Source organism: Thalassobellus sediminis, from assembly GCF_044386045.1.
Lineage (GTDB): Bacteria > Bacteroidota > Bacteroidia > Flavobacteriales > Flavobacteriaceae > Thalassobellus > Thalassobellus sediminis.
In genome coordinates this window covers 1614800-1672470 of the sequence record NZ_JBISCD010000040.1, presented here as the reverse complement: position 1 = coordinate 1672470, position 57671 = coordinate 1614800, and the positions used below count along the sequence as shown (strand labels likewise).

Below are 57671 nucleotides of genomic sequence, written 5' to 3'. Positions count from 1 at the left end.
GTTGCCAAAAACTCTAAAATAGCATCTAAGTTTTTTATGGTATCTTTTTCAATCTGTGCTTTTATAGGAAAATGTAATTCGTTATCGGTATCGCTCCCTCTAACTCTCCCTGTAGGCTCTGGAGTAATGTAACGTCCAAAATCATGATATTCTAAAACACCTGTTTCTTTATTAATTAACACCAAGGCCGCATGTCCTGCACGTAAATAATTCTTTTTACCAACACCTAGAAAGCGTAAAAATGGAGAAAACCATTCTTCAGAAACCATAACAACAGTATCAGGATATGCCAGTGTTAAAATAATACCTGTATTACTCATTTACTGTTTGATGTTTATTTAATGTTTTTGAAGTAACTAAATTATTATGAAAGCTTTCATAATGCATTTTTATAGCATCTCCTTGTTTTTCAACTTGAGTAATACTCGTTGTTTTTACAAATCCACGATTCATAACAACACCATAATCATCATTACCATTCCCTGCTGTTTTATGAAACGTTAATAGAGAACTTGCATTTAAAGCGTTTACAGTTTTAAAATCCTCAAACCATTGTAAACGCTCTTTTCTCATAGAAACGTTATACAAAGTAGAAGACGACCAAATTTTAGGTTCTAAAGGTAATTTTGTAAAATATTTTTTTTCACCATCCCAAACCAATTCATAAAATTTTAAGGTATCATTCCAATCGGCAATAACAATTGTAAATGGTTCAATATCATCAAAATCATAAACCTCAACCGTTTTTAAAATAGAATCAGCAATCATAAAATCTTTGGCAACTATACCTCTACTCATTCTATAGGCTGCTTTTCGTTCATGAATTCCAAATCCACCATTAAGCACACAAATCAACCTATTTTTTTCACCCACACCAATCCAAGTACCACCAGACAATTCATCTTTAGGAAATAATAAGGTAGTATCTTCAATGTCGTAAAAATTTGGAGGTAATGATATTCTATTTGGATCCTCATCTCTATTAGAAGTTAAAACAAAATCATTTTTCCCTTTAGGAATAACAGTAACTGTACACATAAAAAATGTAGTCTTAAAACCGTTTAGCAACTTACAAAAAATAAATAAAATTTAACGCGCATTTAATAAATGTTCGAGATATAAATCATTTGAAAATTCGTAAATTTACACCCTATTTACTGAATATTCAATAACGAAAAATCAAATATCATGGGAAAAGGCTTTTTTAACGTACCAATTGCCGTAAACGAACCTATTAAAAGTTATGCTCCGGGAACTCCAGAACGTGATGCTGTACTAAAAGCATATAAAGATATGTATAACAGCACAATTGATGTTCCTTTATATATAAATGGCAAAAATATAAAAACTGGAAACACTAGAACAATGTCGCCTCCACACGATCATCAACATGTGGTTGGAACCTATCATATTGCAGAACAAAAACATATAGACGACGCTATTTCTACTGCCTTAGAAGCAAGAAAATCGTGGAGTTTAATGCCTTGGGAACAACGTGCTGCTATATTTTTAAAAGCTGCAGAATTAATTGCAGGTCCTTACAGAGCAAAAATTAACGCTGCAACTATGATGGCGCAATCTAAAACTATTCATCAAGCAGAAATTGATGCAGCTTGTGAGTTTATAGATTTTTTACGTTTTAATGTACAGTTTATGACTGACATTTACATGGAACAACCAGAAAGCACAAATGATGCTTGGAACCGTATTGAATACCGCCCACTTGAAGGTTTTACATACGCTGTCTCTCCATTTAACTTTACAGCTATTGCTGGAAATTTACCTGCTTGTATGGCATTAATGGGCAATGTGGTTGTTTGGAAACCTAGCGATAGTCAGGTATATTCTGCTAAAGTTATTATGGATATTTTTGAAGAAGCTGGTGTACCTCCTGGTGTTATTAACGTTGTTTTTGGCGACCCAGTAATGATTACCAATACCGTTATGGCTAGTCCAGATTTTTCTGGATTACACTTTACTGGCTCTACATTCATTTTTAAAGAACTTTGGAAACAAATCGGAAACAATATTCATAACTATAAAACGTATCCTAGAATTGTTGGAGAAACTGGTGGTAAAGATTTTATTGTAGCTCACAAATCGGCTAACCCTAAACAAGTTGCAACAGCTATTATTCGTGGAGCTTTTGAGTTTCAAGGTCAGAAATGTAGTGCAGCTTCTAGAGCTTACATTCCTAAAAGTATTTGGAACGATGTAAAAAACTTTGTTATTGAAGATGTAAACTCATTTAAAATGGGTTCACCTGAAGACATGAGTAACTTTATTACAGCCGTAATTCATGAAGGTTCTTTTGATAAATTAGCTAAATATGTAGACCAAGCTAAAGCAGATAGTGATGCTGAAATCATTATTGGTGGTGGCTACGACAAAAGCAAAGGATATTTTATTGAACCTACAGTTATTCTTACTACAAATCCTAAATACACAACCATGTGTACTGAGTTATTTGGCCCTGTAATTACTATATACGTATATGAAGATGACGCTTACGCGAAAACACTAAAACTTGTTGATGAAACGAGCGAATATGCTTTAACAGGTGCTATTTTATCGAAAGATAGATATGCGATTAAACAAGCAACTGAAGCTTTACAAAACTGTGCTGGAAACTTCTATATAAACGATAAACCAACAGGAGCTGTTGTAGGACAACAACCTTTTGGTGGCGCAAGAGCTTCTGGAACAAACGATAAAGCTGGTAGCCCACAAAACTTATTACGTTGGGTATCGCCTAGAATGATTAAAGAAACATTTGTAACGCCAACAGATTATCGTTATCAGTTTTTAGGAGAATAGATTAATTCCTTTGAAAAAAGGAATCTCATTATACAATTAAAAACAGGTGCCAAATATTATTGACGCCTGTTTTTTTTGTGTAAAGTACAAGAATCCATCAATTTGACTTTGTAAAAACTTTCAGCTATCTTCGTTTAACACATGATATAAAACATTAAAACGAAACTATACACAAAACCGTTAAACGAGCCTTCAAAAAAATTCAACATCATAATGAAAAAAAGATTATTAATCTTATTTTGTTTATTACTTATTTTCTCATGTAAATCGACACAAATAACAAAAACAGAAGTTGCTAAACTAGCTGAATCTAGTAAAAGCTGGGACGGAAACAACCTGCCAAACTACCCAACAGATGCACCAAAAATCACTATCTTAAAATATACTATTCCTCCAAAAACGAAATTAAAAATTCATAAACATTTAATTATTAATGCTGGAGTATTAATAAAAGGAGAGCTTACCGTTGTAGATGAATTCAATAACACATTATTGCTAAAAGAAGGCGATGCTTTAATAGAACTAGTAAACACGTTTCATTACGGTGAAAACAAAAGTAATGAACCTGCAGAGATCATTGTTTTTTATGCTGGAGATGCTGAAACACCTTTAACGGTTATTAAAGCTGATTCTAACATAGAAAGTAATCATTAATTATTCAATAATTATTTTTTTACTTACTAGACCGTTTTCTGTTTCTAATTTCACAATATAAGCTCCTTTTTTAACTGATAAAGGTATTTCCATATCTTTTTTAGAATTGATATCGAACTCCATAATACTTTGTCCTAAAATATTGTACAATTTAGCAAGAGATGCATACACACTGTCTTTATTAAATATTTTTAACTTTGAAGCCTTAGAATCATAAAATACTAATAAATTATTACTATTTTCAAGGTCTTCAACTTGCAATGATTTGCTGTTTTTAGCATTGTAAAAAACAAGTTTAAACCTATTGTTATAAGTTCCTGTTTCTAAATAAATTTCAAAAGGTTTGCTATTAATCTGAAAAACTTCGCCTGTAACATTATCACTAATATATATAGCTTTATTAGGGTCAATGTTTTCCAGAACATCAATTTTTATAGAAGCTAATCCAGATTTTTTAACAATCAACCCTATAGCTAACTCTTGGGATGCTTCAAAATTATTAACACCTTGAATAACAAATTCATTATTATCAAAGACCCAATACATATCTTCAATATTTACATCGGCCATAAAAGCATCATATCCTAAATCGAATTTATTTGTAGCTTTCTCTTTAACCCCAACTACTATTTGCCTGTGATAGCCTAATGGAGAATCATACATTAATTTTATTGTAGGTGTTTTGCTATCATCTATTTTAGCAGTACTATTAGTCTTTTTAGTATTTAACGATTTTAAAAATAAAGATGACGATCCATCTTCTGTAACATATAGTCTTTGACTGTTTTTAAATACAACATCTCCACCATCAACAGTTAATATTGATGTTCCTTCATCATTATCAAAACCATCTAAAGCTGTAGACACAAAAAACCCTTGATTTACTGGTATATATTCACCAGGAACTTTTGTTCCTTCTGCTGCACTTCCTTCATCTGATGTATTATTAATACGGCTATCATTTGAAATTGCTATAGATCCTCCTGTTAAATTCCTAGTAGCATAACCTCCAACATAACCAGATAAGTAATGTGAATTTTCTTGTCCAAAATGATCCCAGAAATATAAAGCGCCGTTAAAAATATTACCATTAGGATTATTTCCTCCATCTGCAATACTAAGATTATCTAAAATAAATTGGGTTGCATCTATAGCAGATGGATATGGGTTTCCTATTAATCTATCAACATCATCGGTACCTGATATTTTATCTAAAGCTAAAGTAATATCGCCATTATTAGGCAAACCTTTAAAAACATAATTTTGCAACTCATCAATAGACACAGAGCCAGATGTTCCTTTCATTGTAAACCCTTCTCCTGCTTGAATAGAAGATGTCTCATTAAATCCGTTCCAGGAACCATAATCTCCACTTTCTCCATAAAAAGTATATAACCAATATGTACTAATAGTTCTTGAATCTCCAGAAGGTGTTGAATTACTTCCGTTAGGTGATGTAACAAAATTAAGATTTGTATAATCATTGGAATCTGTACCATTCTTTAAAACTTCTGATAGCGTATAATTATTATTAACAGAAGAAACTCCAGTACCTCGTGTTCCTGTATTACCACTAATAGGACCTACAGAAGACGACCAATAATTATAATTGAAGGCGTTTGCAGTACCCTGTTGATCCCTCTCAATATAACCACCACTATCGGCATCAACAATACTACCTTCAGTTTGTATTAATTGTGATTCGCCTACTAAATCTATAACACCATCTAATTCTAAATAATGAGAAATTGTTAATCCTTGACCGGAATTAGTTTCATCTTGTGGGTCCGTTGGGTCAGCAATAGTCAACGTGCCACTAGTCTGAATTAAGCCTAATAATGAAATATCTCTGTCTCCAGAAGTAATATCATTAGAAATCTCTACAATATTCCAATCAATTATTGTAGAACCATCTAAACTTAAAGAATTTGGTACAACTTGGTCTGCGTTATTACTCCAAGTAGTTGCTAAATCCCAAGCTCCATTAGCAGCAGACACGTAAGGTAAAGGCGCTGTTTGGTCGTCAACAAAATCTTTATCTTTATCTAAATATTTTAATCGTAAATAATTTTGATCATCTGTTAGCCCTTCTACTGTAGTGCCATAAAATGAATTAAAATCATAGTAAGCTTTTAGTTTACTCCAAGGTATAGAGGCAACCTCATTACTTGATGCTGCAGTTGGAATTATTTTTCCACTTACATAATCACCTGAAACTTTTTCTATTTCTTGATTCATCAAATAGTGTATTTGATCTTCAGTAAGTTCTTGGTCCCATACATAAACTTCATCTATTTCTCCCAAAAAAGGATTCGTAATAGTATTCTTGTCAACATATAAAGCCCCTAGTGCAAACCTATTAAAATTAGGTGTAGGAGGTTCAACATTTTGTTCAGATTTATCTAAAACACCATCTATATAAAAGAACACTGTACCACTAGAATACACAAAGGTAATTTGATGCCATTTACCATCATCTAATGCCATTGTTGATGTAAATCTGGGTGTAACAGTATCATCTACCATGACTTCAACTTGATCTGAACTATTCAATCTAATTTGTAACTTCTCTCCTTTCGCCATTACAGTTCTTGTACTGGCATTTGAAGCACTTTTTACCCAAGCTGATATTGTAAAAGCGTCGATATTTAAATTTAAAGCATATTCTCCAATCAAATAATCACCAGAAGCAATATTAACAGTCCTAGTACCGGATAATTTTGAAACTTTTCCAAACGTAAAATACTTAGTTCCATCAAAATCATACCAAGTACTCAAATTTCCATAGGCATCTGTTTTTAATGGTATAACATCAACAATATCTGTATCTGTAAAAGCAGCATTATCAGCAACTATTAAAGCATATTCTTCATCAGTTCCTAAAGCAAACCCGCTAAAAACTCCAGGTGGTATTGAAATAAATACATTTTCTACATCACCATCTACATCTTCAACTGATTCTACAATTTTCCATTGTCTTAATATCATTGTTACTGAAGTTGTTACTCCAGAAACAGAATTAACAGTAATATCTTCAGTTTGCCCACTAGTAGTAAAAGCAGCATTATTACAACCCCAAACTAAAAAATCACCATCTTTTTTAAATTCATTAGTATTTGTACTATTGGTTGTAAATATGCCATTTAAACCTATAGTGACTTCATTAGTTGTATTTAATGTTTTTGATTGTTTTTGATTTAAATCTGATATAGAATCCCTACCAATTCCAGCCACATGATAATTATACCCTGAATTGGCTGTGATGTCCCAAACTTTAGTTCCAAAAGAATTAATATAGTCTTTTTGAGCTTCAGTTGTAGCACCTAAAGTTATACCATACTTAATAGCTAAATACGATTCTATTTTTTGCCGATCATTATCAGCAACGCGTTCTGCAAAAGTAAAAATTTCTGCAACTCTTCCGTTTAAACTTCCTTGAACATCAAAGTTTTTTCCAATCCAAAATTCTGTTCCGTAAACAACATCGGGGTCTGGAGCTGTATCAATATATCCTACATTAGAAAAACCAATATCATCCTCAGTTGAAGTTGTTAAAGTTATTGAATTATACAAAATATCTTGACCTGTTGGAGAAGACACAGCATTGTTTCTTACATTAATGATACCTGCACCAGAATAAGTTGAACCAATTTCTCCCTCACCGTAAAAACTTCCTCCACCTGGTATATCTTGATTATAAGATAAAGTTTCATTAGTGAATTCGCTAGAATAATCACCAAATCCAATACCAGTCATATCTCCAGCACTTCCTGAATCTACACCTGCAAAAACAGTATTCCTTGTAGACGAACTATTCATATTAGCATCAGGTATCATAACAATAAAGATATCTTGACTGTAAAAACCATTATCAACGTTATACATATATTGTTCTACACTTGCTCCATCATTTTCAAATTTAACTACTGGGTTAAAATTAATATTATCAGATGCAGTGTCTAAATATGTTGGCTCTTTTCCAGAGTCAGCAGTAGCACTTTTGCCATTTGTACCTAAATCTAACCAATCGGTAACATCGCTTCCAGAAGTTACAACACCTCTAGTTGACTTTAACCATAATCTAAAATCGGCTGTAATGCCTCCAGGGCCTGGTATATCAAAATCGAATAGATCTGCTTCAACATTAAATGAATAGGTAGTATTATAATTATTTAAAATATTAATTGTAGCCTCTTGAATACCTGTACCAGCAGGCGCTGTAAATGTTACTAATACAACCACAAATGAACCTGGACTAACACTAACTGTTGGTGATTGAGCCGTTGCTAAATTATATGATGGTGGTACTAAAATTAAAGGGGTCACACTAAAACCACTACCTGTAACTACAGTAGTTGAAAGACCTGTAATATCTAAAGGGCAACTACCTGTATTAACTATAGTATAATTTCTAGTTACAGAAACTCCTTCATTAACAACTCCAAAATAAGTACCGTTGACTGCTGATGTTGTAGTAGAACCATTTAAGATATCTGCAGAAGGTGTTCCTCCTAAAACAGACATAATAGGTGAAGAATTAACCTCTAAAGTAAAAGTAAAATCTGCCTGATTACGCACCTCTATAGTTACCAAGGTACTTGTAGTTGCACAACTACCATTTGTATTTTCTATTTCAAAATCAAGATATTTGTTTTTAATACCTCCACAAGAAACTTGTTTTATATTTTTTTTAGGATTATTTGGTGTTATATCAAAATCTGACGTGTTTGAAATATCTACACCTCTTATTTTCAACCTCTTACTACCATTACAATTACTCGCATCAATATTTGTAATTCTAAAATCGAGACTAGAACCTGCATTTATTGTAACCGTAGACCCTTGTGTAACAATAGCACCACCCACTATTTCAACTTGAACAATTTGCGAATTTCCTAAATAACCAATTAATACAAAGAATACAATTACTAAAATTTGTGTAAGACTTGAGGGTATAGATCTTCTCATATAAAATTTGTTTTAATATTAATTTTAATGTGAGAGACTAAAATATATTCAGAATAGCATAGCAAACATAAATTTAAAATCGACTAAAAACAAATAAAAACGATTAAATGTATAAAATAATTTATTTTTGAAAGAAAAAATATACAAAAAGTATAACAATTATGTATTAACCAAATAAATCGTATTAAAAAGATTACAATAAAAAGAGAAGCTATCCTAAAGATGGAATAGTTAGGTTTAAATACATTCAAAAGCATTAAAAAAACTAAAGGAAATTCATTTTAAAAATTGCGCAAAACAATTCTCAAATAAAACAAGCTTTAATTATTCAACAACTATTTTTTTACTTATTATACCTAAATCTGTTTTTAATTTAACAATATAAGCACCTGTTTTAACTGATAAAGGTATTTCTACATCATTAGTAGAATTAATATCTAACTCCATAATACTTTGACCTAAAATATTGTATAATTTAGCACGAGATGTATAAACTCTGTCATTATTAAATATTTTTAACTTTGAAACCTTAGAATCATAAAACACTAATAAATTATTACTGTTTTCAAATTCATCAACTTGTAATGACTGGTCATTTTTTTGAAAAACAAGCTTAAATCTATCATTATAAGTTCCTTTTTCTAAATAGATTTCAAATGGCTTACTATTAATTTCTGAAACTTCGCCTGTAATAGCATCACTAATATATATTGCTTTATTAGGGTCAATGTTTTCCAGAACATCAATTTTTATAGAAGCTAATCCAGATTTTTTAACAATCAATCCTAAAGCTAATTCTTGGGGTGATTCAAAATTATTAACACCTTGAATAACAAACTTATTATTATCAAATAACCAATACATATCTTCAATATTTACATCGGCCATAAAAGCATCATATCCTAAATCAAATTTATTTGAAGCTTTCTCTTTTACTCCAACTACAATTTGTCTATGATATCCTAAAGGAGAATTATACATTAATTTTATAGTTGGTGTTTCATTAACATCTATTTTTGCGCTACTATTAGTTTTTTTAGTATTTGAAGATTTAAAAAACAAAGAGGTTGATGTATTTTCAATAGCAAACACACGTTGTCTATTTTTAAATACAATATCACCACCATCAACAGTTAAAATTGGCACTCCGTTATCATCATTAAAACCATCTAAAGCAGTAGATACAAAAAAGCCTTGATTTACAGCAATATATTGCCCTGGCACTTTTGTTCCTGAATTAAAGTTATCGTTAATTCTACTATCATTTGAAATAGCTATAGCGCCTCCAGTTAAATTTCTAGTAGCATAGCCTCCAACGTAACCAGATAAGTTATGTGAATTTTGTTGTCCAAAATGATCCCAAAAATACAATGCTCCGTTAAAAACAGTGCCATTCGTATTATTACCACCATGAGCAATACTCATATTATCTAAAATAAATTCAGTTGCATCTATAGCAGAAGGATATGGATTTCCTATTAACCTATCAACATTACCAGTTCCCGATATTTTATTCAACGGTAACTCTATATCACCATTATTAGGCAAACCTTCAAATACATAATTTTGCATATCTGAAACCGAAACACTTTCTAATGTACCTTTCATTGTAAAACCTTCTCCTGCAAGTATCGATGATGATTCATTTATACTTCCCCAAGCATTATAGCTATTTGCAGCACCATAAAATTTATACAACCAGTACGTACTTATTGTTCTAGCTAAACCTGGAGGAGGAATAGACCCTCCTATACTAGGAGCTGTACTAAACATCAAATTTTGATAAGCTGAAGCGTTAGTTCCATCATTTAGCACTCCAGAAATAGTATAATTTTGATTAATTGCGGATACTCCGTTACCTCTAGTTGAAATATCACCACCAATTGACCCAACGGAAGACGACCAATAATTATAATTAAAGGCATTTGCTGTTCCTTGTTGATCGCGCGTTAAATAGCCTCCACTATTGTCATCAACAATACTACCTTCCAATTGAATTAATTGAGATTCACCATTTAAATCAATAACACCATCTAATTCTAAATAATGACTAATAGTTAAACTTTGACCTGATCCTATACCTGTGGTCATATTGGTTGTTCCATCTATGGTTAATGTTCCTAATAGTGAAATCAATCCGTTTAAATAAATATCTCTACTTCCAGAGTTAATATTATTAGTTAATTCAACAATATTCCAATCTATTGGTGTTGTTCCATCAATTCCAATTGTATTAGGTATATATAAATCACTACTATTTAACCAAGTTGTACTTGTGTCCCAACTACTATCTGCGTCTGTTTCATAAGGAAGCGGTGCAGTAGTAATTTGAGAAGTATCAATATTATTTGGTATACCGTCAATATTATAACTAGAACTATCTAAGGCTGTATTAGAATTTAATGGATAATAACCTAGTAAATTAGCCCATAATACTCCACCAGAGATAGTTGTTTTAGTTATTGAACCTCTAACACTTGGTGAATTTTGCTCAATGTGTTGGTTCATCATTTCTCTAATTTGAGCTTCTGTTAAAGCAACATCCCAAATACGAACTTCTTGTATAGCTCCATCAAAATAATTCATTTCTAAAGGAGTCGTTGAGAAATTTTCTAAATCGGCTCCAATTTTAAAATTTTGAGAATTATCAATTAGACCCGATGGAGGAGATACTGATGCTACAACAATACCATCAATATACATAGTAACTAAAGCCCCATCATAAGTTACTGCAACATGATGCCATTCATTATTTGGAATATCATACGGAGATGTAACGTTTAAAACTTCATTATTTGAATTATCAAACCAAATTAAATTAGGGAAATTATTTTTTAAACTTAAATGGTATCCTGATTGTAAACTAGCATCTATATTTCCTTTAGACAATATAGTTCCTGTAGTTACTGTGTTTTCTTGATAGACCCATGATTCTATTGAAAATGCATTAGATAAATCATGATTATCGCTAAAATCAATATAATCATCAACACCATCAAAATCGATAAAGTAATCAATAATATTAACTGAATAATCTTCTACTTCACCATCATATCCAGATTCGCAGCTAGAAGGATGACTACTATATTTTGAAGCAACACGCATTCTTGAAGTACCAATACTAGCACCTATAGGAACTGTGATATCCATCATTAGTGAATTTGAAGTTAACCCATCAACAACATTTGTTGCAACCCCCATATCGTATTCCTCTCCAGGATCATCAAAATCGCCATCTCTATTCCAATCTATCCAAGCATTGGTATAAACCGTCCAATTACCATCTGTATTAACTCTTACAGATAAATTATGTGTTGATCCTTTATATAAATTAGTCTCTATATTAGTAAAATCTTCGTAATTATTGTCCTTAGGTATTTCGTTATCTGAATTATTTATAGTATTAAAAGTCACATTTGTAATGCTTGTATCCCAATTCAAATTACCTTCAGAATTACAATATTGACCTATTCCTTGAACCCTAAATGTATATAGGCTTTCATCAGAATCAGTACTTGCTATAGATATAGTTACTGAGTGCAACCCTGAAGTAGTTGGATCGTAAGTAATAGTAAACTCTTCATACGCTCCCCCTGCAATGGTTGCATTTGGATTAGCAGTTAATGTAAAATCAGACGTATCTCCAGTTAATGTAACATAAGGACTTGGATCACTCAATGTTAAATCAGAATCGCCTAGGTTTTGAATCCTAAACGTATGAGACAACGACAAAGCACCTGCAATTTCTACTGAGCCAAAATCAGTCCCATCAACTAAAGAAACAACGGTATTTCCGCTTGGTATATCAACCGTATTATATTGAACATTAATTTCAGGTTCTAACGTTTGCAAATCACTTAAATCTACTATCTGAATTTCATGAGCCATACCATTGCCACTTCGATGCGACCAATGAGCTGCTTCGGTTGTAGAATTTAAATAATAATTTCTCCAGCCTCTTCCATAAGCAGTACCATTTCCACTTGTTCTAGAAGCTCCAATAATAAACGCCTGATTAACATCTGTTAATCCTGCTGAGGTTATATTAATTGTACGCTCTCCAGAATTATTTGAAGTATTTTGAAAGCGTGTTACATTTAAATCAGAATTCACTAAAACATGCACAAAATGCCTGTTTGTACCTGCAGAATCATGATTACTATGAAAAGTCCAATCTACTCTTTGATTATTATTTCCAGGTTCGGTTACTGGCCATAAATCTGAAAGCGCATCATTAGTACCACTAGCATTAATATCGGCTCTAAATTGGCTAAAAATTATTGCTTCGTTCCATGAGGAGACATTAGTTGCTGCCCCTGTACCATCTGAACCATTTCTTAACCTAATTGTACCAGAATCTGAACTTACATTTCCTGAATCACCATGCAACACAGACCAATTAGTTCCAGTAAATTCTACTAGTGTAATATAAACTCTTACATTATTTGCATTAGATCCTTTTTGAACTCGTAAAGTTGTAGAATCTTCTAGATATGCAATGGCTGTAGCAGAATCTGCATCTTGTGCAGTTGCATTATTCATTATACCTGTTATAAAAGGTATACATTTATCTACATTAACTATTCCTGAAACAGCTTGTATTACACTATTATTTGTTCCATTTAAATTAACAGCATATCTCCCTCTTACAATAATCTCATTCCTTCCATTTGCTGGTCCAACATATTCCCAAATAGAAGTATTAAATCGCATATCTCTATTTACAGAATTAGCTTCTCTATAATATGTTAAAGTATTAGTATTTGTTAATTGTCTGCCACCCGCCATATCTTCTCCAGCATGATTATTTTCATTTCCTGAAGGACCCGCATGTGTTTTTCGGTTATTATTAGCTAATTCAATTGCATTATTTAAAGAGCTGACTGCACTAAAGCTTGAATTAATTCCTCCTGAACGAGCAACATCATCTTGAATATGCTGAACTCTAAAATCTGCCGCTTGAGAAAAGGCATTATTAGAGCTTAACATAAAAAGTAAAAGCATACTCTTATAAAAGAGTAAATTTAAGATTGAGAGTCTTTTCATTTATTATTTAATAGCAAAATACAGGACAAAAATAAAATAAAATTTTAATTTTATACGATAAAAAGCTAAAAACAATCGATAAAAAGCTTTTTTTGTCGATTGTTTGCAAAAAATACTACAATAAATAAGAGTTAATGCGATTATTTCTACAAAGTATATATAATTAAACTTAAATTTAACTAAAGAATTGCTTATAAAATATTAGTTTAATAGAGTCTTTTTTGTAAAAAACTCTTTTTTACATATAATAGATAAAAAATTTATTAAAAATATCATTAACTTTATTCTTAAAAAACGGCATATTATTTGTTGCTATTCCAACTATGAAAAAAAGTATTATCATAATCTTCATTGTATTTCCTATAATTATGTTTGGTCAAGCTAATAAAATTATAAGAAAAGGGCTTAAAACAATAGATTTAAAAGAAAAAATAGAATTATTTACAGATGCTATTGAGTTAGATCCAGAAAAACTAGATGCTTATTTTTATAGAGCTATTGCAAAAAATGATTTAGGGGATTATTATGGCGCTATTGCAGACTATTCTAAAATTATAGTTAAAGAGCCAGACGCAGACACTTATTATAATAGAGGGAATTCTAGATTTAGTTTACAAGATTTTGAAGGCGCAAAAAATGATTACGCAAAAGCCTATGAGCTTGACAAAAAATTTTTAGACGCTCTTTATAGTTTAGCTTGCGTAAAATTTGATTTAGAAGAATTTAATGATGCTATCAAAGATTTTTCAAGTTATATAAAAGAAGTTCCCTATAACTCCATGGCATATACATTACGAGCATATGCATACAAATCTTCAGGCAATCTCAAAAGTGCAGTACAAGATTTTAATACAGCTGTTTTGATTGAACCAAATGCTGATTCATATTATAATAGAGGCATATTTTTAATGGAATTAAATTATTACAAAGAAGCAAACTCTGATTTAAATAAATCGATAAGACTTAATAAAAATAATTCATTCGCTTATTTTTATCGTGGATCATCTAATCTGTTTCTTGGTAAATTCAACGAGGCTATTTCTGATTTTTCATCAGCTTTAAAATTTGACTCAGTAGATTTTGACTCGTATCTTGGTCTAGCAATATCCTACTATAAAACAAATGATTTAGTAAATGCTAAACTTAATTTTGATAAAGCAAATTCAATTATTTTATCTGGAGAACCTATTAAAAGTATAGAACAGTATAGTAATACATACTTATTTCAAAACCAATATTTCTATTTTAATGAAAACCTAAAACTATTGGTTGAGTTGAAATAATTACCCTTTAAATTTTAAAGGTAAGTGCACCACTTTTTTTGTTTCGTAAAAATCTTCTGAGAAATAATCGGGTAAATTATAAATTGTAGTTGTTCTGTAATCTTTCAGCTCTTCGGTTAAATCACCTCCTTTTAAATATAATATTCCATTTTTAAGCTCGTGCTTTTGCTCTTTAGCTATTTTTCCTTTTACCCAATGTACAAATGTTGGCATTGCAGCTACTGCGCGACTTACTATAAAATCGTATGTTTCATTAATATCTTCTACACGGCTATGTGTTGTTCTTACATTAGTTAACCCTAAGCCTTCAACAACCTCATCGACTACTTTTAGTTTTTTCCCTATACTATCAACTAAATGAAAGGAACATTCTGGAAATAAAATCGCCAGAGGAATTCCTGGAAAACCACCACCTGTACCAACATCCATAATACGGCTTCCATCTCTAAAGCTGATAACTTTTGCAATGCCTAAAGAATGCAAAACATGCCTTAAATAAAGCTCGTCTATATCTTTTCTAGACACAACATTTATTTTCAAATTCCAATCTTGATATAGCGATTCTAATTTCTTGAATTTATCAATTTGATCCTCTGTTAAATTCGCGAAATATTTTAAAACAAGTTCCATGCAATGTTAAATTTTCAACAAAAATATACTTTTTATATCCGTTTTTTTACAAAAAAACGTTATAACTTAAGTTGGTTTATACTTATCTTTGCGCCGCATATTGTTTATACACAATAATCTGTATGCCTATTTAAAATTAATAGCATGACAAAACAAGCTTTATCCTTTTCAAGAACGGACTCAGCAAAATTTTTTAAAACGCTGAACAAACGTGTTAATGATTATTTTAAAGACAATAACATTAAACGTACTGGAAATTGGAAACTATATACTAAAGCCATTGTTATGTTTTCTTTACTAATTGTTCCTGTTGTTTTAATTTTAACTATTACCTTACCTGTTTGGACTCAAATTTTATTCATGGTTATTGTTGGCATTGGAATGGCTGGTGTTGGTATGAATGTGATGCATGATGCTAACCACGGTTCTTTTTCAAGTAAAAAATGGGTTAATAAATTAATGGGAAGTAGTATTTACATTTTAGCTGGAAATGACTATAATTGGAAAGTACAACATAACGTATTGCATCATACTTACACAAATATACAAGGCCATGATGAAGATATTGATGCCGGTAGAATTATTCGTTTTTCTAAGCATACAAAGTGGTTAAAAATCCATCAGTATCAAAAATATTACGCCTTCTTTTTGTATGGTTTATTAACTGCAAATTGGGCCATTACTACCGATTTTGTACAAACATATAAATATCTTAAAAGAAAGTTAGCTTATGGCAAACTTCCGCATCCAGCGACACAATGGACTAAATTAATTATTGGGAAAATAATTTATTACTCTATTTGGGTCGTTTTACCATTATCACTAGGCTTTGCTTGGTGGGAGGTATTACTTGGCTTCTTAATTATGCACTACACAGCTGGCATTATTTTAAGTGTTATATTTCAATTAGCACATGTAATGCCTAATACAGAAATGCCTACTCCTGATGAAAACGGAAATATGAAAAATACGTGGGCTATTCATCAATTGTTTACTACATCTAATTTTTCACCAAAAAGTTGGATTGTAGAATTTTATACAGGTGGATTAAATCGACAAGTAGAACATCACTTGTTTGCAAATATTAGTCACGTACATTACAGCAACATTGCAAAAATAGTTAAACAAACTGCGCAAGAATTTAGCTTACCATATAATGAATACAATACATTTTGGAAAGCGGTTTCAGAGCATTATAACCAATTAAAGGTTCTAGGTAAAAAACCTAGCATAGCCTAAACTTTACAAATACCATCATAAACAAATAAAAAAATGAGTTTACTTTCTGAAAGAATTTTAAACATGGCTACGTCTGCAACTTTAGCAATGGCGGCAAAAGCAAGAGAACTTAGAGGAGAAGGAAAAGATATTATTGGGTTAAGCTTAGGCGAACCTGATTTTAATACACCTGACTTTATTAAAGACGAAGCTATAAAAGCAATCAATGAAGATTATAACTCGTACACACCAGTTGATGGTTATGTAGAGTTAAAAGAGGCTGTTATTACTAAATTTAAACGTGATAACAACTTAACATATACACTACCTCAAATTGTTGTATCTACTGGAGCAAAACAAGCTTTAGCAAATATTGCAGGTGTGATGCTTAACAAAGGGGACGAAGTTATTTTACCTTGTCCTTACTGGGTAAGTTATTCTGATATTGTTAAGTTAAACGACGGTGTTCCTGTAGAAGTTAAAACGTCTATTGATACCGATTTTAAAATGACACCAGAGCAACTTGAAGCAGCTATTACACCAAACACAAAAATGATGTGGTTTAGCTCGCCTTGTAACCCTAGTGGATCTGTTTACAGCAAATCAGAATTAAGAGGTTTAGCTGAAGTATTAGCAAAATACCCTAACATATATGTGGTTTCTGATGAAATTTACGAACACATAAACTATATAGGTGGTCATGCAAGTATTGCTGAGTTTGATGATATGTACGACAGAACGATTACAGTAAATGGTGTTTCTAAAGCATTTGCGATGACCGGATGGCGTATTGGATACATTGGTGCTCCAGAAAAAATAGCACGTGCTTGTAACAAAATGCAAGGTCAAATTACTAGTGGTGCAAACTGTATTGCGCAACGTGCTGTAATTACAGCTTTAAACGAATCGCCTTCTCGTGTTCAATACATGATTGACGAATTTAAAGTACGTCGCGATTTAATTTTAGGATTATTAAATGATGTTGAAGGATTTAAATCGAACACACCAGAAGGTGCATTTTATGTATTCCCTAATGTATCATATTATTTTGGAAAAACACTTCGTGGAAAAACAATAAACAATGCTACTGATTTCTCTTTATATTTATTAGAAGAAGCGCTTGTTGCAACTGTTACTGGTGAAGCGTTTGGAAATCCAGATTGTATTCGTATTTCATACGCCGCTTCTCAAGAGCAAATTATTGAAGCTATTAAAAGAATAAAAGATGCTGTGAGTTAATACACGAACAACAGATATAAATTTGAAAGGCCACTAATTAATTAGTGGCCTTTTTTTATTTTATTAAATACCAAATAGCTATAAATAAAGTAACAAAGAAAATAATACTTGTAATAGCTAATTTCAATCTATATTTTCTAGCATCCTTTTGTATTCTTTCTTTAATTTCATTTAATTCTTCAGGAGAAGCTTTAGGAAATTCTTTTATTTTCAAATGGGCATAACTACCAGACAAGGCTCCTTTCTCTCTTCTTTTAGATAAAAGACTTCTATTGTTTTTTAATGAATTATTGGCAGCCGCCATTGAACCTTCTCCTCCCATGATTTCTAAATTAAAAATGAAACATCTAATAATAACACCACACATGTAATAAGTAGTAATCTCTAATAAAATGTTACACCTAAAAGCTTTTTTAAGAAAAAATAGCGAAAATGATTGTTACAAAAGTTGAGACTTTCAAAACAGTCTCTGTACTTGAAGTAAAACGATATTGACTACTTTTTAATCGTTGTCTGATACCAAAAATTGATTGTGAAGTTGGGTTGTTTAAATTTTCTTTTACAATGCTTTTGTAATTTGAATTTAAAATACCTTCTGGTTTTGTGTGTTGAGAAAACCCAATGGGTTCTGGTAATGTTTCTAAATCTGTACTTGTTAATACTAATTCCATGATTAATAATTTAATTGGTTATATAATATCGACGAGAAACTTTCGAAAATGTAACATGACACCAATAAAAAAAAACGAAAAACCACAAATACACCCGCGTTAGCGATTGCAGTGAAAATCCCACAGCGTAGGAACGGAGCGAGGACTTGTAGCGTAAAGCGCGACCCTTTGGTAACGCCCAAAAGCTTAAATAACAAAATACGTTTTACCTATTTCGCCAAAAGAAAGGTGTAAACAATATAAGTACCGTAAAGAGTTCTAAACGCCCAATAAGCATTAAAAATGATGACCACCATTTTGCTAAAGGCGGTAATGCAGCATAATTATTTACGGGACCAAAATTACCAAATGCAGGTCCTACATTACCCAAACTAGAAGCCGATAAACCTATGGAAGAAATAAGATCTATTTCGAACATAGAAAAAACTAAAGCGCCTATAATAAACGATAGCATGTATAATATAAAAAAGGCTAAAACATTAAATACAATAAACCTATTGATGGCTTTTTTATTATAACGAACAGGCACAATAGCATTAGGATGAAGCGTACGCTTAAATTCTAAAAAACCGTTTTTAATAAGTATTAAATGGCGTACTACTTTTACACCTCCAGAGGTACTTCCTGCTGAACCACCTAGAAACATAAGTCCGAAAAAAAGCACACCTAAAAAAGGCGCCCACAGTGTATAATCGGCAGAGATAAAACCTGTTGTTGTAACAACTGTAAGTACTTGAAATAAGGCATGCCTAAAAGCACTTTCGCCTTCGCCCCAAACCATTGGGTGATCTATTGATGATATTGAAACATTGGCTTTAAAATAAATAATAAGTGCCGCTATTATAGTAAAAACAGAAACAAATTTAAAATATAGTTTAAACTCCTCGTCTTTAATAATTTTTTGAACCTTGCCTTTAAATGCAAAATAACTTAATACAAAATTTGTACCCGCTAAAAACATAAACAATATAATGATATACTGAATTATGGGTTGATTGTTCCAATAGGCTACACTAGCATTTTTTGTTGAAAAGCCACCTGTTGATAAGGTTGCCATAGAATGATTAATAGCATCGAAAAACGACATACCAGCTAATTTAAGAAACAATGTTTCGGCAGCTGTATACCCAAAATAAATAAGCCATAAACGCTTTGCTGTATCTGTAATTCTAGGATGTAATTTATCGGCACTTGGCCCTGGAGCTTCTGCTGCAAAGAGCTGCATACCTCCAATACCTAATAAAGGCAATATGGCTATAGCTAATACAATAATACCCATACCTCCTATCCAATGCGTGGTACTTCTCCAAAACAAGACACCTTTTGGCACCGCTTCAATATCATTTAAAATAGAGGCTCCTGTAGTGGTGTAACCAGACATGGTTTCGAAAAAAGCGTTTGTAAAACCAGGAATACTTTCTGTTAATACATAAGGCAAGGTGCCCGATAAAGACATAATTACCCAGCCAAAGGCTACTACAATATAACCTTCGCGCTTATTCATTTCCTTTTTATGCTTTCGGGTAAATAACATTCCAACAACACCTATAACAAGTGTTAATATACCTGCAAGAAATATTTGAAATGTAACGCCATCTTCATAAATTAAACTTACAAGGGCAGAAAGCAACATAAAACCACCATTAAATAATAATAGCAATCCTAAAAAATGAAAAATAATTTTATAATTGAGTCTCAATATGTATTACTTTTTAATTTGATTTTTAAAGAAATAATTTTTCAACGCGTTTTATTGATTGTAACAAACAACATACAACAACACGATCGCCTTCTTCAATCTTAAAATCACCTAGCGCTATCATGCCTTCTCCGTTTCTAACAACACCTCCTATAATTGCGGTTCTAGGAAAATTAGCATTTTTAATTGTTTTATTACAAATGGCCGATGTGCCTTTAACTTCAAATTCTAACAACTCTGCATTTAAGTTGTTGAGCTTTGTCATGGCTACAACTTCTCCTTTACGGATATACCTAAAAATATTATTTGCTGCTAGTAGTTTTTTATTGATTAGTGTATCAATACCTATGGAATGTGACAAATCAAAATAATCGATATTCTCAACTAAAGCTATGGTTTTTTTAACGCCTTTAGATTTAGCAACTAAACAAGACATAATATTTGTTTCAGAGTTTCCTCCTACTGCAATAAATGCATCCATTTCGTTTATATTTTCTTCGTCAAGCAAATCTACATTACGTCCATCACTATTAATTACCAAGACCTTTGTTAGTTCCTCTGCTAAATCGAAAGCTTTATCTCTATCGCCCTCTAATAACTTAACATTAAATCCTTTTTCACTTAAATCTCTAGCGGTTTTATAGCCTATTTTGCTTCCGCCTAGAATCATAACGTTTTTAATTTCTCTATTAACCTTACCTGTAAGTCTACAAAGTTCTTCATCGCCACCTTCAGAAGTTATAAACACCACATTGTCTCCGCGTTTAAACTTAGTATCACCTCTAGGAATAATAGTAAATTGCGTACCAAAACGTTGAATTGCAATAGGCACAAAATGTATTTCTGGAAAAATCTGAGCTGCTTCCTTAACTGTTTTTCCAATAAACGAAGCTGTTTTAGAAAGCGTTAAACCCGCCATAGTTAATGCGCCATCTTCAAACTCGTAATTTTCGTTAAAAGAAGATTGTTTTAAAGATAATTCAATTTCAGAAGCTGCTAAAGCCTCTGGAGAAATTAATTCATCAATACCAAACCTTGTAAACCCAACTTCATCTTTGTAGTGAATAAATTCGGTATTAGCTATACGAGCAATAGTTTTCTTAGCTCCTAATTGTTTTGCTAAAACACAAACAGTAATATTAGTTGTCTCACTTGATGTAACAGCAATAAATAATTCGCAACTTTCTACACGGGCATCTTTTAAAATACTTATGGAAGTAGCATCTCCTTTAACAACTCTAATATCTAAATGTGTATCGGCGTATGCTAAACTTTTTTTATTTGGATCTATTAAGGTAATCTCTTGAGATTCAAAAGACAGTAGTTTTGCTAAATGAAACCCTACTTCACCTGCACCAGCAATGATTATTTTCATTTTTTTAATATCATAAAAAGAAGTATCAAAGATACTATAATTTATAATTGGCAAGCAATATGAATTTATTAATATAAAAATTAATTATAATTTAAACGCCAACTAAGCTATACAAAGTAGTTTTAAGCTTCAATGATATTTTAAAGTCAAAAATAAATTATGTAGGTTTGCGAAAAAAATATAGCATTGTCGAAAATTAAGCCCTACAAAAACAGCGATTTAGGTAAAAAAGAACAAGTTACTCAAATGTTTGATACTATTTCTGGTGATTACGATGGATTAAATCGTGTTATCTCATTTGGAATAGATATCAAATGGCGAAAAAAAGTGGTAAAACTTGTTAAAGAAAACAATCCTGATACTATTTTAGATATTGCTACAGGAACTGGTGATTTAGCTATTAATCTTGCAGAAACTAATGCCTCCAAAATTGTTGGTTTTGATATTAGCAGTGGCATGCTTGAAATTGGCAAACAAAAAATTAAAAAGAAAGGTTTAGAATCTAAAATAGACATGGTTTTAGGTGATAGTGAAAATATGCCTTTTGAAGATAATAGCTTTGATGCTATTACTGTTGCTTTTGGAGTTAGAAATTTTGAAACTTTAGAAAACGGATTAAAGGAAATTTTTAGAGTACTAAAACCTAACGGCACCTTTGTAATTTTAGAAACTTCAATCCCAACAAAATCGCCTTACAAACAAGGCTATATGTTTTACACAAAAAACATTTTACCACTAATAGGAAAACTCTTTTCTAAAGACAGAAGTGCCTATAAATATTTATGCGAATCTGCATCTGTTTTTCCTTATGGTGAAGATTTAAACAATATTTTGCGTAAAATTGGGTTTATTAATGTTGAAGATTTTCCACAAACATTTGGTGTGGCAACAATTTATAAATCATCTAAGTAGTTACATGAAGCACGTTTTTATATTTCTAGCCTTTTTATTTATCATTCAAACATCGAATGCACAGTTTTTTAAAAAAGAAAAAGTAACTTATGACGCCAATCAAGGTAAAGGTGGTACAGATAATAATTTACTACGTTGGGGTTATTTTTTAGGTATTAATAACTATGATTTTAACTTTGACTATAATGAAAATTTAAGAGATATTTATGTAAAAAGAAGTCCTGGTTTTAGTGTAGGTTTAATTGGTAATCTAAGGGTAAACAGCTTTATAGACTTACGCTTAGAACCCGGTTTACTTATTACAACCAGAGAGCTTTATTATAGTCAAAATTATTTTCAAGGCATTGATTTTAAAACATCTGATTTAACAAGAGAAGTTAAGTCTACATACATTCACGTACCATTATTAGTCAAAATTTCTACAAAACGTGTTAATAATTTTAAACCATTTATTGTGGGTGGTTTTTCTACAGCTTTAAACTTATCTAGCAACGAAACAAACCCAAACGACAATAGTAACGGGCAATTTAGAACTAAAAAGAACATGCTTTTTTATGAGTTAGGTTTCGGGATAGACTTCTACTTATATAATTTTAAATTCACGCCTTCAATAAGGGGTTTATTTGCAATTAACGATGAACTGGTTAGAGATGATGATCTCAATAGCCCTTGGACAAGTAACATTACTAGCATGAAAACACGTGGTGTTTTTATTAATTTTACGTTTCAATAGAGAATTGGTATAAAACGTAATCAACTGCTAACTGAGACCGAATACTGCCAACTAAATCACCTTCTAAATTCACTCAATAAAATAGCAGTTGCTGTAGCTACATTTAAACTTTCAGTAGCTTGAGTGTCTCCAAATCTTGGTATAGATATTTTTTCACTTATAATAGTTTCTACTGCTTTTGAAACTCCATTAGCTTCATTCCCCATAACCAAAATACCTTGTTCTGGCAATTCCTTTTTATAAACAGTTTCACCATCCATAAAAGCTCCAAAAACTGGAGATTTATTTTCTTTTAAAAACGCTACCAAATCTACATAACTTATATTCACTCTAGTAATTGACCCCATAGTAGCTTGTATTACTTTCGGATTAAAACAATCTACTGTTTCTTTACTACACACCAAATCTGTAACACCAAACCAATCGCAAAGTCTTATAATAGTTCCTAAATTTCCAGGATCTCGAACCGAATCAAGCGCTACAATAAGCTGATTATTATTTATGGCTTTAGACTGAGGTATTTTAAAAACAGCTAAAGCTTTATTAGGCGTTGTTAAAAAACTAATACGCTTTAAATCGGTTTCAGTAATTAAAATTTCATCTTTGGCATCAATGTTGAAGGTTTCTGTCGTATATAACACATGAAGCACTAACTGAGACTGCAAAAGCTCTTTTATTGTTTTTATACCTTCAACAACAAAAAAACCATGTTGTTGTCTATATTTTTTTTGCTTTAAACTCGTTATTAATTTTATTTGACTTTTTGAAAGCATATTATTTTTATAAAATTATTTAAACATTCTTTTTGTTTAAATAATGTATTTTTGAATTTATTAAAAACATTTTAATTACAAACTTACAAATACTGTACGCTTTTAAAGTTTAAAACCTGAAATAACTATCATTTTCATTTGAAACTAATACCTTTTAAAATATCAATACTCCTTTTAATCACTATATGTTTCACTTCATGTGATGCTGTTAAAAGAGTTGCTGAAGATGAGCAATTACTTACTAAAAACAGCGTCTCAATAAACGACAAAAAAGTAAATACCGAGGTAATTAACAATTTACTTTATCAAAAACCAAATAGAAAAATTCTAGGTATTCCGTTGCGTTTACATATATACAATATGGCACGACCTAATAAAGATTCTATTTTTGAGGCTTGGCTAGATAAAAACCCAAAACGAAGAGAGCGCTTAGTAAATAAATATTCAAAAAAACAAGTTAACAAACTTAAACTATCTTCATTAGGATTTAATGATTGGTTAAAAACCACAGGTGAAGCTCCAGTAATTATTGATGACATAAGAACTAAAAAATCTGTAAAACGCATACAAGATTATCATATAAATAATGGTTGGTTTGATGTTGAAACAACTTATAACATTAATGATAAAGAAAATAAACGAGCAGAAGTAGAATACCAAACTAAAACAGGTAAAGCATATATTTTAGATACTATTTCAAGTAAAGTTGTCTCGCCAATAATAGATTCGTTATACAAATCCATCAAAAAAAATTCTTTTATAAAACAAAAAGAGCAATACAAAACTGAGAATTTAGTAAATGAGCGTGATAGAATTTCAAATGCATTACGAAACTCTGGTATTTTTCATTTTAATCAAGACTACGTAACTTTTGAAATAGACACTATTGGCACCAACAAAAAAGTAAATATTGATGTTCAAATATTAAACAGAGCCATAAGAACACCAGATTCTATAAGAAGAGAGCCTTTTAAAGTTTATCATATTGATGATGTAAATATTATTACCGATTATAAATATGAAAACAGAGGTAAACCTTTTCAAGATTCTATAAGATACAATGGTTACAAACTTTATGCTTACGACAAAATTAAGTATCGTCCAAAAGCAATTACCGATGCTATGTTTATAAACCCTGGAACCATATTTAAAGATCTAGATAGAACAAGAACTTATAGACATTTAAACGGTTTACGAACTTTTAAATACCCAAGTATAGAATATGTTGAAAACCCAGACTACACACTTACAGACACCATACGCTTAACTCCTTTAAAGAAATTCAGTCTCGTTTTTAATGCAGATGTATCCAAAAACAACATTCAAACCATTGGGCTTTCATTAAATCCTAGTTTGTTAATTAGAAATATTTTTAGAGGTGCAGAAACATTAGAAGTTTCTGCGATAGGTTCTATTGGAGCGTCTGATGATCAAAATAGAAATAACCTGAACGATCCGTTTTTTGACATCAATGAAATTGGAGCCAATTTAAAGCTTACAATCCCTCGATTATTTTCACCTTTTTATACTGAAAATATTATCCCAAAATACATGCTACCTTCTACCAGAATAAGTTTAGCTACCACAAGCCAAACTAATATAGGATTAGACAAACAAACTTTAAGCGGCGCTTTTAATTACAATTGGCATCCAAATACAAAAAAAACAAATAAGTTAGATTTATTTAATGTACAATATGTTAGAAACTTAAATATTGAAAACTATTTTGGTGTTTATCAAAACTCATTTAATTCATTAAACCAAATAGCTCAAGATGTTAATTACATAGATCCTGGCAGTAGTCTAAATATTCCTAATGAAGATAACCCTGTAAATGAAGCTAATGCTTTCATAGATTATGTCTTGAATGATGTAACACCAACCGAAATATCGAGTACACAACTCAAAACAGTAAATAGTATTAACGAACGTAAAAACAGACTTACTGAAAACAACTTAATTCTATCTTCTAGTTTTAGTTTCACAAAAGATGAACGAACCAATATATTTGATCAAAACTTCTCAATCTTTCGTTTTAAAATAGAATCTGCAGGTAATTTATTAGCAAACGCATCTAAACTTTTAGGTGCAAAAAAGAATAATGATAATCGTTACGAACTTCTAAACGTTGCATTTTCACAATACATTAAAACAGAATTAGATTACATTAAACATTGGGATCTAGGCAACAAAAACATATTAGCAATACGAAGTTTTTTAGGCGTTGCTATTCCATATGGAAATTCATCAAGTATACCGTTTTCAAAAAGTTTCTTTGCAGGAGGACCAAATGACAACAGAGCTTGGTCTGCATACAACTTAGGTCCAGGAAGTTCTGAAACTACAAACGAATTTAATGAAGCTAATTTAAAGTTAGCATTTAGTATAGAAGAGCGTTTTAATTTATTTGGCAACTTAAACGGCGCCATTTTTATTGATGCAGGAAACATCTGGAATGTTTTAGATGATGTAGACGACGCCAACGCCACATTTTCAAATTTTAAATCTTTAAAAGACATTGCAATAGGTTCTGGATTGGGTTTACGTTATGATTTTAGCTTTTTTGTTTTCAGGTTTGATGTAGGTTTTAAAACTTACGACCCTTCTTATAGGGAACAAAACAGATGGTTTAATGATTACAATTTTAACAACGCTGTTTATAACATAGGTATTAATTATCCATTTTAACCTTCTTTTTTTATTAATTTACTAAAACGATTTCGTGTATTTTTAGGGTTTTCGCATTGCAAAACAGTAAATACTTATTTAAAAAAACATTACTTTTGATACCTACTAAATACTAATTAATTTTTTTTCAAATATGGGACACAATATAAAGCCAGGAGTTGCTACAGGTAAAGAAGTACAAGCAATTTTTAATCATGCTAAAGCAAATAACTATGCTTTACCTGCTGTTAATGTTATAGGATCTGACACTATTAACGGTGTTTTAGAAACAGCTAGAGACTTAAATGCTCCAGTAATTATTCAATTTTCTAACGGTGGAGCGCAATTTAATGCTGGAAAAGGATTAAGTAACGACGGGCAAAAAGCTGCTATTGCTGGTGCCATTGCAGGTGCAAAACATGTACATACATTATCTGAATCTTATGGTGTTCCTGTAATTTTACACACAGACCACTGTGCTAAAAAATTATTACCTTGGATAGATGGTTTATTAGATGCTAGTGAAAAACATTTTGCTGAAACAGGAAAATCACTTTTCAGTTCGCATATGATTGACCTATCGGAAGAGCCAATTGAAGAAAATATTGAAATTTGTAAAACCTATTTAGAGCGTATGTCTAAAATGGGTATGACTTTAGAAATTGAATTAGGCATTACAGGAGGCGAAGAAGATGGTGTAGATAATACAGATGTTGATGATTCTAAATTATACACACAACCAGAAGAAGTAGCTTATGCCTATGAAGAATTAAGCAAAGTAAGTGACCAGTTTACTATTGCAGCTGCTTTTGGAAACGTTCATGGTGTTTACAAACCAGGAAATGTAAAATTAACCCCGAAAATCTTAAAAAACTCTCAAGAATATATTACAAAAAAATATGGTGTTGAAGAAAACCACATTGATTTTGTATTCCACGGTGGATCTGGATCTACAGTAGAAGAAATTAGAGAAGGTATTAGCTATGGTGTTATTAAAATGAATATTGATACCGATTTACAATATGCTTTCATGAGTGGTATTCGTGATTATATGGGTGAAAAAGCTGAGTATTTAAAAGGACAAATTGGAAATCCTGATGGTGCCGATGTACCGAACAAAAAATACTACGACCCAAGAGTTTGGTTACGTGCTGGAGAAATTACGTTTGTAGAGCGTTTGAAAAAAGCGTTTGAAGATTTAAACAATGTAAATACTTTATAAAAAAAGGTTTACAATAATACACTAATTTAAAGGCTCTGTTTTATTTCAGAGCCTTTATTTTTTTAACAATAAAACACTAGAAACAAGATTATTACAACTAAAGAAGCAACTGTATTTAATAAAAACACAAGGGCATTACCTCCAAAATTAAAAAAAGACTTAATTTTGTAGTTAGGCTTTCTGTTATTTTTTTGACTATTAAAGTCAATAGAATAATAAAGCAACCCTTGTTATAAATAACATCGTAAACTATAAAACGTAAATTAATATGTCTTGGTTTAAAAGAAAAACAAAAGGAATTACAACTACTACTGAAGAAAAAAAAGACACTCCAAAAGGATTGTGGTATAAATCTCCAACTGGTAAAATTGTTGATGCCGAAGAATTAGCAAAAAACTTCTATGTAAGTCCAGAAGATGGTTACCATGTTAGAATAGGCAGTAAAGAATATTTCGAAATACTTTTTGACGATAATAAATTTAAAGAGTTAGACGCAAAATTAGAGTCTAAAGATCCTTTAAAATTTGAGGACACAAAAAAATATCCAGAGCGTTTAAAAGCGGCACAAGAAAAAACCAAATTAAAAGATGCGGTTAGATGTGCTGTTGGAAAATCTAAAGGAAAAGATTTAGTAATTGCCTGTATGGACTTTGCTTTTATTGGTGGTTCTATGGGAAGTGTTGTTGGAGAAAAAATAGCAAGAGCAGCCGATTATTCCTTAAAAAACAACATACCATTAATGGTTATCTCAAAATCTGGAGGTGCTCGCATGATGGAAGCCGCATTATCGTTAATGCAATTAGCTAAAACATCGGTTAAATTAGCGCAATTAGCAGATGCTGGCATACCTTATATTTCGTTATGCACAGACCCAACTACAGGAGGCACAACAGCATCATTTGCTATGTTAGGAGATATTAACATTAGCGAACCTGGAGCTTTAATTGGTTTTGCAGGCCCTAGAATTGTTAGAGATACAACCGGTAAAGAATTACCTGAAGGCTTTCAAACATCTGAGTTTTTATTAGAACATGGTTTCTTAGACTTTATTACCCTAAGAAGAAACTTAAAAGACAAAGTGAATCAATATCTTGATTTAATATTAAATCAGCCTTTGAGAGCTTAAAAAAATTATTTCATATTTACTAACCCCAAAACCAAATTTCATGAAACTAAAAATTAACTTAGTACTACTTTTAATTGCAACTGTTTTTAACTGTAGTGAACTTGACAAACTAACAGAATTTGATATTACTGAAGATTTTGATACAACCATTGAAATATCTATTCCAGATAATGATGGAGGTAAAGCTGTAGCTCTATCTGAATCTTCAAGTATAGACATTTCTTCGAATGAAGAAATTAATAAAAATTTAGATTTAATTCAGGATATAACTATCAATTCATTAACATACGAAGTATCTAATTTTACTGGTGCTGAAAATGCGACTATTACAAATGCAATTTTAAGTATTGGTGATATTTCTATTGAAGTTAGTGATATTAACTTAAAACAATCTGACGACAACAATACTGTTTACAATATTGAAAGTCCAAATGAATTAAAAAATATTGCTACTTATTTAAGAAATAACTCAGCTGCAACAATTACATTGTCTGGTGAACTAAGTGCAACACCAGTTACTTTTAAAATTAAAATTAATATAGATTCTACATTTACTATTGATGTAATCTAATTTTTTTTTATTAGAACAAAATATACACCTGTTAGGTTTTAAAAACTTGACAGGTGTTTTTTATTTTGTAACACTTGTAAATAATTAAAATTTACTATATTTGCCGCTCGAAAGAAGAGCTTTCGTGTACATAAAAATTATTTACAACAATATTAGCATGTATTTATCAAAAGAAGAGAAACAAGAAATGTTTGCAAAACACGGTAAAGGTAAAAACGATACTGGTTCTGCAGAAGGGCAAATTGCTCTATTTACACAAAGAATTAATCACTTAACTGAGCACTTAAAAAACAATCGTAAAGATTATAATACAGAGCGTTCGTTAGTAAAGTTAGTAGGTAAAAGAAGAAGCTTACTAGATTACTTAACTAAGAAAGATATTTTAAGATATCGTGCCATAGTAAAAGAATTAGGATTAAGAAAATAATTAAAAAAGAGGCTTCGCAGCCTCTTTTTTGTTTTTGCGTTAGGGATTGATGCGGCATCCTTTTTGTTTTTCACAAAAAGATATAGCGGAAAGCCCGACCTTTGGGTAACGCCCACATAGATATAATAACTCGCATCGAAAGAGTATAAAATTCGTAAATTATGAATAAGCAGATCCTGAAACGAGTTCAGGATAAATAGTTTTTCATTGGTCGCATACAACAACTACACACAACAACACAACGACCATTGTTTAATTAGAATTAAAAAAATTTATGATTCCAAAAGTTTTTAAAGAGGTCATAGACCTAGGTGACGGTAGAGAAATTTCTATTGAAACTGGAAAATTAGCAAAACAGGCACATGGTTCTGTTGTTGTACAATCTGGAAACTGTATGCTTTTGTGTACATTAGTTTCTAACTACAAACAAAGCGATGTAGACTTTTTACCTTTAACGGTAGACTACAGAGAAAAGTTTGCTGCTGCTGGACGTTATCCAGGAGGTTTCTTTAAAAGAGAAGCAAGACCAAGTGACGGTGAAGTTTTAACCATGCGTTTAGTAGACCGTGTTTTACGTCCGTTATTCCCAAAAGATTATCATGCAGAAACACAAGTTATGATTCAATTAATGTCTCATGATGAAAACGTTATGCCAGATGCTATGGCTGGATTAGCCGCTTCTGCAGCTATTCAATTATCTGATGTTCCTTTTGAAACTCCAATTTCTGAAGCTAGAGTTGGTCGTATAAATGGAGAATTTATTATTAACCCAACACGCGCTCAATTAGAAGAGTCTGATATAGACATGATGATTGGAGCTTCTGCCGATTCTGTAATGATGGTAGAGGGTGAAATGTTAGAGATTTCTGAAGAAGAAATGGCTGAAGCAATAAAATTTGCTCATGAAGCTATTAAAGTACAATGTGCTGCTCAAGTAAAATTAGCAGAAGCTTTTGGCAAAAAAGAAACACGTGAGTATGAAGCAGAAAGAGAAGACGAAGCTGTAGAGAAAAAAGTAAAAGAATTAGCTTACGATAAAGTATATGGCGTTGCTAAAAAAGCATCAGCAAAACACGAAAGAAGTGCCGCTTTTGAAGAGATTAAAGAAGAGGTAAAAGCTGCTTTTAGTGAAGAAGAATTAGAAGATTTTGGAGATTTAGTTTCTAAATATTTCTACAAAGCAGAAAAAGCTGCTGTTAGAGATTTAACCTTAAACGAAGGTTTACGTCTTGATGGTCGTAAAACTGATGAGATTAGACCTATTTGGTGTGAGGTAGATTATTTACCATCTACACATGGTTCGTCTATATTTACTCGTGGAGAAACACAAGCATTAGCTACGGTTACTTTAGGTACTTCTAGAGAAGCAAACCAAATAGATATGGCATCTTATGAAGGTGAAGAACGTTTCTATTTACATTACAACTTCCCTCCTTTCTCAACTGGAGAAGCTAGACCTTTAAGAGGAACTTCTAGACGTGAGGTAGGACACGGAAACTTAGCACAACGTGCATTAAAAAATATGGTACCTGCAGATTGTCCATACACTGTTCGTGTAGTATCTGAAGTATTAGAATCTAACGGTTCATCTTCTATGGCTACAGTTTGTGCAGGAACTATGGCACTTATGGATGCTGGTGTGCAATTAAATAAACCTGTTTCTGGTATTGCTATGGGATTAATTACAGATGTTGAATCTGGAAAATATGCTGTACTATCTGATATTTTAGGTGATGAAGATCATTTAGGAGATATGGACTTTAAAGTTACTGGTACCGCTGATGGTATTACTGCTTGCCAAATGGATATTAAAGTAAAAGGTTTAAGTTATGAGATTTTAGTGAATGCACTAAAACAAGCTCGTGATGGACGTTTACACATATTAAGCAAATTAACCGATACGATTGCTGCTCCTAATGCTGATGTAAAAGCGCACTCTCCAAAAATGATTACTAGAAAAATTCCTAACGAATTTATTGGTGCATTAATTGGTCCTGGTGGAAAAGTAATTCAAGAATTACAAAAAGAAACTAATACAACAATTGTTATAAACGAAGACCCTGTTACCGAAGAAGGTATTGTTGAAATATTAGGTGTAGGTAATGAAGGTATTGATGCTGTACAAGCAAAAATAGATTCGTTATTATTTAAACCAACTGTTGGTAGTGTATACGAAGTAAAAGTTATTAAAATGTTAGATTTTGGTGCTGTTGTAGAATATACAGATGCTCCAGGAAACGAAGTTTTATTACACGTAAGCGAATTAGCTTGGGAACGTACTGAAAATGTAACAGACGTTGTTAATATGGGCGATGTTTTTGATGTGAAGTACTTTGGTGTAGACCCAAGAACTCGTAAAGAAAAAGTATCTCGTAAAGCTATTTTACCAAAACCAGAAGGTTATGTTGCAAGACCACCTAGAGACAACTCTAGAGATAATCGTGGTGGACGTGATAACAGAGGTAGAGATAATCGTGGACGCGATAACCGCAGAGACGATAGAAAACCTAGAGAAGATAAGAAAGAAGATTAATTTCTTTTAAATTATAATGTATTAAAGCCTGTTTCTAATTTTGAAACAGGCTTTTTTTGTGTATATTTATGTACAAATTGTAATTTTAAGAAACTAGACTATGACTTCAATTACATTAGAACCATTTAAACATCGGTCTAAAAGTTGTATTGCTATTAAATTTCAATATGACTTTGAAACTAAAGAATATATAAAAAAGTTTAATGGTGTGCGTTGGTCTAAAACGCACCGAACATTTTACATTTATTACAACGAAGTTCGGTTAGAAAACATTAAAAAATATATAAAAAAGGGGAACTTAATTCTTTTAGACAATACTAGTAATGATACAATTCCTCTTTATAAAAAAGGTGTTAACATTGAATTAGAACCACTAAACGAAGAAAAAACAATAATTTACCGTCATTTTTTAGAGTTTCTAAAAGGCAAAAGATTTAGTAAGAGCACTATTGCTAGTTATAGTGGTTTTATACTTGAGTTTTTACGTTTTACGGGCAAAAAACCTATAGACGACCTTAATGAAAATGATGTAAGGTATTATATAGAATGGGCAGTAGAAAAATTAAATTATGCGGTTAGTACTCACAGACAACTAGTTAGTGGCTTAAAGCATTTCGCCTATTTTTATCCTGCATGTTCTATTAACGTAGACAAAATCTATATGCCTAAAAAGGATAAAAAGTTACCTATTGTATTAAGTATTGAAGAAGTGTTGAGTATTTTACAATCTACTAAAAACCTTAAACACCGTACAGTAATAGCTATGCTTTATGGATCTGGGTTAAGAGTAGGAGAAATTATTGATTTAAAACTCAGTGATTTTGATTTTAAACGGAAACAACTTCATATTAAAAATGCAAAAGGAAGAAAAGATAGGTATACAACTATTGCCGAAAGTCTTTTTCCGTTATTAAAAAACTATCACAATACATATAAGCCTAAAGTATATTTTATTGAAAACCCTAAAGGCGGGAAATATAGTCCAGGGTCTATTCGTGCATTTTTAAGAAAAAGCACAGAAGCAGCAGGAATAACAAAAACAATCACTCCGCATACACTTAGGCACAGCTATGCTACACATATGTTAGAACAAGGTATAGATATACGATATATTCAGGAATTATTAGGCCATAGCAGACCTGAAACAACTATGATTTACACGCATGTAACAAGAAAAGATTTACAAGAAATAAAAAGCCCATTAGATAATGTTATAAAAAAATTATCTTTACCGGATAACAGCAACAAAACCCTTACCATATCCTGACATAATTACGGGATATGATCAATAAAAGTAATTATATAACAAGTTGCCAGTAATTTGAAAAAACATTGGAAGTCACAAAAAAAGACATAGAAAAATTAATTAGATTGAGAAAAAAGGACACTTTTCTAAATCACTTATGGAATGTTTTTTCTCGTGATTTACGTCAGAAAGGAGAAATAGGTCGGAATGAAATAAAAGTTTGGAGACAAAATATGTGGAATACGACTTTTTACCCAGTCTTTACCTTTGAATTAAATGCTAATAATCATTTAGTTAATATAACTAGTAAATTGAATCCAGTTGAAAAATCTTTAATCGGAATTTTCATAGTTGGTTTTCTATATGCTATATTCCCTAAAAACCCATTAGAATTTGACTTATTTGAAAGTTGGCCAATAATTGCTGTTATTTCTGTTTTTGCTATAATTTTTAGTTTATTCTGGAGAATGATTTATCGATTTGAAAGACAAAACCAACTTGATGAAATGTTTGAATTTTTAGATATAGAAATTGAGGAACAGAAACCAGAAAAAGAATGGTCGCTAAAAAGAATTTTAATTAGATTATTTACATATCCATTTTGCCTTTTTATAATTGGACTGACTTTATTCACAGTTATTCCTAATGGACAATATGGTTTAGCAATTGGTGCTTTAGGGTTTGTTGGTTTTTACCTCGTGACTGATTTAAAAATGATATTTAGAAAAAAAACTACTGGCAACAATGTATAAAAATAATTCGTAGTTTAGTGCTTAATCAAAGGTAAGTGCAATTTTGTTACGTCTGATTTTCCTTCGGAAAATCCTCGCACACAAAACCGCACTATTCTTATACGTAAACGTTGTGTTTAATTTCCCAACGAACCGAAAACCGAAAAATAAGAATTGAATTTAACCGAGAATTATATAAAAATAAAAGAATTCATTTTTGAATATTATTGGATTGCTGGAATTCCATTTCTAATTTGGGCATTTATTCTTGTAATGGAGGAAAAACAAGACATAAAACAGAACGGAATCGAAACCTTTGGAATGATTTATGGCTCAAAATCGGTTTATAAACAATACAGCAAAAGGAATTACAAATATGAATTCTATTATGACGGAAAAAAGTACACTGGAACTTCGACTGCCTACAATTCCGAAAATGTTAAAAATGGAAATTTCTACAAAGTAGAATTCTCCGATAAAAACCCTGAACATAGCAGAATGATTTTTGACTTGGAATACGTTAGAGAAATAAAGACAAATGATAATGGAAAGGTTGATACGACATACGTTCAGAAAGACCAAAAATTGCGGAATGAAATGAAAAAACGGATAGAAAAATATAAAATTAAACTAGACAGTATAAAAAACTAAACACAACAAAGTATAATAAATAATGCTTAATTTTATTACTAAATCAAAAAAATAGCACGTATTTGGTCACTCTGATTTTCCTGCGGAAAATCCTCGGACACAAAACCGCACTATTATTATACACAACCGTTACCACCAATAAAAAATTCGCATATGAAAATCAAGAATTGTTTATTTATTATTTCATTTTTAATTGTTAATCTGACCTTTGGTCAATCTGAAATCAAAAATGACTCTATTACAAATTCTAAACTTGAAGAAAAAGAAAAAATTGAAAACCCTAGGGAATATATTAAGAAAGAAACGATTGGAGGAAAACTAGATTTTAGCAAATTATATGTTGGTTATGGTGGAGAAAATGCCGAATATAAAGTTTATCTCTATTCAATTGCAACTTGGACTTATGCCGTGAAAGACTTAGGAATTGAGAAAAAGGAAAAAATCATTAAACTTTGGGAAGAAATATATGAACGGAAAATGACAAAAGACGAAAAAAAGGCTGTTGATTTAGGACTAAAGGAAGAATAATACTGGTGGTAACAAAGCATAAAATTAATGGCTAGTTTTAGCCTACTTGGAAAATTCCTGCGGAATTTTCCGCTGGCAAGTTTCTATTTACTAAATTAGTGCCTAAACGCGCCACTAATATTATACGTAACCGTTAGCTACAATTGTCTGAAAGAAATACTTATAAGTAATTTACAAAAAATTCTAAAAATAATATTGTAACATTTAATACCACGAGAGTACTAATAATATTGGTATCTGTAATGAAATTATATAATGAACAGAATAGGCATCAAAAAAAATTAAAACAATAAGAAATATCTTTATGAAAAAAAATAACAAACTAGCAATTGGAATTGCGATTGGAGTTGGAATAGGAACCGCTGTTGGAGTTGCAACAGATAATTTAGGATTATGGCTTAGTCTTGGAATAGCTATTGGAATCGGAATAGGAACCACACTTGATAAAAAAAATAAATCGGAAGAAAGTAATAAATCCTAATATCTGAAAAATAACTGTAGCTAACAAAGTATAAAATTAATGGCTAGTTCTCGCCTACTTGGAAAATTCCTTCGGAATTTTCCGCTGGCAAGTTTCTATTCACTAAATTAGTGCTTAAACGCGCCACTAATATTATACGTAACCGTTACCCAACATTTGACAAAAATCACGGGAATCCAACCGAAAACAATATTGGAACATAAATAAATGAATATAAGTTTTGACCTTGACAGCACATTAATTCCGAACGGAAAGGAATTTGAAACTGAAAATAGAAACGGAATTGCGAAACTGTTCGGAATTGAGGAAATGCGAAAAGGTGCTCGAGAATTGATTTCTGATTTACAAAATCAAGGACATAAAATTCATATTTATACAACATCGTTTCGAACTAAAGGAAAAATAAGACGGACTTTAAAATATTACGGAATAAAAGTTAACCGAATTGTAAACGAAAAAGAAAATCGACAAGTTTTAAAATCTCGGAATATTAACTCATCTAAATATCCACCTGCATTTGATTTCGATTTGCATATTGACGATTTAAAAGGTGTCGGAATTGAAAGTGAAAGATTTAATTTTAGAGCAATTATTGTTGAACCGACTGACAAAAATTGGATTGAAAAAATAAAAAGTGAAATAAAAAACGTTGGGTAACAAAGCATAAAATTAATGGCTAGTTTTAGCTTACTTGGAAAATTCCTGCGGAATTTTCCGCTGGCAAGTTTCTATTTACTAAATTAGTGCTTAAACGCGCCACTAATATTATACGTAACCGTTAGCAAACATTGCATGGAATTACTCAAAAGAATCAACCTAATCTCTAAACTGACTTTACTTACAGCGCTAATAATGTTCATTTACGGAATAATTTGCAGAATAATTCCAATCTATTTTTTTTGGGAAAGTTTGTATTTAAGCGCTATAGTATTTTTAATCGGAGTATTTTTTGTTTTAAACTTTGAATCAAAAAAAATACAATCCGAATCCAAATCAAATATTGTACTGATAATTGGAAAAGCTTTTACTATTTTAAGCATAATAATGTTTGTATTAATAAATATACTTTTTAATAATTCTGACGCTCTTAAAACTATAGAAAATCACGTAAAAAACAATACTGAATTGACAAACGAATTGGGACAAATAAACAGTGTTATTGCTTTACCAATTGGGTCAATAAATTCAAAAATGGATAGTCGTGGAAAAAGTGGAAATGCAACTCTGACTTTACTCCTGAAAGGTGATAAAAAATATAAAGAAATGATGTTTTCGGCTCAAAAGGACTTTGATAGCGACTGGAAAACAATTGAAAAAAATTAAAAACGTTTGCTAACAAAGTATAAGAAATAATGCTTAATTTTATTACTAAATCAAAAAGATAGCGCGTATTTGGTCTCTCTGATTTTCCTGCGGAAAATCCTCGGACACAAAAACGCACTATTCTTATACATAACCGTTACCCAACATTTGAAAACAGGAACTTACAAATTGAATTCAAAGTCTATAATGAGATTATTAAAAACTAATCTTATTATCCTCTTTCTATTATACATTACAAACCATTTCTTTCTTAAAGTTTATAATCCGACTGTAATTCTAATAACAATTGGACAGTTTTTCATTCTGTTTAACGGACCAGCAATTTATCTTTTAATAAACTATTATAAGTACAATAAAAAAACGGAATTTTCTATCGACAAGAATTCTAATAAAATTTCAATTATTGAAAACGGAATAACTAAAGAATATTCCTTGAATGAAGTTAAATATTCAATTTATAATCTTGGAAAATATTGGCAAAACGCAATTGATAAAAACTATCGAATTCCAACAATTTTCTCTGATTTTGGATATTGGGATTTGACTTTTGAAAATGGAGACAGATATTATCTTACGACTTTACTTCAGGACTTTTTATTAGAAAAAAATGAAATTAAAAATACAAAGTACCGATTTAGACTTATTCCATATATTGACAAATCAGAGAAGAAACAAGGAATTGAGTTAAAACCAATAGAATACAAACCGAAAAGTAGAACTGAAAAACTAAAAGAAAGTTACAAAGAAAAAACAAACGAGGAACTGAAATATATTATTGAGAATAAAAGTAAGTATCAAACCGAAGCAATTAAAATAGCAGAACAAATTCTGAAAGAAAAAACGTTGGGTAACAAAGCATAAAATTAATGGCTAGTTTTAGCCTACTTGGAAAATTCCTTCGGAATTTTCCGCTGGCAAGTTTCTATTTACTAAATTAGTGCTTAAACGCGCCACTAATATTATACGTAACCGTTGTAACACATTTGAGAAAAACAAATTATGAAATATCAAAGCAATCGGAAATTTAGAATTTGGCATTATATAGTAAGTCATTCTACTTTGATAATTCGAAGTGAAAAACAATATGAAGATGTCGAATATCCAGTTAAGTATGACCCAAATTGTACGCTTGATATAGAATTATCTGGAGTTGAATTTATATCGTTACCTGATAGCTTTGACGGATTGAAAATTAGAAAAGAAGAAAACGGAATTTATAGATTCAATGAAAATACAGAATATTACGTAAAAGCAAGTTCTTGTAGAATCGGAGTTAGCCAATTTGACCATACTCAAGATAGAATTTCAGATTCATCACTTAAATATGACGAAATACTAATGTCAATATGATTAGAAAAGGAATAGGAATCATATTTATGTCAATGTTGGTCTTTTTCTCAACATCATTTCTGACTGTTATAAATCATCTGATTTCACCAATTAATAAAACAATAGGATATAAATCTTTAGAAATTGGATTCCCATTCAAATATTACGAGGAATTTATGATTGACTGTCCAAATCCAAATTATGGATGGAATTTAAGCAATCTGATTTTAGACATAATTCTGACTTTAATAATTGTTAGCGGAATTACATACATTATGAATAAAAAAAACGTGTTACAACAACGTGTATAGCTCATTGCGGCTGAATTCCTAATCGGAATTCATTGCAATTTGCTATCTTTCGGTTACTGCGGAAAATCATAGCTGATTTTCCGCAACGAGCCATACACAACACCGTTGTAGTACATTTTGAAAATAAAGAACACCTTAACAATATTTCTGATTTCAATTTTAGGATTCAGTTGTTCAAAAAACGATTTTGAAAAGACCAATCTGTACTTGGAATTTGACAAAGAAACCTATCTGCTAAATGACAACTTTGAATTGACTATTCGTATTGTACCAATCGAAGCGGAAAAAACTATCAGAATTTATAAAAATCTGAATAACATTGAAATTTCATTTTTATCAAAAGGCGAACAACTTGAATTTCATCAGGAATTAAAAAAAACTTTCATTGAAGGTCCAAATTTAACTGGAGACGATAGTGAATATATTGATGAATTTACCATAACAAAGGAAAAGCCATTTGAAAAAAAGCTTTTGGGAACAATTTACAAATCGGAAAACGAAATAATTTTCGAAATATCTGACTTGAAAATAAAGGATAAAATAGACAAAAGCTATCTGCTTGAAAATCCGAATATTTTAGTCAAAGGAAATTGCAGAACAGTATATGGAATTGAAGGCAAATCCTTTGAAACCAAAGAATTGAAAATAATAGTTGAATAAAAAAACGTACTACAACAAAGTATAAGAGATAATGCTTAAATTTATTCCTAAATCAAAAAGATAGCGCGTATTTGGTCTCTCTGATTTTCCTGCGGAAAATCCTCGGACACAAAAACGCACTATTCTTATACACAACCGTTGTACGCAAGCTGAAAAAACTTCGGACTCTTTTGAAAAAACATTTTTTAATTGTAAAATTATGGTCTATTAAACAACATCAAACCTACTTAACAGAATGACTGAAAAACAGAATATTTTATCCGATTTAATACAAACTTTCTTTGAAAAAGCTAAAACCAATAGACGACATAATAAAAACACAATACTTAATATAACCGATTTAATAAATCAAGTATGTAAATCCCATATTGAAAAAGGAATCGATTTTAATGAAGAAGAAATTTTAGATGGATTCTATGAAAACGGATTTATAATCTTGGAACCTAAAGATAAAAATATACTTACCGGAAAAACTAACAAAGGACGAGTTGAATTCTCTAGTGGAAATCATATCAATGTTAAATCCCAAAATATTTCAGACCTAGTTTCTGGCTTAAGAAAAGGATTTCCGCTTAAATCAAGTTCGGACACTATTTTAAGAATCAACAAAACGAAAGAATCTTTAAAACAATTTGCAGAAAGAAATAACAAAGCCAGCGTACAACAACGTGTATAAAAAATTGCTAAATTAGTGCTTAACCAAAGGTTGTTGCATTTTTGTTACGTCTGATTTTCCTTCGGAAAATCCTCGCACACAAAAACGCAACTTTCCATACACAAAACCGTTACCCAACATTTAAGAAATGACCTCCGAATTCACACCTCCAATTTCTGACAGAGAAACAGAAGAATTGATTGAAATCGCATATTGTAACGACGAGAATATTTGGCAACGAGAAGCTACAGTGCAAGCAAAAAAAGAACTGATTAAAAGAAATATCTCTCAAGAACAACAAAATGAAATTATTGAAAAGTGGAATATAGAAGCTGAGAAACACTTAAAAGAGGAAGCGGAAAGATTAGAAAAAAATAAAACAGAAAGCTATACAATATTGCAAATGGTACAACTCTTTTTATTTGGACCATTGGTTTTTATGAATAAATACACAGTTGAATATCACACAATTTTTAGTTTAAGAAACGAAAACTATTTCTTGAAATTTAAGCAACGAATTATAATTTTTATTTTGAGCTTTATAGCTTGGTTTTTCTTTATCAAATTTACAGTAGAACAATCTCAAACAAAGAGACAAGAAGAAATTGATAAAATTGATATTTCAGATTGGAAAAAACAACACGGATATGATTAAAAAACGTTGGGTAACAAAGCATAAAATTAATGGCTAGTTATAGCTACTTGGAAAATTCCTTCGGAATTTTCCGCTGGTAAGTTTCTATTTACTAAATTAGTGCTTAAACGCGCCACTAATATTATACGTAACCGTTGTAAAACATTTAAATGAAACTATTATTAACATTCTTATTTTTATTAAACTTTGGTATTTCCAATTCTCAAAACTTCATTAAAAGCGTAATTTATTGCGCCAAAGTTAGAGCCGACGAAAAATTAAGATTTGCTGTTGGAAAAGAAATATTAGACAATCATTTTCAGTTTGATGAATCAAAAACTTTAATTGAAATTTACAACGAGGAAGAAGATATTGTAGAAAAATTTAACTTTTCTGACCTTAAAAAAACTGAATGTCAAATCACTCAATTTTGGCTATACTACAAAGTTTCTGACGAAAACCTAGTTCTAACGGAATTGTTTTTTCCTTTTAACCCCAATTGCACAACACCTTGGGCAACAAAAAGACCTAAAGAAATTATAGAACCTTATTTAAAGGTATTACAAAATAAAACAGAGATTAAATTAAAAGAAGCTCTTAAAATCGGAAAAAATAATGGTTTAAGTAAAATTTATTATTGGGACATAGCCTATGAAAAAAGAAAACTTGTTTGGACTTTGAAAAGTGAATTAGAAAAGAAACAATCGAAAGTGATAAAAATAAATTCTAAAAATGGAAAAATATTATCTGAATTTATTGAAATCCCAATTGATTAAAAAACGTTTTACAACAAAGTATAAAATTAATGGCTAGTTCTAGCCTACTTGGAAAATTCCTGCGGAATTTTCCGCTGGCAAGTTTCTATTTACTAAATTAGTGCTTAAACGCGCCACTAATATTATACGTAACCGTTGGCAAACAGTTAACCAAACCAAGAAAAAATCGAAATACAATTAACTTTTATCTTACTAAAGAACTTTAAAGCTGAAAAAATAATCGAATAAAAAAGACGAATTGAACGAAAGATTGACAATAGAATATAAAAACAAACGTGAAAGACAAACTATAGGTTTGCTTTTTGGAATTGCTTGGATTATTATGGGTTTATTTAAAATATTTGAACCTGAACAATTTGAATGGACAAATACGTGGTTTTTAATATTAGCTATTATTTTTATTTATGGACTTTTTTATCGGAAAAGAAAACAATATCTGACTTTGGAAAATGGTGTGATTTCAAAAAACTCTTTATTTCACAAACCACTAAAAATGTCGGAAATAAAACGGGTTGAAAAAAAGCCGAAAAAATATATTCTGAAAACCGATTTGAGGAAATTTACAATTGACACAAAAATTATTGCAGAAAAATCTCTTTCGGAATTAAATGCGGAATTGAATAAACTGAATATTGAATGGAAATAAAAACCGATTTGCCAACAAAGTATAAAATTAATGGCTAGTTTTAGCTTACTTGGAAAATTCCTGCGGAATTTTCCGCTGGCAAGTTTCTATTTACTAAATTAGTGCCTAAACGCGCCACTAATATTATACGCAACCGTTGTAGGTAATTTGAGATAACCGTGAAATTGAATGAATAGGAATCAAAAAATAGCTCTTTTAATTATAATCATAATTGGAGTTTCCGTCCCGTTTATTGACTCTATTCTGATTTTCGAAATGTTCTTTTTACTAATTCCATTTGCTATAATTTTCGTTGCCACTTTAATTTATTTAATTATAAGTCTGTTAAATAAAAAATTGAACACTCGGAAAGCAATGTTTGTGTTTTCAATACTTCCGATTTTTGTTATAACTCAATTAACATCTGACTTTTTATTTGACCGATTCCAAAGATTTAGAATAAAAAGAGCGATAGCTGAAATTGAAAAATCTAAAGATAAAACTGGTGAGTTTCCTAAAAATATTGACTTACGAATGGGAATTGAATATACTGCTGGAGAAAACGGATATGGATTCAAGTATTCAAGAGGGTTTTTGGAAACTGTGAGATATAATTCAACGGATAAAGAATTTGTAGTTTATGGTTGGAATGATTAAAAAACTACCTACAACAATGTATAAAAATAATGCTTAAGTTTAATCCTAAATCTAAAGGCTAGTGCGTATTTGGTCACTCCGATTTTCCTGCGGAAAATCCTCGGACACAAAACCGCACTATTCTTATACGTAACCGTTGTGTGCAATTAGAATGAAACTCAAAACTGAAATAAAATATTTAGCAATTAAGGAAAATTTAATTTTTCTTTTAACTTCAATTCTTTCAACTTGGACTTGGGCTTTTCTTTCAATAAATTTGGATAAAGGAAATGACCGCGGATTACTGACAATAAGCGGATTTACAATTTTGACCTCTATAGTTTTATCACTCTTCCTATCAAAAAATAAATTGATAAATTCACTAAAACTGACTTTACAATTTGCTTTAGTTTGCATTTTGACTTTTGTGCTTTCTTTAACAATCGGACTAAAGATTGCTGATTTGATTGGAATCGAGTGGATTGGATTTGCAATTCCTGTTTTAATTTTAGGAGTTTCATTCTATTTTATTTTACGTCAACTGATTGCATTTCCGAATAATAAATTAGCTTTTTGGACAATTTTAATTATTCCAATCCTAACGTTAACAGTATTATCAATTATACAAAGTTATGATAGCACTTTTTTATATGATGTTGGAATCGGATTTCCGATAGGGATTTTTTTAACTTTATTATTTTTAACAATTGGAACCCTATGCAGAGAAAAAACGACTACACACGACAATGATTAAATCATAAACAAATGGATGGTTCTTTTGGAGAATTATTATTTCTTTTAATAAAATTTGGCTTTCTTTTAGTTTCTATCATAGGAATTGTAAGATTGTTTAAATTACGTAGTGATAAGAAAAAACATATCACAACTAAGGTTTTTACAATTGGAACCCTAATTATAACCATATATCTGTTTGTGGGTAATTACATAGAAAAAAAAAGAGATTTGATTGAATTATCTGGCAAATACCGTGTTGAATACTTTATGTGCGAAAAATGCCATAATTGTATTGCCGAATTAAAAGGCGATGGCACATATAAACTCACTCAAAATAATATAGTATTAGATACTGGAGAATGGGATTTCACAAAACCATTCGTAACAACATTTTTAATATTTAATAATGGTAACGAAAAAGAAATTAAATCTAACAAAACTATTTCAAACATTAAAAATGGTAATTGTAAAGAAAATTGACGTATAATATTATCTAGTACATCAAGCCAAGATTATGTTGAGATAACCAGAATATTGGACTAAAGAATGGATTTGAAGAAAAGAAAAACCGAATAAAAACTGCACACAACAACGCATATAACTTATGTCTGCGCCAAAGGCTAAAGACACGTTCAAGTAAAAAAGAGTAAATTAGTTACGCGGAACAATCCGCACAAAAGCGGCCCTAAGGCTCGCTGAATCGCACGCATCCGCCAGGTCGGATGCTTCCACTCCCGCCGAAGGCGGGATACCTTGCCGATTCAGCCGCTCCAAACCGCCACAAATCATATACGAAACCGTTATGCGCAATTCCCCAAAGATTGTCTACGAAATAAATTTAAGCTAAAGATGTTTATTTATCATCTCTTATTAATTCCATTTACTAACGCAAAATACTTTGCGAAAATTTAAAAACAAATAAACAGTTATTTAATTTTAGTCAAAATATGGGACACCGAATATTCTTAATCATTCAAATATTTTTCCTGACCTTATATATTATAGGCAAGGTATTTGACTTGGATGGCGTCTTTGTAGTATTAACTTATTTAGCCAGTTGGATTTTTGCTTTCTTTTTTTACTTTAGAAAATCATTTATTACTTTATTTAAAAGACAATACTGGCTTTCATCAATTTATTTCTTATTTACACTACTAATCGCCTACATTCCTATTAAAATTTGGTTTGTTTTTCATAATGTAATGGTTCATTTTGTTTTGATTTTAGGGTTTCTCTTATTACTTTATAAACGAAGAAAATTAAAACTCAATAAACACTTTAAAATTCATATTTCATTAATCATCATCATTAATATTATCTTGCTTTTTACTAACGACAATTTTATTGACGAAAAAATAACTCCAAACTACTTACTTAAACCATATTCAAGCGAGCATTTAAATTGGAGTCATTTCAACAAAGTTGATAGTTTGAAAGGCGGATACGATGCTCACATTGAAACATATATATCATACAAAATAAATAGAGTTTTTAATTATACTTCTGCAACAGCAGTTGCTATAACAAAGTTAGATGAAAGTCATTTCGTTTCCCAATCTGACAATCTACTCAAACATGAATTATACCATTTTAAAATCACTGAAATTGTAACAAGAAAACTAAATAAAGTATTAGACAACCATCACTTCAGTAGTCCAAGCAATACTAAAACAATCATTTTACAATATCTTGACACTTTACGATATATGCAAAATACTTACGACACCGAAACAAAGCATAATTTGAACCCACAAAAGCAAAAACAATGGGAATTATGGATAGACAAGGAGCTTAAAAAATAAAAGCGCATAACAAAGTATAAAAATAATGCTTAAATTTATTCCTAAATCAAAAGGTTAATGCATTTTTAGTCTCTCTGATTTTCCTGCGGAAAATCCTCGGACACAAAACCGCACTATTCTTATACACAACCGTTGGCAACAAGCTCAAAACTGCACGCTGAAAATGAACATTCTGAAAAAATGAAACTAAAAACAATAATACTGACTATGGGAATTTTATCATTTTTATTTGGTTGTAAAAACGAGAATAGATATAAAGATAAACACGGAAATGAAATCATTGAAAAAGGAGATGAAACATTTATAATCCCAGCAGAATATGAAAAGACTGGAGCATCATACAAAATATTTTTGCGGAATGAAACTGACAAATCTGTAAATATTAAAGACAAATTCACCTTGAAACCGAATGACGATAAAATATTCGAATTTGTAGATACAGATTCAATATTGTTTGACATTGGACCTAAAATTTATTTCGGAGATAATGGACTTGAAGTCGATGACAAAAAAGGTGAATTAGCTGGAATTGGAGGTGAATATTGGGAAAAGTATAATGTTCCTGAAGATGTTGAATATGGGTTTGTTATAGTAAAACCAGGCGAAGGTGACACTGCGACTGAATAAAAAGCCAGTTGCCAACAAAGTATAAGAAATAATGCTTAAATTTATTCCTTAATCAAAAAGATAGCGCGTATTTGGTCACTCTGATTTTCCTGCGGAAAATCCTCGGACACAAAACCGCACTATTCTTATACACAACCGTTGGGCACAATTAAAACCAAATGAACAAACTACTAATATTATTTTTTTCTTTATCCATAATTGGTTGCAGTAAACAAAAGAAAATTTGGGACAACGGATTGACTAAAAGTGCGGAAAAAATAACTGAATATACGATTGACATTCAAAAAAATTCTTTAAAAAACGAAATTCGTGACACACTTTTAATTGCAATAAAAAAATATAGAGATGACGACCAATTGGCTCTTCAAATTCGAAGAACTTTGTTTGATAATGAACAAATGGAAATTGAGTATGTCTATGGCTATTCCGATAGATTAAAGCAAGAGATTGTGAAAATGTCAACGGACAGTCTGCCATTTAAAGTAGATTATACATACAAAAACTCTTTGCTTTTTCAATCAAGCGGAATTTTGGACAATGAAATCGAAAGGTTTGAACAAATAGAAACTCATTATTACAGAAATGACGATACCAAAGAGAAGTCAATAATGAGACAAATATTTCTTGACAAAGAAACTAATGATACGATTAGAAATTCAACGGTAATTACACACTTCAATACTGACGAAAAAGTTGATAGTATTTTATCAATCAATCTTCGCAGAGAAGGACAGAACCGAAAAGCAGTATACGAATTTGACGGAAAGAATTTTATCGGACTTAAGGAATATAATGATAAAGATTCTTTGCTGTCAAATCAGAAATTCGTGTATAAAATGGACGAATTTGACAATTGGACTGAAAAAAGGGTAATTGAAAAAGGAATTCTGAAAAGAATAATAATTCGAGAAATAAAATATAAATAACTGTGCCCAACAAAGCATAAAATTAATGGCTAGTTTTAGCTACTTGGAAAATTCCTTCGGAATTTTCCGCTGGCAAGTTTCTATTTACTAAATTAGTGCTTAAACGCGCCACTAATATTATACGTAACCGTTACCAACAATTAAAACTAAAATATTGAAAACAGGAAAAATACGATTAACTGACAAAACCAAAATCGCAAAAATTCTGAACAGAAATAATTATCTTCTAATAATTGTTGGAATAATTTTCTTGATAATCGATTATGATTTATTTAGTTCTCAACCAAAGTTTTTGATAACAGAAGGTTTCTTTTGGAAAGGAATTGCGATTGTATTTCAATTAATTTTCATCGGAACATTAATACAATGGGAATATAAAAAACAGAAGATTATTAATATTCTCTCAAACGGAACAATTACTCATGGAAAACTTGAAATGAGCGAAAAAATTAAACCGAATCATGAGTCATCATTTTACATTCATCTTTTTGAATATGAAGTTGACAATAAAAAATATGAAGTAACAATAAAAAACAAACAGAATAGTGTAAAATCGGACTTCATAATATATCAATCAAATAATAAAAAAAATGGAATTGTTTATGAGGATTTGAAAAACGAATTAAAAATAATGGTTGCGGAAAAAATAATAACTGAATAAACAACTGTTGGTAACAACGTATAAAACAAATAAAAACCCATAAACAACCTCAACTTCAAAAATATTTACTAAAAAAAATAAACAAACTCTAAATCCTCATTTTAAAAACCCAAACCCGCGTTAGCGATTAAGGCATTTGTTGAAGCTCTCCCGATTTTTTTTATCGGGAAGCGACTGCCGCAAGCGCGACCCCATTTCGGGGTAACGCACAAACTAAAAAACGTCTGTTTAAAACCCCTTAATAACTCTCTGTTTAGTATGAAATTTTTTGCATGAAAATCAACTAAAAAGAAGTAAATTTGCACTTTCTTTAAACAAACAAATTAAGATATAATGATTCATTTCTTTGGAAACGTAACCAGTAAGGTATTTGCTGTTCAAACAACAAAAGAATTATCAACCGAGAGCATCTCAAAATTAGTTTGGCTATTTGGCGACCAACCTAAAATAGAACAAGCATCACTAGATGCTTTTTTTGTTGGACCTCGTGCGGCTATGATAACACCTTGGAGTACCAATGCGGTTGAAATTACCCAAAACATGGGTATTGTTGATATTATTAGAATTGAAGAATTTGAAGCGGTTGCCGACGATTTTAAAGATTTTGACCCGATGATTTCGGAAATTTTTAAAGGCCTAAATCAAGACTCATTTACTATTGATATTCAGCCAGAGCCTATTCTTAATATTGAAGACATTGCGGCTTACAATGATCAAGAAGGTTTATCGTTAAGCGATGAAGAGGTGGCCTACTTAGAAGGGGTTGCTAAAAAGATTGGCAGACCGTTAACGGATTCTGAAGTATTTGGCTTTTCGCAAGTAAACTCAGAGCACTGTCGTCATAAAATATTTAACGGTACGTTTGTTATTGATGATGAAGAAATGCCGGTGTCGCTTTTCAAAATGATTAGAAAAACATCGGAAGTACATCCTAATGATATTGTTTCGGCTTATAAAGATAATGTGGCTTTTGTAAAAGGCCCTAAAGTGGAACAATTTGCACCTAAACGTGCCGATATTCCTGATTATTATACGACTCAAGAATTTGAATCGGTTATTTCGCTTAAAGCGGAAACGCATAATTTCCCAACAACGGTTGAGCCTTTTAATGGAGCTGCAACGGGTGCTGGTGGTGAAATTAGAGATAGACTGGCTGGTGGAAAAGGATCGCTTCCTTTAGCTGGAACGGCGGTTTACATGACATCATATTCGCGTTTGGAAGCAAACAGACCTTGGGAACAAAAATTTGAAGCCAGAGAGTGGTTATACCAAACTCCTATGGATATTTTAATAAAAGCATCTAATGGAGCTTCAGATTTCGGAAACAAATTTGGTCAACCATTAATCTGTGGTTCGGTATTAACCTTTGAACATGAGGAAAATGCGGCTGCAAGCGCATCGGCAGCAAGAAAACTTGGTTTCGACAAAGTGATTATGCAAGCGGGTGGTATTGGATACGGAAAAGCAGATCAGGCTTTAAAAGATACACCTAAAAAAGGTGATAAAATAGTGATTCTTGGTGGTGAAAATTACCGAATTGGTATGGGTGGTGCTGCGGTATCATCGGCAGATACAGGAGAGTTTGCTTCTGGTATCGAACTTAACGCAGTACAACGTTCTAACCCAGAAATGCAAAAACGTGCTGCCAATGCGGTTCGTGGTATGGTAGAAAGTGATGAAAACTTTATTGTTTCTATTCACGATCATGGTGCTGGTGGACATTTAAATTGTTTATCGGAACTTGTTGAAGATACGGGTGGAAAAATTAATTTAGATAATTTACCTGTTGGAGATCCTACTCTATCGGCTAAAGAAATTATAGGTAACGAATCGCAAGAACGTATGGGACTTGTGATTGCCGATGAACATATTGAAACACTTAACAAAATAGTGGAACGCGAGCGTTCACCAATGTATACCGTAGGTGATGTGACAGCTGACAACCGTTTTACTTTTGAATCTGAAACCAAAGGCGATAAACCTATGGATTTAGCTTTAGAAGATATGTTTGGTAGTTCGCCTAAAACAGTTTTAACAGATAAAACAGTTGCTAGAAACTATAAAAACTCAAGATATAAAACCAAAAACTTACAAATTTACTTAGAGCAGGTATTACAATTGGAAGCTGTTGCTTGTAAAGATTGGTTAACAAATAAAGTAGACCGTTGTGTTGGTGGTAAAGTTGCCAAACAACAATGTGTGGGATCTTTACAAATTCCGTTAAATAATGTGGGTGTTATGGCACTAGATTATAACGGAAAAGAGGGTATTGCGACTTCTATTGGTCACTCGCCTATTTCAGGATTAATTAATCCTGAAGCGGGTAGTAGAAACTCGATTACAGAGTCGCTTACCAACATTATTTGGGCGCCTTTAAAAGATAATTTAGCCTCTATTTCGCTGTCAGCAAACTGGATGTGGCCTTGTAAAAATGAAGGTGAAGATGCACGTTTATATAAAGCAGTTAAAGCAGTTTCTGAATTTTCTATAGATTTAGGAATTAATGTACCAACAGGAAAAGATTCGCTTTCGATGAAGCAGAAGTATCCTAACGAGGAAGTAATTTCTCCAGGGACCGTTATTATTTCGGCTGCCGGTAATTGTAATGAAATTTCTAAAGTTGTAGAGCCTGTTTTAAAACAAAACGGCGAAAGCATCTATTATATTAATATGTCTCAAGACGATTTTAAATTAGGAGGAAGCTCGTTTAACCAAGTTTTAAACACCATTGGAAATGATGCTCCTGATGTAAAAAATTCAGCTTTTGTTAAAAACACGTTTAATACCATACAGGATTTAATTAAAGCGGATAAAATTTCTGCTGGTCATGATGTGGCTTCAGGAGGATTAATTACTACTTTACTTGAAATGTGTTTTGCTGATGTTAATTTAGGTGCCGATTTTGATATCTCTGCCCTAAATGAAGAAGATTCAATAAAAGTGTTATTCTCTGAAAATTCAGGTATTGTTTTTCAAGGAGATGCTTCTGTAGAAAGTATTTTAGAAGAAAACAATATTGAATTTTTCAAGATAGGAACTGTAAATAACTCAGCAACTTTAAACATTAAAAACAACGAAGACACGTTCTCTTTTGATGTTTCTAAATTGCGAGATGTTTGGTATAAAACATCGTTCTTATTAGACCAAAAACAAACGGCTAATGGTTTAGCACAAGACCGTTTTGATAATTATAAAAATCAACCTCTTCAATATACATTCCCAAAACAGTTTACAGGAAAATTACCTGAACTAAACGGAAAAAGACCAAAAGCAGCTATTCTACGTGAAAAAGGATCTAATTCTGAACGTGAAATGGCAAACGCTATGTATTTAGCGGGGTTTGATGTGAAGGATGTACACATGACCGATTTAATTTCAGGTCGTGAGACCTTAGAAGACATTCAGTTTTTAGGAGCCGTTGGTGGTTTCTCTAACTCCGATGTTTTAGGATCTGCAAAAGGTTGGGCAGGTGCTATTAAGTACAACGAAAAAGCAAATAAAGCGATACAAGATTTCTTTAACAGAGAAGATACCTTATCGGTAGGAATCTGTAATGGATGTCAGTTATTTATGGAATTAGAAGAAATTAATCCAGATCATGAAATTCATGGTAAAATGATTCATAACGATTCTCATAAACACGAGAGTTCATTTACTTCTGTAAAAATTCAAGAAAATAATTCGGTTATGCTATCTACACTTGCAGGAAGCACATTAGGTGTTTGGATTTCTCATGGTGAAGGAAAATTTAATTTACCTTACGGTGAAGATAAATATCAAATTGTTGCTAAATATGGTTATGAAGGTTATCCTCATAATCCAAACGGATCGGATTTCAACACCGCTATGATGTGTGATAAAACAGGTCGTCATTTAGTAACTATGCCGCATATTGAGCGTTCTACTTTTCAATGGAACTGGGCAAACTACCCTGAAGAACGCAAAGACGAAGCTACACCTTGGTTAGAGGCCTTTGTGAATGCTAGACTTTGGATTGAAAAATAATAGTTTCAAAACTATATAAATCAAAAAATCCCCTGATAGGTTTCATTCATATCAGGGGCTTTTATTTTTAATTATTTCCGTTTATAAGAATAAGAAATCATGCTTTGCTCTTAATTAAAGTATTAACAAAAAAAGTCTCCAAAATTTATCAATTTGAAAATCTCAATTATTTTCATACTTTGCATATCTAGAAACTGAAAAAATAATAATGGCAAACATCACAAGGATTTTTGATTTTCCATACTATCAATTAGCAAACCATAGTTTAGAAAAAGCTTTTTCAACAAAATATAATGGTGAATGGAAATCAACATCTACCCAAGAATATATTAATAAAGCTAATGCTATTAGTAGGGCCTTACTAAAACTAGGTATTAATAAGCATGATAAAATTGCAATGATTTCATCGACCAATAGAACGGAATGGAATATCGTAGATATTGGTATACTCCAGGTTGGCGCTCAAAACATTCCAATATATCCTACAATTTGTGCTGAAGATTATGAATACATTCTTAACCATAGCGAATCTACTTATTGCTTTGTTTCTGATGTAGAAGTTTTAGAAAAAATAAATAAGATAAAGTCTAAAACAAAACTTAAGGCTGTTTATTCTTTTGATGAAATAAAAGGTTGTAAACATTATTCAGAATTATTAGAACTTGGAGCTTCTGATGAAAACCAAAAAGAAGTTCAAGCTAGAAAAGATGATGTAAAGCCTAATGAGTTAGCTACTATTATTTATACATCGGGCACAACAGGGAAGCCAAAAGGCGTTATGTTATCTCATAATAATATTGTTTCTAATGTGTTATCTGCTCAAAAAAGATTTCCATTATCCTATGGTGAACGAGCACTTAGTTTTTTACCTATATGTCATATTTTTGAACGCGTATTTACATATCTATATCAATATGGAAGTATTGAAACTTATTTTGCCGAAGCTATCGATAAAATAGGTGATAATGCCAAAGAAATAAAGCCAGCAACTATGACTGTAGTTCCACGCCTCATAGAGAAAGTATACGAAAAAATTATGGCAAAGGGGACAGAACTTAAAGGCTTAAAAAAGAGGTTATTCTATTGGGCTGTAGAATTAGGTTCAGATTACAAACCCTATGGTCAAAATGGTTGGTTTTACGAGTTTCAACTAAAACTTGCTAGAAAACTGATTTTTAGCAAATGGCAAGCAGCTCTGGGAGGCAATATTGTATTTATGGCATCTGGAAGTGCTGCGCTTCAAACAAGATTAGGAAAAGTTTTTGGAGCCGCCAATATGCCTATAATGGAGTGCTACGGACTTACCGAAACATCACCTGGTGTTTCAGCTAGCGATAGACGAAATAACAATTGGAAAATTGGTTATGTAGGTAAAGTTATTGATGGCGTAGAAGTTAAAATAGCCGAAGACGGTGAAATTTTGTGCAAAGGACCTAATGTTATGATGGGATATTATAAAGATCCTGAAAAAACTGCTGAAGTTATGACTGGCGATTATTTCCATACTGGAGATATTGGAGAAATAGATGCTGAAGGTTTTTTAAAAATAACAGACCGAAAAAAGGAAATGTTTAAAACCTCTGGCGGAAAATATGTAGCACCTTCTTTATTAGAAAACAAGTTTAAACAATCGCGATTTATAGATCAAATAATGGTTATTGGGGAAGGCGAAAAAATGCCTGCTGCTTTAATTCAAATAAACTTTGAATTTGTTAAAGAGTGGTCAAGGCGTCATAATATTGATTATTTATCAGATGTTGAAATCATTAATAATCCTAAATTAATAGAACGCATACAAGCAGAAATAGATTCCGCTAATTCTACGTTTGGAAAATGGGAACAAATAAAAAAGTTTGAAATAACACCAGATGTTTGGTCTATTGATGCTGGACACTTAACACCTACAATGAAAATGAAACGTAAGGTTATTAAATTTATGTACAGTAATCTTATTGAAAAAATATATAGACCTTAATCTTAAAGGTTATACTATTTTTACTCAAACTATTCTTATTTAAAAATCTATTAAATTTTATTAAATTTATTATGCATGCATAATAAATTTTCATATATTTGAGGACACCAACCCTCTCAAGATGAAAGATAAAACAATAGATTACGTGCTCAGGACTACATGGCTATCAGTTCAGAAAATGTATAATGAAGAAGCTGCAACAATAGATAGTACGATGGCAACAGGTTTTACACTATTAAGTATAGACCCAGAAAAAGGAACGCCTTCAACAGCATTAGGTCCTAAAATGGGTATGGAAGCAACTAGCTTAACTCGCATACTTAAGACTATGGAAAAAAACAAATTAATTGAGAGACACCCAAACCCAGAAGATGGAAGAGGTGTTATTATACGATTAACAGATTTTGGTCGAGAAAAAAGAGACTTTTCAAGAGATAAAGTTTTAATTTTTAACGATGCAATTAAAAAAAATGTATCAGAAGAACAATTAAACCATTTCTATGAAGTAGCCGAAGTTATAAACGATATGGTTTCAAATAAAAAGATATACAATCAAAAAGATTAGTAAGTTTTTAATAAGATGAGCAAACGAATAATTAAAAAAGTAGCCATTATTGGTTCTGGAATCATGGGAAGCGGAATCGCTTGTCATTTTGCTAATATTGGAGTTGATGTATTATTACTAGACATTATTCCAAGAGAACTTAATGCTAAAGAAAAAGCAAAAGGTCTAACTTTAAAAGACAAGGTTGTTAGAAATCGTTTAGTAAACGATGCTTTAGCAGCTTCTTTAAAGTCGAAGCCCTCACCTATTTATCATAAAAAATTTGCCAATAGAATTACTACTGGTAATCTTGAAGACGATATTTCTAAAGTAGCTAATGTAGATTGGATTATGGAAGTCGTTATAGAACGTCTTGACATAAAAAAGCAGGTATTTGAAAATCTTGAAAAACACAGAACACCAGGAACTTTAATAACATCCAACACTTCTGGAATCCCTATTCATTTTATGAGTGAAGGACGTAGTGAAGATTTTCAAAAACATTTCTGTGGTACACACTTTTTTAACCCAGCTCGATATTTAAAATTATTCGAAATCATACCTGGACCAAAAACAGATACTTCTGTATTAGATTTTTTAAATGGTTATGGCGAACAATTTCTAGGAAAAACATCAGTAATTGCAAAAGATACGCCAGCTTTTATAGGAAATCGTATTGGTATTTTTAGCATCATGAGTTTATTCAATGCTGTTAAAAGCATGAACTTAACTATTGAAGAAGTTGATAAATTAACAGGCCCTGTTATTGGTAGACCAAAATCGGCAACCTTCCGTACGGTTGATGTTGTAGGTTTAGATACTTTAGTACATGTAGCTAATGGTATTGCCGAAAACTGTAAAGATGATGAACAATTAGAACTGTTTAAACTACCTGATTTCATCAATACCATGATGGAAAACAAATGGTTAGGAAGCAAAACAGGACAAGGTTTTTACAAAAAACAGGTTTCTGCTGAAGGCAAAAAAGAAATTCTTTCATTAGATTTAAATACATTAGAATACAGATCGAAACAACGTGCAAAATTTGCAACACTAGAATTAACAAAAACTATTGATAAAGTCGTTGACAGATTTAAAGTTTTGGTTTCAGGAAAAGATAAAGCAGGCGATTTTTACAGAAAAAGTTTTGCGGCTTTATTTGCTTATGTTTCAAACAGAATTCCTGAAATAACAGACGAATTATACAAAATTGATGATGCCATGAAAGCTGGTTTTGGATGGGAACATGGTCCTTTTCAAATTTGGGATGCCATAGGCGTTGAAAAAGGTATTGAAATAATGAAAGCTGAAGGATTAAAACCTGCTGCTTGGGTAAACGAAATGTTAGCGTCTGGAAGTGATTCTTTTTATACCGTAAAAGACGGTGCTACATACACCTATGATATTCCAAAGAAAATACAAGAAAAAGTTCCAGGTCAAGATGCCTTCATTATATTAGATAACATTAGAAAATCTAACGAAGTATTTCAAAATTCAGGCGTTGTTATTGAAGATTTAGGAGATGGTATTTTAAACTGTGAGTTCCAATCTAAAATGAATACTATTGGAGGCGATGTTCTTGCAGGATTAAATAAAGCCATAGATTTAGCTGAAAAAGATTATCAAGGATTAGTTATTGGTAATCAAGGTGCGAACTTCTCGGTAGGCGCTAATATTGGTATGATTTTCATGATGGCAGTCGAGCAAGAATATGACGAATTAAATGCTGCTATTAAATATTTTCAAGACACTATGATGCGTATGCGTTATTCTGCAATCCCTACCATTTCTGCTCCACATGGTATGACGCTAGGTGGTGGATGTGAACTATCAATGCATGCCGATAAAGTAGTAGCAGCTGCCGAAACTTATATTGGTTTAGTTGAATTTGGAGTTGGTGTGATTCCTGGTGGTGGTGGTTCTAAAGAAATGGCTTTAAGAGCATCAGATACATTTACAAAAGGTGATGTAGAACTTAACACGCTCCAAGAATATTTCTTAACTATTGGCATGGCTAAAGTTGCTACTTCAGCCTATGAAGCTTTTGATATGGGCATCTTACAAAAAGGAAAAGATGTTGTGGTTGTTAATAAGGACCGACAAATTGCAACAGCGAAAGCCTATGCCAAATTAATGGCTGAAACAGGTTATACGCAACCAGTAAAACGTAAGGATGTAAAAGTACTTGGAAAACAAGCTTTAGGGATGTTTTTAGTAGGAACAGATGCTATGGAAGCCTCTAGATTTATTAGTGAACACGATCATAAAATTGCCAACAAGCTAGCCTATGTGATGGCTGGTGGCGATTTATCGGAACCTACATTAGTAAGCGAACAATACTTACTAGATTTAGAACGAGAAGCATTCTTAAGTTTATGTACAGAACGCAAAACATTAGAACGTATTCAGCATATGCTAAAAACTGGAAAACCTTTAAGAAACTAAAACAATGAAACAAGCATATATAGTAAAAGCATACAGAACAGCCGTTGGAAAAGCGCCTAGAGGTGTATTTCGTTTTAAACGTGCAGATGAGTTGGGTGCAGAAACCATTCAGCACATGATGAAAGAATTACCTAACCTAGATGTCTCAAGAATTGACGATGTTATTGTTGGTAATGCGATGCCAGAAGGTGCACAAGGTTTAAACATGGCTCGATTTATTTCGTTAATTGGTTTAAATTCTGTTGATATTCCTGGAGTAACTGTAAACCGTTTTTGTTCGTCTGGAATAGAAACTATTGGTATTGCAACTGCAAAAATACAAGCTGGAATGGCCGATTGTATTATTGCTGGCGGTTCAGAAAGCATGAGTTCAGTACCTATGACGGGTTTCAAACCAGAACTAAATTATGATACTGTAAAAGCAGGTCATGAAGATTATTATTGGGGTATGGGAAATACTGCTGAGGCAGTAGCAAATCAATTTAAAGTATCTCGTGAAGATCAAGATGCATTTGCATATAATTCACATATGAAAGCTTTAAGAGCACAAGCTGAAAACAGGTTTCAAGATCAAATAGTTCCTATCAATGTGGAACAAACCTATATTAATGAAAACGGTAAAAAAGCAACCAAATCTTATGTGGTAACTAAAGACGAAGGACCTCGTGCCGGTACTAGCTTAGAAGCTTTAGCGAAATTGCGAGCTGTATTTGCTGCAGGTGGCAGTGTTACTGCAGGTAATTCATCTCAAATGAGTGATGGCGCAGCCTTTGTGATGGTTATGAGTGAAGATATGGTTAA

At 31.5% G+C, this 57671-nt stretch carries 49 protein-coding genes (2 of these 49 running past the window's edge); 39 read left to right on the top strand and 10 right to left on the bottom strand.

All coding sequences use genetic code 11. The annotated features are described in order from the left end of the window. A protein-coding gene (locus tag ACH5TW_RS13935; protein ID WP_439337114.1) for a DUF6695 family protein crosses the window boundary here: on the bottom strand, positions 1–320 show its beginning. Its footprint begins 673 nt before the window's first position; the window shows 320 of its 993 coding nt (coding positions 1–320); it begins with the start codon at positions 318–320; the stop codon falls past the left edge of the window. Beyond that, entirely contained in the window at positions 313–1038 is a 726-nt protein-coding gene (locus ACH5TW_RS13930) for an NRDE family protein (protein ID WP_439337113.1), read from the bottom strand. Before ACH5TW_RS13930 ends, ACH5TW_RS13935 begins: the two co-directional genes overlap by 8 nt. Before the next feature lie 150 nt (positions 1039–1188). On the opposite strand from ACH5TW_RS13930, the gene pruA reads away from it, so the two are divergent. Together pruA and ACH5TW_RS13920 are read left to right on the top strand one after the other, a co-directional pair. Further along, positions 1189–2817, top strand: coding sequence for an L-glutamate gamma-semialdehyde dehydrogenase (gene pruA / locus ACH5TW_RS13925; RefSeq protein ID WP_439337112.1), 1629 nt, complete (start codon positions 1189–1191; stop codon positions 2815–2817). A 213-nt stretch (positions 2818–3030) separates the two neighbouring features. Then, positions 3031–3471 (top strand): cupin domain-containing protein, encoded by a 441-nt coding sequence (locus ACH5TW_RS13920; RefSeq protein WP_439337111.1) that lies wholly within the window; start codon positions 3031–3033, stop codon positions 3469–3471. Here ACH5TW_RS13920 and ACH5TW_RS13915 read toward each other — a convergent pair whose 3' ends face one another. After that, positions 3472–8439: a DUF8202 domain-containing protein gene (locus tag ACH5TW_RS13915; protein ID WP_439337110.1), complete on the bottom strand. Its 4968-nt coding sequence runs from the start codon at positions 8437–8439 to the stop codon at positions 3472–3474. It lies immediately after the preceding gene. 324 nt (positions 8440–8763) lie between these two features. Then, the gene (locus ACH5TW_RS13910) at positions 8764–13443 is read right to left on the bottom strand and encodes a DUF8693 domain-containing protein (protein ID WP_439337109.1); all 4680 of its coding nucleotides are present in this window, start codon (positions 13441–13443) and stop codon (positions 8764–8766) included. Between the two features lie 365 nt (positions 13444–13808). On the opposite strand from ACH5TW_RS13910, the gene ACH5TW_RS13905 reads away from it, so the two are divergent. Beyond that, positions 13809–14768: a tetratricopeptide repeat protein gene (locus ACH5TW_RS13905; RefSeq protein ID WP_439337108.1), complete on the top strand. Its 960-nt coding sequence runs from the start codon at positions 13809–13811 to the stop codon at positions 14766–14768. Here ACH5TW_RS13905 and rsmG read toward each other — a convergent pair whose 3' ends face one another. Then, positions 14769–15398 carry a 16S rRNA (guanine(527)-N(7))-methyltransferase RsmG gene (gene rsmG / locus ACH5TW_RS13900; protein ID WP_439337107.1) on the bottom strand — a complete coding sequence of 210 codons (630 nt, stop codon included), beginning with the start codon at positions 15396–15398 and terminating at the stop codon, positions 14769–14771. A 144-nt stretch (positions 15399–15542) separates the two neighbouring features. Here rsmG and ACH5TW_RS13895 point away from each other — a divergent pair, with 144 nt between their 5' ends. Then, entirely contained in the window at positions 15543–16637 is a 1095-nt protein-coding gene (locus tag ACH5TW_RS13895) for a fatty acid desaturase family protein (protein WP_439337106.1), read from the top strand. A gap of 33 nt (positions 16638–16670) precedes the next feature. After that, on the top strand, positions 16671–17855 hold the full coding sequence (locus tag ACH5TW_RS13890) for a pyridoxal phosphate-dependent aminotransferase (RefSeq protein WP_439337105.1): 1185 nt from the start codon (positions 16671–16673) through the stop codon (positions 17853–17855). A 55-nt stretch (positions 17856–17910) separates the two neighbouring features. Here the strand turns inward: ACH5TW_RS13890 and ACH5TW_RS13885 are convergent, their stop codons facing one another. From ACH5TW_RS13885 to trkA, 4 genes are all read right to left on the bottom strand, one after another. Next, positions 17911–18177, bottom strand: coding sequence for a hypothetical protein (locus ACH5TW_RS13885; protein WP_439337104.1), 267 nt, complete (start codon positions 18175–18177; stop codon positions 17911–17913). Positions 18178–18268: 91 nt separating this feature from the next. Then, the gene (locus tag ACH5TW_RS13880; protein WP_439337103.1) at positions 18269–18526 is read right to left on the bottom strand and encodes a hypothetical protein; all 258 of its coding nucleotides are present in this window, start codon (positions 18524–18526) and stop codon (positions 18269–18271) included. A 205-nt stretch (positions 18527–18731) separates the two neighbouring features. Further along, on the bottom strand, positions 18732–20228 hold the full coding sequence (locus ACH5TW_RS13875; protein ID WP_439337517.1) for a TrkH family potassium uptake protein: 1497 nt from the start codon (positions 20226–20228) through the stop codon (positions 18732–18734). 22 nt (positions 20229–20250) lie between these two features. Next, positions 20251–21600: a Trk system potassium transporter TrkA gene (gene trkA, locus ACH5TW_RS13870; RefSeq protein WP_439337102.1), complete on the bottom strand. Its 1350-nt coding sequence runs from the start codon at positions 21598–21600 to the stop codon at positions 20251–20253. 186 nt (positions 21601–21786) lie between these two features. On the opposite strand from trkA, the gene ubiE reads away from it, so the two are divergent. Next, the gene (ubiE, locus tag ACH5TW_RS13865) at positions 21787–22512 is read left to right on the top strand and encodes a bifunctional demethylmenaquinone methyltransferase/2-methoxy-6-polyprenyl-1,4-benzoquinol methylase UbiE (protein ID WP_439337101.1); all 726 of its coding nucleotides are present in this window, start codon (positions 21787–21789) and stop codon (positions 22510–22512) included. 4 nt (positions 22513–22516) lie between these two features. Then, positions 22517–23245 (top strand): type IX secretion/gliding motility protein PorT/SprT, encoded by a 729-nt coding sequence (porT, locus tag ACH5TW_RS13860; RefSeq protein ID WP_439337100.1) that lies wholly within the window; start codon positions 22517–22519, stop codon positions 23243–23245. A 56-nt stretch (positions 23246–23301) separates the two neighbouring features. Here porT and ACH5TW_RS13855 read toward each other — a convergent pair whose 3' ends face one another. Then, a complete protein-coding gene (locus tag ACH5TW_RS13855; protein ID WP_439337099.1) occupies positions 23302–24018 on the bottom strand; it encodes a TrmH family RNA methyltransferase in 717 nt (238 codons plus the stop codon). Positions 24019–24156: 138 nt separating this feature from the next. Between ACH5TW_RS13855 and tamL the strand changes: the two genes are divergently transcribed. The 32 genes from tamL to ACH5TW_RS13695 all read left to right on the top strand — a co-directional run. Next, positions 24157–26706: a translocation and assembly module lipoprotein TamL gene (gene tamL / locus ACH5TW_RS13850; protein ID WP_439337098.1), complete on the top strand. Its 2550-nt coding sequence runs from the start codon at positions 24157–24159 to the stop codon at positions 26704–26706. A gap of 133 nt (positions 26707–26839) precedes the next feature. Then, positions 26840–27907, top strand: coding sequence for a class II fructose-bisphosphate aldolase (gene fbaA, locus ACH5TW_RS13845; protein ID WP_439337097.1), 1068 nt, complete (start codon positions 26840–26842; stop codon positions 27905–27907). A 268-nt stretch (positions 27908–28175) separates the two neighbouring features. Continuing rightward, positions 28176–29033 carry an acetyl-CoA carboxylase, carboxyltransferase subunit beta gene (gene accD / locus ACH5TW_RS13840; RefSeq protein WP_439337096.1) on the top strand — a complete coding sequence of 286 codons (858 nt, stop codon included), beginning with the start codon at positions 28176–28178 and terminating at the stop codon, positions 29031–29033. Between the two features lie 40 nt (positions 29034–29073). Then, positions 29074–29604 carry a hypothetical protein gene (locus ACH5TW_RS13835; RefSeq protein ID WP_439337095.1) on the top strand — a complete coding sequence of 177 codons (531 nt, stop codon included), beginning with the start codon at positions 29074–29076 and terminating at the stop codon, positions 29602–29604. A 157-nt stretch (positions 29605–29761) separates the two neighbouring features. Next, positions 29762–30031: a 30S ribosomal protein S15 gene (rpsO, locus tag ACH5TW_RS13830; protein WP_439337094.1), complete on the top strand. Its 270-nt coding sequence runs from the start codon at positions 29762–29764 to the stop codon at positions 30029–30031. A gap of 274 nt (positions 30032–30305) precedes the next feature. Beyond that, positions 30306–32564, top strand: coding sequence for a polyribonucleotide nucleotidyltransferase (locus ACH5TW_RS13825; RefSeq protein ID WP_439337093.1), 2259 nt, complete (start codon positions 30306–30308; stop codon positions 32562–32564). 100 nt (positions 32565–32664) lie between these two features. Continuing rightward, positions 32665–33831 (top strand): site-specific tyrosine recombinase/integron integrase, encoded by a 1167-nt coding sequence (gene xerA, locus ACH5TW_RS13820; protein ID WP_439337092.1) that lies wholly within the window; start codon positions 32665–32667, stop codon positions 33829–33831. Positions 33832–33896: 65 nt separating this feature from the next. Then, entirely contained in the window at positions 33897–34562 is a 666-nt protein-coding gene (locus tag ACH5TW_RS13815) for a hypothetical protein (RefSeq protein WP_439337091.1), read from the top strand. A 153-nt stretch (positions 34563–34715) separates the two neighbouring features. Next, a complete protein-coding gene (locus ACH5TW_RS13810; RefSeq protein ID WP_439337090.1) occupies positions 34716–35192 on the top strand; it encodes a hypothetical protein in 477 nt (158 codons plus the stop codon). 153 nt (positions 35193–35345) lie between these two features. Further along, positions 35346–35720 carry a hypothetical protein gene (locus ACH5TW_RS13805; protein ID WP_439337089.1) on the top strand — a complete coding sequence of 125 codons (375 nt, stop codon included), beginning with the start codon at positions 35346–35348 and terminating at the stop codon, positions 35718–35720. Positions 35721–36024: 304 nt separating this feature from the next. After that, positions 36025–36201, top strand: a complete 177-nt coding sequence (locus tag ACH5TW_RS13800) for a glycine zipper domain-containing protein (protein ID WP_439337088.1) — start codon at positions 36025–36027, stop codon at positions 36199–36201. Between the two features lie 207 nt (positions 36202–36408). Next, a complete protein-coding gene (locus ACH5TW_RS13795; RefSeq protein WP_439337087.1) occupies positions 36409–36858 on the top strand; it encodes an HAD family hydrolase in 450 nt (149 codons plus the stop codon). Between the two features lie 135 nt (positions 36859–36993). After that, positions 36994–37524: a cytochrome c oxidase assembly factor Coa1 family protein gene (locus ACH5TW_RS13790; protein WP_439337086.1), complete on the top strand. Its 531-nt coding sequence runs from the start codon at positions 36994–36996 to the stop codon at positions 37522–37524. Positions 37525–37593: 69 nt separating this feature from the next. Next, a complete protein-coding gene (locus ACH5TW_RS13785) occupies positions 37594–38385 on the top strand; it encodes a PH domain-containing protein (RefSeq protein ID WP_500691798.1) in 792 nt (263 codons plus the stop codon). Between the two features lie 138 nt (positions 38386–38523). Then, on the top strand, positions 38524–38874 hold the full coding sequence (locus tag ACH5TW_RS13780) for a hypothetical protein (RefSeq protein WP_439337084.1): 351 nt from the start codon (positions 38524–38526) through the stop codon (positions 38872–38874). A 407-nt stretch (positions 38875–39281) separates the two neighbouring features. Beyond that, positions 39282–39824, top strand: coding sequence for a hypothetical protein (locus ACH5TW_RS13775; protein WP_439337083.1), 543 nt, complete (start codon positions 39282–39284; stop codon positions 39822–39824). Between the two features lie 235 nt (positions 39825–40059). Further along, positions 40060–40500 (top strand): hypothetical protein, encoded by a 441-nt coding sequence (locus tag ACH5TW_RS13770; protein WP_439337082.1) that lies wholly within the window; start codon positions 40060–40062, stop codon positions 40498–40500. Between the two features lie 127 nt (positions 40501–40627). Continuing rightward, positions 40628–41134: a hypothetical protein gene (locus tag ACH5TW_RS13765; protein ID WP_439337081.1), complete on the top strand. Its 507-nt coding sequence runs from the start codon at positions 40628–40630 to the stop codon at positions 41132–41134. Positions 41135–41283: 149 nt separating this feature from the next. Then, entirely contained in the window at positions 41284–41889 is a 606-nt protein-coding gene (locus ACH5TW_RS13760; protein ID WP_439337080.1) for a hypothetical protein, read from the top strand. Positions 41890–42139: 250 nt separating this feature from the next. Beyond that, positions 42140–42535, top strand: coding sequence for a hypothetical protein (locus ACH5TW_RS13755; RefSeq protein WP_439337079.1), 396 nt, complete (start codon positions 42140–42142; stop codon positions 42533–42535). 336 nt (positions 42536–42871) lie between these two features. Further along, entirely contained in the window at positions 42872–43171 is a 300-nt protein-coding gene (locus ACH5TW_RS13750; protein ID WP_439337078.1) for a hypothetical protein, read from the top strand. A gap of 151 nt (positions 43172–43322) precedes the next feature. After that, a complete protein-coding gene (locus ACH5TW_RS13745) occupies positions 43323–43904 on the top strand; it encodes a hypothetical protein (protein WP_439337077.1) in 582 nt (193 codons plus the stop codon). An 11-nt stretch (positions 43905–43915) separates the two neighbouring features. Next, positions 43916–44365 (top strand): hypothetical protein, encoded by a 450-nt coding sequence (locus tag ACH5TW_RS13740; protein ID WP_439337076.1) that lies wholly within the window; start codon positions 43916–43918, stop codon positions 44363–44365. Between the two features lie 839 nt (positions 44366–45204). Then, the gene (locus tag ACH5TW_RS13735) at positions 45205–45687 is read left to right on the top strand and encodes a hypothetical protein (RefSeq protein WP_439337075.1); all 483 of its coding nucleotides are present in this window, start codon (positions 45205–45207) and stop codon (positions 45685–45687) included. 207 nt (positions 45688–45894) lie between these two features. Continuing rightward, the gene (locus tag ACH5TW_RS13730) at positions 45895–46314 is read left to right on the top strand and encodes a hypothetical protein (RefSeq protein ID WP_439337074.1); all 420 of its coding nucleotides are present in this window, start codon (positions 45895–45897) and stop codon (positions 46312–46314) included. 158 nt (positions 46315–46472) lie between these two features. Further along, a complete protein-coding gene (locus tag ACH5TW_RS13725) occupies positions 46473–47240 on the top strand; it encodes a hypothetical protein (RefSeq protein ID WP_439337073.1) in 768 nt (255 codons plus the stop codon). A 154-nt stretch (positions 47241–47394) separates the two neighbouring features. Then, positions 47395–47901: a hypothetical protein gene (locus tag ACH5TW_RS13720; RefSeq protein ID WP_439337072.1), complete on the top strand. Its 507-nt coding sequence runs from the start codon at positions 47395–47397 to the stop codon at positions 47899–47901. 333 nt (positions 47902–48234) lie between these two features. Beyond that, entirely contained in the window at positions 48235–51906 is a 3672-nt protein-coding gene (gene purL, locus ACH5TW_RS13715; RefSeq protein WP_439337071.1) for a phosphoribosylformylglycinamidine synthase, read from the top strand. 208 nt (positions 51907–52114) lie between these two features. Then, positions 52115–53881: an AMP-dependent synthetase/ligase gene (locus tag ACH5TW_RS13710; RefSeq protein ID WP_439337070.1), complete on the top strand. Its 1767-nt coding sequence runs from the start codon at positions 52115–52117 to the stop codon at positions 53879–53881. 121 nt (positions 53882–54002) lie between these two features. Next, complete coding sequence (locus tag ACH5TW_RS13705) at positions 54003–54446, top strand: MarR family winged helix-turn-helix transcriptional regulator (RefSeq protein WP_439337069.1); 444 nt, start codon at positions 54003–54005, stop codon at positions 54444–54446. 15 nt (positions 54447–54461) lie between these two features. Then, on the top strand, positions 54462–56870 hold the full coding sequence (locus ACH5TW_RS13700; protein WP_439337068.1) for a 3-hydroxyacyl-CoA dehydrogenase/enoyl-CoA hydratase family protein: 2409 nt from the start codon (positions 54462–54464) through the stop codon (positions 56868–56870). A gap of 4 nt (positions 56871–56874) precedes the next feature. After that, a protein-coding gene (locus ACH5TW_RS13695; protein ID WP_439337067.1) for an acetyl-CoA C-acyltransferase crosses the window boundary here: on the top strand, positions 56875–57671 show its 5' portion. It continues 394 nt past the right edge of the window; only the first 797 of its 1191 coding nucleotides appear in the window; its start codon is at positions 56875–56877; the stop codon falls past the right edge of the window.

Bases quoted from the DNA above. Each gene is read 5' to 3' on its own strand.
- pruA (WP_439337112.1), top strand. From the start codon at position 1,189: ATGGGAAAAGGCTTTTTTAACGTACCAATTGCCGTAAACGAACCTATT.
- ACH5TW_RS13700 (WP_439337068.1), top strand. From the start codon at position 54,462: ATGAGCAAACGAATAATTAAAAAAGTAGCCATTATTGGTTCTGGAATC.
- ACH5TW_RS13905 (WP_439337108.1), top strand. From the start codon at position 13,809: ATGAAAAAAAGTATTATCATAATCTTCATTGTATTTCCTATAATTATG.
- ACH5TW_RS13885 (WP_439337104.1), bottom strand. From the start codon at position 18,177: ATGGGAGGAGAAGGTTCAATGGCGGCTGCCAATAATTCATTAAAAAAC.
- ACH5TW_RS13895 (WP_439337106.1), top strand. From the start codon at position 15,543: ATGACAAAACAAGCTTTATCCTTTTCAAGAACGGACTCAGCAAAATTT.
- ACH5TW_RS13855 (WP_439337099.1), bottom strand. From the start codon at position 24,018: ATGCTTTCAAAAAGTCAAATAAAATTAATAACGAGTTTAAAGCAAAAA.
- ACH5TW_RS13745 (WP_439337077.1), top strand. From the start codon at position 43,323: ATGAAACTCAAAACTGAAATAAAATATTTAGCAATTAAGGAAAATTTA.
- ACH5TW_RS13920 (WP_439337111.1), top strand. From the start codon at position 3,031: ATGAAAAAAAGATTATTAATCTTATTTTGTTTATTACTTATTTTCTCA.
- ACH5TW_RS13705 (WP_439337069.1), top strand. From the start codon at position 54,003: ATGAAAGATAAAACAATAGATTACGTGCTCAGGACTACATGGCTATCA.
- ACH5TW_RS13770 (WP_439337082.1), top strand. From the start codon at position 40,060: ATGACTGAAAAACAGAATATTTTATCCGATTTAATACAAACTTTCTTT.
- ACH5TW_RS13760 (WP_439337080.1), top strand. From the start codon at position 41,284: ATGAAACTATTATTAACATTCTTATTTTTATTAAACTTTGGTATTTCC.
- ACH5TW_RS13825 (WP_439337093.1), top strand. From the start codon at position 30,306: ATGATTCCAAAAGTTTTTAAAGAGGTCATAGACCTAGGTGACGGTAGA.
- ACH5TW_RS13835 (WP_439337095.1), top strand. From the start codon at position 29,074: ATGAAACTAAAAATTAACTTAGTACTACTTTTAATTGCAACTGTTTTT.
- ACH5TW_RS13930 (WP_439337113.1), bottom strand. From the start codon at position 1,038: ATGTGTACAGTTACTGTTATTCCTAAAGGGAAAAATGATTTTGTTTTA.
- ACH5TW_RS13890 (WP_439337105.1), top strand. From the start codon at position 16,671: ATGAGTTTACTTTCTGAAAGAATTTTAAACATGGCTACGTCTGCAACT.
- rsmG (WP_439337107.1), bottom strand. From the start codon at position 15,398: ATGGAACTTGTTTTAAAATATTTCGCGAATTTAACAGAGGATCAAATT.
- ACH5TW_RS13740 (WP_439337076.1), top strand. From the start codon at position 43,916: ATGGATGGTTCTTTTGGAGAATTATTATTTCTTTTAATAAAATTTGGC.
- ACH5TW_RS13780 (WP_439337084.1), top strand. From the start codon at position 38,524: ATGAAATATCAAAGCAATCGGAAATTTAGAATTTGGCATTATATAGTA.
- ACH5TW_RS13730 (WP_439337074.1), top strand. From the start codon at position 45,895: ATGGGAATTTTATCATTTTTATTTGGTTGTAAAAACGAGAATAGATAT.
- ACH5TW_RS13765 (WP_439337081.1), top strand. From the start codon at position 40,628: ATGACCTCCGAATTCACACCTCCAATTTCTGACAGAGAAACAGAAGAA.
- xerA (WP_439337092.1), top strand. From the start codon at position 32,665: ATGACTTCAATTACATTAGAACCATTTAAACATCGGTCTAAAAGTTGT.
- rpsO (WP_439337094.1), top strand. From the start codon at position 29,762: ATGTATTTATCAAAAGAAGAGAAACAAGAAATGTTTGCAAAACACGGT.
- ACH5TW_RS13725 (WP_439337073.1), top strand. From the start codon at position 46,473: ATGAACAAACTACTAATATTATTTTTTTCTTTATCCATAATTGGTTGC.
- accD (WP_439337096.1), top strand. From the start codon at position 28,176: ATGTCTTGGTTTAAAAGAAAAACAAAAGGAATTACAACTACTACTGAA.
- porT (WP_439337100.1), top strand. From the start codon at position 22,517: ATGAAGCACGTTTTTATATTTCTAGCCTTTTTATTTATCATTCAAACA.
- ACH5TW_RS13795 (WP_439337087.1), top strand. From the start codon at position 36,409: ATGAATATAAGTTTTGACCTTGACAGCACATTAATTCCGAACGGAAAG.
- trkA (WP_439337102.1), bottom strand. From the start codon at position 21,600: ATGAAAATAATCATTGCTGGTGCAGGTGAAGTAGGGTTTCATTTAGCA.
- ACH5TW_RS13805 (WP_439337089.1), top strand. From the start codon at position 35,346: ATGAAAATCAAGAATTGTTTATTTATTATTTCATTTTTAATTGTTAAT.
- ACH5TW_RS13790 (WP_439337086.1), top strand. From the start codon at position 36,994: ATGGAATTACTCAAAAGAATCAACCTAATCTCTAAACTGACTTTACTT.
- ACH5TW_RS13910 (WP_439337109.1), bottom strand. From the start codon at position 13,443: ATGCTTTTACTTTTTATGTTAAGCTCTAATAATGCCTTTTCTCAAGCG.
- purL (WP_439337071.1), top strand. From the start codon at position 48,235: ATGATTCATTTCTTTGGAAACGTAACCAGTAAGGTATTTGCTGTTCAA.
- fbaA (WP_439337097.1), top strand. From the start codon at position 26,840: ATGGGACACAATATAAAGCCAGGAGTTGCTACAGGTAAAGAAGTACAA.
- ACH5TW_RS13800 (WP_439337088.1), top strand. From the start codon at position 36,025: ATGAAAAAAAATAACAAACTAGCAATTGGAATTGCGATTGGAGTTGGA.
- ACH5TW_RS13880 (WP_439337103.1), bottom strand. From the start codon at position 18,526: ATGGAATTAGTATTAACAAGTACAGATTTAGAAACATTACCAGAACCC.
- ACH5TW_RS13915 (WP_439337110.1), bottom strand. From the start codon at position 8,439: ATGAGAAGATCTATACCCTCAAGTCTTACACAAATTTTAGTAATTGTA.
- ACH5TW_RS13710 (WP_439337070.1), top strand. From the start codon at position 52,115: ATGGCAAACATCACAAGGATTTTTGATTTTCCATACTATCAATTAGCA.